Below are 57671 nucleotides of genomic sequence, written 5' to 3' on the forward strand. Positions count from 1 at the left end.
TTTTTGCTCGCCAGTGATCACTTCGATTCTTTGCACAGGACACTCCTTAAACATAGCTCTATGACTATGTCTTACTGGTGAAGTGTCCGGTTTAAACGGGGGCTATTACACAGATATTATAGTGAACTGCTCCCGTTGCTAATTGCTGCCAGAAGATGCCAGACACAAAAACAAAAAAAGCCCGCATTTAAGCGGGCTTGACAGGCGATTCAATCAGCGGAAATTATTCCCACTCAATCGTGGCCGGTGGCTTACCTGAGATATCGTAAACCACGCGAGAAATGCCGTTCACTTCGTTGATGATGCGGTTGGAGACGCGGCCGAGGAAATCGTACGGCAGATGCGCCCAATGCGCGGTCATGAAGTCGATGGTCTCCACTGCACGCAGTGACACAACCCAATCATATTTACGACCGTCGCCCATTACGCCGACAGAGCGCACTGGCAGGAACACGGTGAAGGCCTGGCTGACTTTGTTGTACAGGTCAGCTTTATGCAGTTCTTCGATGAAGATTGCATCGGCACGACGCAGCAGGTCACAATACTCTTTCTTCACTTCGCCCAGTACACGCACGCCCAAACCTGGACCCGGGAACGGATGGCGATACAGCATGGCGTATGGCAGACCCAGTTCCAGACCGATCTTACGCACTTCATCTTTGAACAGCTCTTTCAGCGGCTCAACCAGGCCCATCTTCATCTCTTTCGGCAAACCGCCCACGTTGTGGTGCGATTTGATCACGTGTGCCTTGCCGGTAGCAGAAGCAGCAGACTCGATCACGTCTGGATAGATGGTGCCCTGTGCCAGCCATTTCACGTCAGTCAACTTCAGCGCTTCTTCGTCGAACACTTCAACGAATACGCGGCCGATGATCTTACGCTTGGCTTCGGGATCATTCTCGCCCGCCAGTGCATCGAGGAAACGGTTTTCAGCGGCCACGTGAACGATATTCAGACCGAAGTGATCGCCAAACATGTCCATCACCTGCTCGGCTTCGTTCAGACGCAGCAAGCCGTTATCCACGAACACACAGGTCAGGCGATCACCGATAGCGCGGTGCAGCAGCATCGCGGTGACAGAGGAATCCACACCACCTGACAGGCCAAGGATCACTTTATCTTCGCCGACCTGCTCACGAATACGCTCAACCGCATCTTCGATGATCTTGGCTGGCGTCCACAGTGCTTCACAGCCGCAGATATCACGGATGAAACGCTCCAGCATGCGCAGGCCCTGACGGGTATGCGTCACTTCTGGGTGGAACTGCACGCCGTAGAATTTCTTCTCTTCGTTGGCCATGATGGCAAACGGACAGGTTTCGGTGCTGGCAACGGTTTCAAAGCCAGCCGGGATAGCGGTCACTTTGTCACCGTGGCTCATCCACACGTCCAGCAGCGGTTTGCCGGCTGCGCTGATGGCATCTTCGATGTCACGAACCAGCGCGCTCTGGGTCAGCACTTCAACCTGCGCATATCCAAACTCACGCTCGTTGGAGCCTTCAACCTTGCCGCCCAGCTGCATTGCCATGGTCTGCATGCCGTAGCACACGCCCAGCACTGGTACGCCAGCATTGAACACGTATTCTGGTGCACGTGGGCTGTTCAGCTCAGTGGTGCTTTCCGGGCCACCTGACAGGATGATGCCGTTTGGATTGAAGCTACGAATCTGCTCTTCGGTGACATCCCACGCCCAGAGTTCGCAGTAGACGCCCAGCTCACGCACTCGGCGCGCGACCAGCTGCGTATACTGAGAACCAAAATCGAGGATCAAAATGCGATGTTTATGAATATTTTCAGTCGTCATTGAGGCGTTTCCATTGGGATGGACTTAATAATAAAAGCGCCCGGCAGGTGCCGGGCGTTGAATCTTACGGGATTATGAACCCATGCGGTAGTTCGGTGACTCTTTGGTGATGGTCACATCATGCACGTGGCTTTCGTTGATACCTGCGCCACTGATGCGCACGAACTCGGCTTTAGTACGCAGATCGTTGATGGTTGGGCAACCGGTCAGGCCCATGCAAGAGCGCAGACCGCCCATTTGCTGGTGCACGATCTCTTTCAGACGGCCTTTATAAGCGACGCGGCCTTCGATACCTTCTGGTACCAGTTTGTCAGCCGCGTTATCGGTCTGGAAGTAACGGTCAGATGAGCCTTTAGACATCGCGCCCAGTGAACCCATACCACGGTAAGATTTGAACGAACGGCCCTGATACAGCTCGATTTCGCCTGGAGATTCTTCAGTACCCGCCAGCATAGAACCGACCATCACAGCGGCCGCGCCTGCGGCGATCGCTTTGGCGATGTCACCTGAGAAACGAATACCACCATCAGCCACAACCGGGATACCGGTACCTTCCAGCGCAGCAACCGCATCAGAAACAGCGGTGATCTGTGGTACACCTACGCCAGTCACGATACGCGTGGTGCAGATTGAACCAGGGCCGATACCCACTTTCACCGCGCTCACGCCCGCTTCGGCCAGTGCCAATGCACCTGCACCGGTCGCCACGTTGCCACCGATGATGTCCAGGTCTGGATACTTCGCACGGGTTTCACGGATACGTTGCAGAACGCCTTCAGAGTGACCGTGAGAAGAGTCGATCAGCAGAACGTCAACGCCCGCAGCAACCAGCGCGTCAACACGCTCTTCGTTACCTGCGCCCGCACCAACCGCAGCACCCACACGCAGACGGCCTTCCGCATCTTTACAGGCGTTAGGTTTACGCTCTGCTTTCTGGAAATCTTTAACGGTAATCATGCCCAGCAGATGGAAGCTGTCATCCACAACCAGCGCTTTCTCAACACGTTTTTCGTGCATTTTCTGCAGTACGATGTCGCGCGCTTCACCCTCTTTAACGGTGACCAGACGCTCTTTCGGTGTCATCACTGCGGAAACTGGCAGGCTCAGGTCCGTCACAAAACGCACGTCACGACCGGTAATGATACCGACCAGTTCGTTGTCGGTGTTCACAACCGGATAACCCGCAAAGCCGTTGCGCTCGGTCAGCTCTTGCACTGCCGCCAGCGTGGTGGTTGGCAGAACAGTTTGCGGATCGGTCACTACGCCACTTTCGTGTTTTTTCACTTTGCGAACTTCATCCGCCTGGCGCTCAATCGACATGTTTTTGTGGATAAAGCCCAGACCGCCTTCCTGCGCCAGTGCAATTGCCAGACCGGCTTCGGTCACGGTGTCCATAGCAGCAGACAGCATAGGGATGTTCAGACGGATGTTTTTCGTCAGTTGGGTGCTGAGATCAGCGGTGTTCGGTAAGACAGTGGAGTGAGCTGGAACGAGCAGAACGTCGTCAAAAGTGAGGGCTTCTTTAGTGATTCTTAGCATTGCAATATCTCCACCTGGGGGCGATTAAAACAGATAAAATATTGCCGCGGCATTATACAGGCCGAAATCGATTGCCTCCAGTGTTTTTTAGGAAAAAGTCTTGATCCTTCGGGTGAGCAATGTAGTATCGGTTGATTAACCCTCTGATTTAAAATTTGATCTACATCACATGTCGCTACCGCCAACCGCCAATATTTTTACTGTCAGCCGCCTGAATACCACGGTGCGCCAACTGCTGGAAAATGAGATGGGCCTGGTGTGGCTCAGCGCTGAGATCTCAAATTTTAGCCAGCCCTCTTCCGGTCACTGGTACTTCACCTTAAAGGATGATGGCGCACAAGTCCGCTGCGCGATGTTCCGTAATAGCAACCGCCGCGTCACCTTCCGTCCTCAGCATGGTCAGCAGGTTTTGGTGCGCGCCAGCATTACGCTGTATGAACCTCGTGGCGACTATCAGCTGATTATCGAAAGCATGCATCCAGCGGGTGAAGGTCTGCTGCAGCAGCAGTTTGAGCAATTGAAAGCGCGACTGGCGGCCGAAGGGCTGTTCGATCAGCAGTTCAAACAGCCGCTGCCCGATCCGGCGCGCCAGGTCGGTGTGATCACCTCTGCCACCGGTGCCGCGTTGCATGATGTGCTGCGCGTACTGCATCGCCGCGATCCCTCGTTGCCGGTAATTATCTATCCCACGCCGGTGCAAGGTGTGGATGCACCGGCTGCGATTGTGCGTGCCATTGAACTGGCGAACCAGCGTGATGAGTGTGACGTGCTGATTGTCGGCCGCGGCGGCGGCTCGCTGGAGGATTTGTGGAGCTTTAACGATGAGCGCGTGGCGCGTGCTATTTTTGCCAGTCGCCTGCCCATCGTCAGTGCCGTCGGCCACGAGACAGACGTCACCATCGCCGACTTTGTCGCCGATCTGCGCGCCCCTACCCCATCTGCGGCGGCAGAAATCGTGAGCCGCAATCAGATCGAACTGCTGCGCCGTTTGCAGTCACAGCAGCAGCGAATGGAAATGGCGATGGATTTCTACATTGCAGAGCAGCAACGCCGTTTTACCCGCATACAACATCGTTTGCAGCAGCAACATCCACAGCTGCGTCTGGCACGCCAGCAAACCACACTGTTCCAGTTGCAACGTCGCCTCGGCGAGGCAATGGATCAACGTCTGCGCGTGGCTAATCGCCAGCAGGATCGCGTGTTACAGCGCCTCAATCAGCAGCAGCCTCAAGGGCGCATTCTGCGTGCGCAGCAGCAGATGCAGCAGTGGCAGTATCGCCTGCAACAGGGCATGGAGAAGCAGCTGAATCACAATCGTCAGCGCTTTGGTAATCTGGCTGCGCAACTGGAGGGCGTCAGTCCGCTTGCCACACTGGCGCGTGGTTTTAGTGTGACAACGGATACGCAAGGCCAGCTGGTGAAGAAAACCCAGCAATTGCATAAAGGCGATTTGCTGCGCACCCGTCTGGATGATGGCTGGGTGGAAAGCCAGGTGACCGCCCTTGAACCACAGAAATCGCGGAGCCGTAAAGCACGCTCCTAGCTGAAAAACTATACTTCTGGCATGTTCACTCACGGCCAGGAGTTACTATGACCTACAGCGTTATTCCTCCGTATATTCTTCGCAACATCATTGACCACTGCTCGGGCGCACCACAGGCGTCTGCTCGCCGCACCCTCACCCATGTTCAGCAACTGATGGCTGAACACAGCCATAAAGCTACCAGCGCGACCACCGCCCAGCCTGGCAGCGTGTTGCGTGCCATCTTTGATGCGGAGAACACACAGAATCTACCCGGCACCTTAATCCGCGATGAAGGCCAGCCAGGTAATGGTGATGTAGCGGCCGAAGAGGCCTGGAATTATCTCGGCATCACCTACGATTTCTACTGGCAAATCTTCAAGCGCAATTCATTGGATAACAAAGGCCTAAAGCTCGACGGTACGGTTCATTATGGCAAAGAGTATCAGAACGCCTTCTGGAACGGTCAGCAGATGGTGTTTGGTGACGGCGATGGCGAGATTTTTAACCGCTTTACCATTGCGCTGGATGTGGTCGCGCATGAACTCACCCACGGCGTGACCGAGAACGAAGCCGGGCTGGTTTATTTCCAGCAGTCTGGTGCATTGAATGAATCGATGTCTGATGTGTTCGGCTCGCTGGTTAAGCAGTTCCACCTGCAGCAAACGGCCGATCAGGCTGACTGGTTGATTGGTGAGGGCTTGTTAGCATCCGGGATTAAAGGCCGTGGACTGCGATCCATGTCCGAACCAGGCACGGCTTACGACGATCCGAAACTCGGTAAGGACCCGCAACCGGCGGATATGGATCATTACATCGAAACCCGCGATGACAATGGTGGTGTCCATCTCAATTCTGGCATTCCTAACCGTGCGTTTTATCTCGCCGCTAAAGCGTTAGGCGGCTTTGCCTGGGAGTTAGCGGGCCACGCCTGGTACGACACTCTCTGCGACAAGACGCTGCCGCAGGATGCCGATTTCAGCACCTTTGCCCGCTTTACTGTCGAACATGGTGGTAAGCGATTTAACCGTTCGGTGGCGGAGGCGATTCAATCCGCCTGGCAGCAGGTAGGCGTAAAATGAACATCCAACTCACTGATGACGCCATCATTGAACTGGCGCGTGAAGGCGGCATCGCCTTTATCCCCAATCTGCGTGGCGAACGCCGCTTTGCCCTGGCGCAACTGCCGGAACCGCAAAAACAGCGGGTGTGTAACGTACTGGAGCAGGCATTACCGTTAGGGGAACCGGAAGATCAGGCGGCGAATCTTGGCAGCGGCGATCAGCGCTATTTTCGCATTCAAATCACCTATGCCACCCATCAAGAGGCAGGATCCATCGTGATTTTGATTCCTGAAACAGCGGCATCGCCAGAATTAGAGGCTCTCTGGCGCGACGGCCAATAAAGATCTCAGAGATCTCCCAAAGCAGACTGTAACTTACTGACTATACTCATTAAGTGGCTAGCTAGTCCACATCGAAGAAATCACCCTTAGATGAGGTCTCTGCTATGACACAAAAGAAGCAACGAGGCGGTGCTGGGAACTTTGCAGAGGACCCAGAGCGTGCCAGGGAAGCCGGCAGTGCTGGCGGCAAAGTCAGTGGGGGCAATTTCAGAAACGATCCTGAAAGAGCCAGGGAAGCTGGAAGAAAAGGAGGTCAAAAAAGCCGTCGCCCCTCCAAGCAGCAGTAAATAAGGTACCTTAAGGAGTGAAGCACGCCACGGATGGTTAATAAAAAAAGGCCGACATCATGATGTCGGCCTTTCTTCTTTTTTACAGCAACTTACTTGCTGTCTGGCAGCGCGTAAGCAATCACGTAATCACCACGGTCTGGTGACTGACGTGCACCACCTGCGGAGATCAGGATGTACTGTTTGCCATTTTTCGGCGAAACGTAGCTGATTGGGCCACCCTGGCTGCCGACTGGCAGACGAGCTTTCCATACTTCTTTACCGGTTGAGCTATCGAAGGCGCGCAGATAGTAATCCTGCGTACCGGCGATGAACACCAGGCCACCCTGAGTTGCCAAGGTGCCACCCAGCGTTGGCATACCGATTGGCATTTGTGCGCGCATCTTGATACCGAATGGACCGGTATCCTGCACGGTACCGACTGGCACCTGCCATACGATCTGACGGGTTTTCATGTCGATAGCTGACAGCGTACCAAACGGTGGTGCCTGGCACGGAATACCCAGTGGAGACATGAAGCGGTTTTTGTTAACAGCGTAAGGGGTACCTTTCAGCGGAACTGCGCCCATACCGGTGTTGATCGCTTCACCGCCGTTGCTGGCAGCAGACTTAGTGGTGTCCTGAGGAATCATCTGTACCCACAGGCCCAGACGCATGTCGTTAACAAACATGTACTGGTTGTTCGGGTCAAACGAGATGCTGCCCCAGTTCATACCACCCAGTGAACCTGGGAAGCTGAGTGATTTGTCAGTGTCCGGAACAGTGAACAGTCCATCGTAACGCATACCTTTAAAGGCGATACGGCACACTAACTGGTCAAACGGCGTAGCACCCCACATGTCAGACTCGGTCAGCTTCTGGTTGCCGATGTTTGGCATTTCCACTGAGTGCGGCTGCGTTTTGGTGTACTGCTCATTCGGGATGTGACCCTGTGGCATCGGCTGCTCTTCAACTTTCGTTAAAGGCTTGCCGGTCAGGCGATCCAGCACCCAGATCATGCCGGTTTTAGCACCGATCACTACCGCAGGCTTGGTCGTGCCATCCTTCATCGGGAAGTCAATCAGGCTCGGCTGCATTGGCAGGTCGAAGTCCCACAGATCGTTATGTACGGTCTGATAAACCCATTTTTGCTTACCGGTAGTCGCATCCAGCGCCAGAATTGATGCGCCGTAGGTGTGATCCAGTTTGGTACGATTCGCACCCCACAGATCCACAGACGAGCTACCCATTGGCAGGAACACAGTGTTCATCGCCGGGTCGTATGACATCGGTGCCCATGAGTTCGGGGTACTACGGGTGTAGTCTTTGCCCGGCATCAGGATGGCATTCGGGTCATCGTTACCTGGGTCAAACGCCCAACGCATCTGACCGGTGATAACGTCAAAGCCGCGCAGTACGCCGCCAGGCATATCGGTCTGGACGTTATCCGCCACACGACCACCCACCACTACGGTGGTGCCGGCCAGCTGTGGTGCAGACGTCAGCTGATACTGTGGATCGGGCGCTTTACCCAGACCTTTTTTCAGGTCAACCACACCGTGGTCGCCGAAGTCTTCACAGAATTCACCGTTGTCAGCATTGATGGCAATCAGACGCGCATCGATGGTGTTCATCAGAATACGACGCTGACAGGTATCACCTGCCGCCAGAGCTGGCGCAGGAACCGGCGTTGAGCCAGGCTGTGTTGGCTGCTGTACGGGTTTGGTCGCATCGAAATACGCCAGACCACGGCAGCGGTTCCACACTTCTGCCTGTGCGTTGATTTCACGCTTCCAGATCTGCTTGCCAGTATCCGCTGCAACCGCAATCACGTTGTTGTGCGGGGTGCAAAGGTACAGGGTGTTGCCTACCTGCAGTGGCGTTTCCTGATCTTCCGCGCCGTTACCGGTTGGGCTGATCGGGGTATCGCCAGTGTGGAAGGTCCATGCAACCTGCAGGTCTTTGACGTTGTCACGGGTGATCTGGTCGATCGCCGCGAAACGGTCACCTTCAGGCGTGCGGCCGTAGCTGCTCCAGTCCTGCTGTGGTTTAGACTTGTCCACCGGAATCAGCGGCAGCTGTTTGCCTTCGAAAGCGACGGTTGGGTGCGGCTGGAACATCTGCACGAAAGTTGCCACCATGCCAACAGCGATAACTGCTGAAAGGACATAGGAAACTTTCGCCAGAGAGCTTTTGCCTTCACGCTTACGCAGCGCTGGCCAGGTCAGGAATGCCAGCAGCATCAGGCCTGCAGGCACCATCAGGCGTGAAACCAGCTGCCAGAAGTGGAAGCCCGCATCAAACAGCGCCCAAATCAGGGTGCCAACGAAGACCAGAATGAATAAGGTCACGGCGGATGATTTGCGACGGAAGAACTGAACCGCCGACAGCAACATCACAATACCGGAAATGAGGAAGTACCAGCTGCCGCCCAGAGCGACCAGCTTGCCACCGCCGATCGCGAAGAACAGACCGACAGCCAGCAGGACCAGCCCGAACAATACAGACCAGATACTCAACCCTTTGCAGGGACGAGCGGAATTTTCTGCCATAACAAAAACTCTCCTGAAAAAATAACGCGCTGGTGCCGGCTAACAAGCTGTAGCCAGTAGCAATGCTCCTGCCAACGATGGGGGACAGGAACCAAACCGTTACGCTTTATTTTATATCTATTGGTACGGGTGCAATGCCCGTAATTCGGCGCTTGTGAGCAAGGACACATCGCAGGTGAGAGTGATTCTCGCTACAAGGCGGCAGGATTGTACCACCTGGTTCATTAGAAAGTGAACATCCATAACGAAGGAGTTACTGGTCAATAGCATTTTTGCTACAAAACCAGTCATAAGTTATTAATAAATATGAGGCTGAATCAAAGTGTAATTTTTGATGTTAAGGCGATATGTCAGGGATGATGAGCTTATCGCGCGGTATCAGGGCGAAAAAAAGGGCCCGTTTGGGCCCTCATCACTTTAACGCTTATTCTTTTTCAGATGCGACATCAGTCGCTGGCGTTTGCGCTGCTGCGTCGGTGTCAGCAGGTTACGTTTGCCCGCGTACGGGTTGTCGCCTTCTTTAAACTGAATACGAATCGGTGTGCCCATCACGTTGAGTGAACGACGGAAGTAGTTCATCAGGTAACGTTTGTAGGAATCTGGCAGATCCTTCACCTGATTACCGTGAATCACCACGATCGGCGGGTTATAACCACCAGCATGGGCATACTTCAGCTTCACGCGGCGACCACGCACCAGCGGCGGCTGATGGTCGTCAGAAGCCATGGTCATGATGCGCGTCAGCATCGCGGTGCCGACACGTTTGGTTGAGCAGTTGTAAGCTTCAGTCACGGATTCGAACAGGTTACCTACGCCACTGCCGTGTAGCGCCGAGATAAAGTGAATGCGCGCGAAATCGATAAAGCCCAGACGGAAGTCCAGCATCTCTTTCACTTCGTCACGCGCTTCCTGCGTCATGCCATCCCACTTGTTGACCACGATCACCAATGAGCGACCGCTGTTCAGGATAAAGCCGAGCAGTGACAGATCCTGATCGGAAATGCCTTCACGTGCATCAATCACCAGCATCACCACGTTGGCATCCTCAATGGCCTGCAGCGTTTTGATGACAGAGAATTTTTCTACGGTTTCGGTGATTTTTCCGCGTTTACGCACACCGGCGGTATCAATCAACACATACTCGCGCTCATCACGTTCCATTGGAATGTAGATGCTGTCACGCGTGGTGCCCGGCATATCGAAGACCACAACGCGGTCTTCACCCAGGATGCGGTTAGTCAGCGTTGACTTGCCGACGTTAGGACGGCCAACGATAGCCAGCTTGATCGGCAAGGTGGTCGGGTCGAAGTTTTCTTCTTCCTCTTCCGCCAACGCCTTCTCGTCCTCTTCTTCTTCTAACGCGGCCCAGTAAGCGGCGTTTTCTTCTTCTTCCGTCAACTCCACTTCCGGAACGGCTTCTTCCATCCATGGCAGCAACGCAGCTTCAAGCAGGTTGTTCACACCGCGACCGTGCGAGGCCGCAATCGGATGAATGTCACCCAAGCCCAGCGCATAGAAATCCAGCACGGCAGCATCAGGATCGAGACCGTCAGTTTTGTTCGCGACCAGGAAGGTGGCTTTTTCGCGCGAACGTAGGTGATTGGCGATCTGTTGATCGGCCGGCATCACACCCGCACGCGCATCCACCAGGAACAGCACCACATCCGCTTCTTCAATCGCCAGCAGCGATTGTTCTGCCATGCGGTTTTCGACGCCTTCCTCGGTGCCATCAATACCGCCGGTATCAATAACAATGAATTCGCGCCCTTCCACTTCGGCGCGACCATATTTGCGATCGCGAGTCAGTCCAGGAAAATCCGCTACCAGCGCATCACGAGTGCGCGTTAAGCGGTTAAATAGCGTAGATTTTCCCACATTGGGACGCCCAACCAGCGCGACCACAGGTACCATAACACTTGCCTCAGTTTTAAAAATAAATCGCCCGAATGGCGTGATTATAACGACATTTGCCAGAAGGCGTCAGGCTGAAGGCGCTAAGAATACCATGCCTGACTAAAAACGAAACGGCCCCTGACGAATCAGGAGCCGTATTAGCGAGCAGGAAACGGGTTCCTGCAAAGCCCAATCTTAACGGGTGATGGCGTAAACTTCGCCGCCCTTCGCCTGGATCAGCAGCTTGTCACCGGCAACCACCGGGTCAGTCTGGAAGCCATCGCTGTCCAGTTTCTGCTGCGCAACAAAGCGCCCGTCAAGGGTGTTAATCCAGTGCACATAACCTTCGCTATCGCCAACCACCAGATAACCGTTAAACAGCACTGGTGAAGTCAGGTTGCGATGCAGCAGATCGCTCTGGCGCCAGATGGCCACGCCACCGTCGGCATTAAGCGCAATCACGCGGTCATCCTGATCGACCAGGTAAATACGACCCGCATCAACCACCATGTCTTTCACGCCGCCGATTTCGCGTTTCCACAGAATCTGGCCTGAACGCAGTTCCAGCGCGGTCAGATTACCGTTGTAAGCCAGCGCATAGATCACACCGTTAACGACGACTGGCGTGGTATCCACATCGCTCAGACGATCAATCTCTGTAGCGCCGCTTGGCTGCGAAATACGCTGCTGCCAAATCAACTGCCCCTGGTTCATGATCACCGCGCTTACACGGCCATTGTCACCACCAACAATCGCACCACCGAATGCCACGGTCGGTGCTGATTCACCGCGCAGTGACAGCGCAGGCATATCGAGGTTGACGCTCCACTTGATCGCGCCAGTACTCTGGTCCAGCCCCTGCAACATACCGTTGCTGGTGTGGATCAGTACCAGGCCATCACTCACAACTGGACGCGACATCGCTTCACCGGCGACTTTCGTCTGCCAGGCGATGCTGCCATCGCTATTGTTCAGTGCAAAGACCTGGCCGCGCTCGCTGCCGATATAAATGCGATCGCTGGTAGCGGTAATGCCGCCAGAGAGAAGAGCTGAGATGTTTTTCGAGAAGAAGCCGGTTTTCTCAGAGAGATCGACTTTCCATTTCTCTTTACCGTTGCTGGCATCCAGGGCTTTCACTACGCCAAAGCGGTCGGCCGCATAGACGGTACCGCCCTGCCAGGCTGGATGCAGATTGGAATAGAAATCGCCAACGCCATCACCCACCGAGGTGCTCCAGGCCGTCTGTGGCGTAAACTGGTTTTCCACTTTCGGCAGCGGAGCCATTTTTACTACATCTTCTTCGCCGCTGAACAGCGAGCAACCGCTGAGCAGAGTGACTGAAATCAGCCCTGGCAGCAGGTATTTACGTAATTCCATGTGCGCTCTCTTGACTGGCTTAACTTAAGTTATTCATCTTCATCTGCAGCATTTGCTTCAACGCAGGAGAGGCCTGCGATTCAGCACCTTTGCTCCAGGCATCACGTGCGCCCTGCTTGTCGCCTTTGCTCAGCAGTGCTTCGCCACGAATGTCCGCAATAATGGCTGTCCAGCCATCACCCTTAACATTGTTAAGAGTTGAAAGTGCGGCATCGGCCTGATTTTGCTGCAGTTGAATGCGCGCCAGACGCAGGTTAATCACCGCCTGCAGGTTGGCATCTTTGGTATCTTTCAGCCCGCTCTGAAGCAGCGTAATGGCTTTATCTAACTGATTTGCTTCAACGTACTGTTTCGCTAAATCGAGCGAAGCCAGTGCGCCATAAGTGTTGTTATTTTCATTGGCAAAGGCGGCAACCGCTTCCAGCGTTTGCGGCTTATCCGCCTGCATCGCAGTGGTCAGTTGTTGATACTGTGCCGACGCAGCTTTATCCGCACCATCCTGATGACTGGTCCAGAAACGCCAGCCACCCAGTGCAGCAATGCCGATGATCACACCTACAGCCAGCGCTTTGCCGTTGTTCGCAAAGAACTGACGCAGTGCGTCAACCTGTTCGTTTTCGTTGCTGTAAACTTCCACGCAATCCCTCTCCTTTAAATGGCTGTTGCAGTGCTGCGTTTACTGCAGCAGCGTGCGCAATGTCGCAGCGGCTTCGCTTTGGGCAACGGTTTGTTGATCGCCTGTGCTCAGGTTTTTAATCACGACCTGGCCCGCTTTCACTTCGTCTTCGCCCAGCACCAGCGCAATGCGTGCGCCCCACTTGTCTGCACGGCCAAACTGCTTCTTGAAGTTACCACCACCGAAGTTGGTCATCAGCTTCAGCGCCGGATCTGCATCACGCAGTTTTTCCGCCAGTTGCATCGCGGCGGACTGAACGCCCTGCCCCGAAGCGATAACATAGACATCAACAATGCGCGTCGGTTCAAATTCTGGATTAACCGCCTGGACCAGCAATACCAAACGCTCAAGACCCATGGCAAAACCGACCGCTGGCGTCGCGCGACCACCCAGCTGTTCAACCAGACCATCGTAGCGCCCACCGGCACACACGGTGCCCTGTGAACCTAAGCTGTTGGTCACCCACTCAAACACGGTGCGGTTGTAGTAATCGAGGCCACGCACCAGACGCTGGTTCACGGTGTAAGCGATACCCGCGTCATCCAGCAGGCTGCACAGCCCGTCGAAGTGCGCGCGTGAGTCTTCATCAAGATATTCATTCAGCGTCGGCGCATCGTTCAGCAACAACTGGATGTCCGCGTTTTTGCTGTCGAGTACGCGCAGCGGATTGCTGTACATACGACGTTTGCAATCTTCATCCAGTTTGTCTTTGTGCTGCTCAAGGAAGGCCACCAGTGCGTCGCGGTAGTTCGCGCGCGCTTCCAGTGAGCCGATAGAGTTGAGTTCGAGACTCACGTGTTCAGCGATACCTAACGCTTTCCACCAGCGTGCGGTCATCATAATCAGTTCGGCGTCAATGTCCGGGCCTTGTAGACCAAACACTTCCGCACCAATCTGATGGAACTGGCGGTAACGACCTTTCTGCGGACGTTCGTAGCGGAACATCGGACCGATGTACCACAGACGCTGTTCCTGATTGTACAGCAGACCATGCTCAATACCGGCGCGCACGCAGCCCGCGGTGCCTTCCGGACGCAGGGTCAGGCTTTCACCGTTGCGGTCGTCAAAGGTATACATCTCCTTTTCAACCACATCGGTGACTTCGCCGATAGCGCGTTTAAACAGCGGGGTCTGCTCTACAATCGGCAAACGGATTTCGCTAAAGCCATAACTGGCCAGCACCTGCTTCAGGGTGCCCTCAATACGCTGCCAAATCGCGGTATCCGCCGGCAGGTAGTCGTTCATCCCACGGATCGCTTGAATATTCTTCGCCACGTTAGAATCTCTTAATACAAAAAAACCTGTCCGGCATCATACCTTATGAGGATGAAACCGCACAGGTTCAATCACAAACTGGCGCGCGGCGGGCGCGCACCGTCCCTTATTTTTCCAGCTGCTGCACGTTAATGCGGCGGCTTTCATCCAGCATGCTGGCCTTGGCACGAATACGTGCTTCCAGCTGGTCGATCATATTGTCGTTATCGAGGCGATCGCGCTGACGCACACCGTCCTCGTAGAAACCACTTTTACGGCTACCGCCCGTCACGCCCATGGTCGAAACAGTGGCTTCGCCAGGACCGTTCACCACACAACCGATAATCGAGATATCCATTGGCGTGATGATGTCTTCGAGACGTTCTTCCAACGCATTCACCGTCCCAATCACATCAAATTCCTGACGTGAACAGGTTGGGCAGGCAATAAAGTTGATACCGCGTGATCGAATGCGCAGCGATTTTAGAATGTCGTAACCGACCTTGACTTCTTCCACCGGGTCTGCCGCCAGAGAGATGCGCAGCGTATCGCCGATCCCTTCCGCCAGCAGCAAGCCCAGGCCGATCGCTGATTTTACTGAACCGGCGCGCGCGCCACCCGCTTCGGTAATACCGAGATGCAGTGGCTGATCGATGGCTTTTGCCAGCAGGCGATAAGATTCAACGGCCAGGAACACGTCAGAAGCTTTTACGCTCACTTTGAACTGATCAAAGTTGAGGCGATCGAGGTGATCAACATGGCGCATCGCGGATTCGAGCAGCGCCTGTGGCGTTGGCTCACCGTATTTTTCCTGCAGATCTTTTTCCAGTGAACCGGCATTCACGCCGATACGGATAGGAATGTTGTAATGGCGGGCACAATCCACGACCTGGCGGATACGCTCATTGTTGCCGATATTGCCGGGGTTGATGCGCAGGCAGTCGACGCCATATTCGGCGACTTTCAGTGCGATACGATAGTCAAAATGAATGTCCGCCACCAGCGGCACATTGACCTGTTGCTTAATCAGTTTGAACGCTTCCGCCGCATCCATGGTCGGAACAGAGACGCGCACGATATCGACACCGACACGCTCAAGCTGGCGAATCTGGTTAACCGTGGCGTCCACATCCGTGGTGCGGGTGTTGGTCATTGACTGAACGGCAATGGGCGCACCATCACCAACCGGCACCTTGCCGACGTAAATCCGTGTTGATTTGCGACGGATAATGGGTGCTTCGTTATGCATATTCTCTCTCCACAATTACCCGGAAAGCGCGCTGCGCGTTATTGCGCACCCAGCGTCAGACGGGCAACCTGGTTATTACGGATAAAACGACTTAAATCAACGGGCTGATTCTGATATTGCACATCAACCGCACTCGGAGCGCCAATTTTCAGACGATACGGAGCCGTTCCGGACAAGCTGAGCTTACCGCCGCTACGTTGCAATCCGCTGAACAGCTTCTTGCCAGTAGCGTCGGTGACTTCCAGCCAGCAGTCGGCTTTGAAATTCATCACCACCGCATTTGGGTCACCCGCTGGCTGGCTTACCGCCGCGTTGCTGGTCGGCATTTGACCTGCTGGTACACTGTTGGCAGGTGCCGGAGAGGTGGCTGCTGGCGGTGCGTTATCGATCGGTGCCTGGCTCGGTGAAACCACGGCGTTATCGCTGCTGGTCGCAGGCGCAGTGGTGTTGGCAGCCGAAGCCGCGTTGTTGCTGGTACTCGGTGTCGCAACCGCACCTGCACCGTTATCCACCGGCGTACCGGCGGCATTGGTATCACTGTCAGTCGCGCTGTCAGTGCTGTTTTCACCCAGCGGAATAGACTGACTGTTATCGCTGCTGCTGCCATTCTGGTCAGCCATTGAGACCAGATCGGCCTGCGAGGCTTTATGGTTTTGCCACCACCACGCGCCGGTCAGACCGATGACGACAAAAATCACCAACCAGGTGAAAATCATCAGCCAGCCATCACGCTTTTTACGGCGCTTACCTAACGAGAAGCTCTGCATTGGCTCAATTTTGGCCGCGCGCACGGGAGCCTGCTTCGCCATCATCGGCAACAGGTCATCTTCCGGCACATGCACCAGACGAGCATAAGAACGAATGTAACCGCGCAAGAACGTCGAAGCTAAATCAGCTGGCGACTTATCCTCTTCAATGTCTCGTACGGTAGAAAGTTTCAGGCACAGGCGTTCAGCGACATTTTGCTGAGTCAGCCCCATCTGCTCACGGGCCAGACGCAGGCGTTCACCTGTGGAATGTACTGCAGAATTCTCTTGAGTGGCTTCAGTATTCATTAGCTAAATAACGCTGGTACTGTATCGATTGTGGAAAACTTCGCGCCAACCGGTCGCCATAACGTGTAACGTCAGCAGCGTTTCCCTGTTGCGCGGCGAAACGTATTTGTAACCACTGGCTCTCTGCCGTTGCGGGCAAACGCTGGTGGTACACTTCTAATAGCAGCGGAACCGCCATGCGATCCTGCTGTTCAAGCCGCCTTTCCACTTCCAAAAGCAGTTGACTGCCCTGCTCCGGTGCGGCAATCAGCGCGTTGCTCAAAGACTCGCGCGCTGAGGCACTCTCTCCAGCCTGCAGGTAACAATAGCCCGAAAACAGAAATGCATCCTGACGAGCTTCGATTTCCTGTGCAGCCATCGCCAGCTTAAACTGTTGATGCGCTTCGCCATACTGCCTTAAACCGCAAAGAAACGCACCGTAATTGTTAGCGATGTAGCCATTCGCTGGCGCTAACTGCTGGGCGCGTTGGTAGTGCCAATGGGTCTGCGCGCTATTCTGCTGCGCCTGTGCCAGCCGCGCAAGCGCCAACGGCACACGATAATCTTGCGGTGCGGCCCGCTCAGCGCGTAATAAATTACGCTGTGCTGCAGCAAAATCTTTCACCGCCAGGTAGTGCAACCCTAGCTGTAGCCTGATATCCGCAGCGCCTTGCTGGACCGGTGGATTGACACAACCGGTTACAACAAAGCCCGCCAACAACACTGCCGATAATCCTTTGTGCATTTCAGTCTCTCCCTCTGACATTGAGAGGAGAGACTGGCACGGCTTACGCCCGGTGGGTATCACCAGGCGCCGTGTTTCAGAGCGCCTTCACAGAGATGGTTTCTCCGGCCATTTTCTTACGCAAGGTGCGCTTGGTACGGTCGATAACGTCACCCGCTAACTGACCACAAGCCGCATCAATATCGTCGCCACGCGTTTTACGCACGATAGTGGTAAACCCATAATCCATCAGCACTTTGGAGAAACGATCGATACGGCTGTTGGAGCTACGGCCATATGGCGCGCCCGGGAACGGGTTCCATGGGATCAGGTTAATCTTGCACGGCGTCTCTTTCAGCAGTGCAGCCAGCTCATGCGCGTTGTCGGTGCTGTCATTGATGTGATCCAGCATCACGTACTCGATGGTCACGCGGCCCTGATTGGCGTTCGATTTCCCAATGTAGCGTTTAACCGCCGCGAGGAAGGTTTCGATGTTGTACTTTTTGTTGATCGGCACAATTTCGTCACGAATCGCATCGTTCGGTGCGTGCAGCGAAATCGCCAGTGCCACGTCGATCATATCGCCCAGCTTATCCAGTGCCGGCACTACGCCCGAAGTTGACAGCGTCACGCGACGTTTTGACAGACCAAAACCGAAATCATCCAGCATGATGTCCATTGCTGGCACCACGTTGTTCAGGTTGAGCAACGGCTCGCCCATGCCCATCATCACCACGTTGGTGATCGGACGCTGGCCGGTAATTTTCGCCGCGCCGATAATTTTCGCCGCGCGCCATACCTGACCAATGATTTCGGAAACACGCAGGTTACGGTTGAAGCCCTGCTGCGCAGTCGAACAGAATTTGCACTCCAGCGCACAGCCTACCTGTGAAGAGACACACAGCGTTGCACGGTCAGCTTCCGGGATATACACGGTTTCGACCAGCTGATCGCCCACGCGAATCGCCCACTTGATAGTGCCATCGCTGGAACGCATCTCTTCCGCTACTTCCGGCGCACGGATTTCAGCGCGCTGCATCAATTTGCCACGCAGCACTTTGTTGATGTCAGTCATCTGCTCGAAATCATCGCAGCAGTAGTGGTACATCCACTTCATGACCTGATCGGCGCGGAACGGCTTTTCACCCATCTCTAAAAAGAATTCGCGCATCTGCTGACGGTTAAGATCCAGCAGGTTAATTTTTTCGTTTTTTGGGGAAACAACCACGGGGGAAGCGGACGACGGCGTCACAATCTGTTCGGACATAATGTTCTCTGGCCTCGTTGTTACACGTTACGGCTCTGGTTAAGAATAGGAAAAAAATAACGCCCTCGCTGAGCCAGGCTCAACAAGGGCGCATTATTGTACTACATCTGCTGCATGATGCCAGGGGAACGACTTTACCGATGATGAAAAGGTGTAAAGTCGTTTATCCGCATTGGCAGCAACGCACTTAGCGAGTGCGTGGGCAGACTTCGTTCTCTGCGAAGAAGTATGCGATTTCGCGTGCAGCAGATTCAGCTGAGTCAGAACCGTGGGTTGCGTTCTCAGTGAAGCTGTCAGCGTAGTCAGCACGCAGAGTACCGGCCAGTGCGTTGTCTGGGTTGGTTGCACCCATCAGATCACGGTGACGCTGAACGGCGTTTTCGCCTTCCAGAACAGAAACAACTACTGGACCAGAAGTCATGAACTCAACCAGACCATCGAAGAATGGACGGCCTTTGTGCTCAGCGTAGAAGCCTTCAGCCTGCTCTTTGGTCAGGTGCAGCATTTTTGCGCCAACGATTTTGAAGCCTGCGCTTTCGAAACGGTTGTAGATAGCACCAATCACGTTCTTAGCGACGGCGTTTGGTTTAACGATAGAGAAAGTACGTTCGATTGCCATGATGACCTCTAGTTAGCATCCTGAAGAAACCGGGAATTCGCTCCCGGTAAGAAAACGCGCCGATTATAGGGACATCATCGGGCGTTGCCTATTGCCGATTGGTGGAATTATCGAAAATAATTGATTTTTGTCGGGGCGAACACGCGCAGAATCTGGCATACGCGGCTATTTAACCCCGAATAAATGAGACGGATGCCAGTTGGCCCGATTCATCCATTACCACCAGTTGATACTGGCCCGGTTCACTGAGCACCAGCGCCGCACTGTTTTGCCCCGCTTGCTGTTCGACCGGCTGCCCGTTCAAAAACCACCAGCGCTGCGATCCCCTTCCGCCTTGTACGGCAACCGGCAGCACCAATACCACTTTGCCTGGCAGCGGCTGCACACGCTGCCCCTCAATCACGCCGGTGATCAAGAGCGGTGGCGCACTGCCCTGATTTAAGGGTGGGCAGCGAGGATCAACGGGCGGCAGGCGCTGCTGGCGGCGTTCCGCCACTGGCAACCAGGGTTCCAGCGGCAGAGGCCACATCAAACGTTCGTGACTCTGCGACTCAGGGCAATCGGCAGCCACGCGTAAGCCCTGCGGATTTATCCAATAACGCTGACGTAAACCATTCACCCCTTCCTGACCGGGTGCCAGCAGTGTCGGCGGCACGGTTTGATTCAGTATCCAGCTTTGGCGGCGCTGGCGGCAATTTTCGTCGCCCTGCGGCAAAGGTTGTCCTCCGGGCCAGCAAATGCTCATGGCGCTGACGCTCTTCGGCCGCGGATCGCGCGGTACGCCGTGCAGCGGCATATGCCCCGCCAGCAGGTTGTTGACCTGATTCATGACAGGCACCGCTGAAGCGAACCCAAACTGACCGGCAACCGTTGTGGCATCAGGCCTGCCGACCCATACGCCAATTAGATAGCGCGGTGTGATGCCAATCGTCCACGCATCGCGATAGCCGTAGCTGGTGCCAGTTTTCCAGGCCAGCGGAGCAATATCCGGAACGGCGCCTGATGGCTGAGCTTCTCCGGCCAGAATACGCCGCACAATCCAGGCTGCGCCCGGCGAAAGCAGTGGTCGCTCTAGCAATGGCTGATTGGGCAGCCAGCGCAGCTGAGCGGCATTCCCCTGACGGGCAAAAGCGCTATAAGCCGCGACAATCTCATCCAGCCGCGCACCCGTGCCGCCGAGCACCAGTGAAAGATTGGGTTCGGCCCCTGCCGGAAAGCGCAGATTCAATCCAACGTTACGCAGGCGCGCCGCCACCGTTTTCGGGCCAAGAGCGTCCAGCAACTGCACGGCCGGCAGGTTCAGCGACCGCTCCAGCGCCTCGCTGGCACTTACCGGACCGTGAAAACCGGAGTCAAAGTTTCCGGGGCGATAATCACCGAAACGGCGCGGCACATCCTGCAGCAGTGATTCACCGTGGATCAGTCCATCATCCAACGCCATGCCATAAACAAAAGGTTTTAACACCGATCCCGGCGATCGCACGCTGGAGATCATATCGACATGACCAAAGCGACTGTCGTCTGTGAATGACACCGAGCCAACATAGCCACGCACTTTCATATCCTGATGATCCACTACCAGCAGCGCCAGCGAGGTGCGTGGCGGCAACTGGGTTTTCATCGCTGACGCCAGACTCTCCAGCTCGCGCTGCAGCGACACATCAATGGTCGAGGTAATTTTGTTGTCGGGAGAGAGCGACAGCAGGCGGCGTGCCAGCAACGGTGCCATTTGCGGCGTTTGTCTCGGCGGCAACCACACCGCTTCCTGTTTAATATCCTCCACATCCTGCGCCGACCACACCTGATATTCTGCCAGTCGATCCAACACTTTGTTGCGCGCGGCTTCCGCACGCTTTGGCCAGCGATCCGGACGCAGTCGGCTAGGTGCTTGAGGCAGCACGGCGAGCAGTGCGGCTTCGCCTTTGGTCAGTTGCGACGGCGGTTTACCCAGCCACATCCAGCTTGCTGCGCCGATTCCTTCCACGGTGCCACCAAAAGGTGCGCGATTGAGATAGAGCGTAAGGATGTCGCGCTTGGATAAGTGCCACTCCAGCTGTAGCGCGCGCCAGGCTTGAATCATTTTACCGGTTAAGGTACGCGGTTGTGGGTCGATCAGTCGCGCTACCTGCATGGTTAGCGTGCTGCCACCTGACACAATGCCGTGATGCAGCAGGTTTTGACCGATGGCACGCACGATCGCCATCGGATTGATGCCGGGATGATGCCAGAACCAGCGATCTTCGTAAGTGAGCAGCGCCTGAATATAGTCGGGCGAGACCTCCTCCAGCGTCACCGGATAGCGCCAGACGCCTTGCTTGTCGGCAAAGCGCCACAGCGGCGTGCCATCCTCCGCGACCACCACACGTGCAGGTTGCACTTCCTGCAGCGGCAAAGGATCCAGTCGATCCAGCAGCCACAGGCTCGCTAACAGCAGCAGTAAAAAAAGCGGCAGCCAGCGCCACCGCTTCAGTGCATGACCTTTTTTCATTACCGCTTAGCGCACATTCAGTTTTTCCGGCGTGGTGCCAATCGCGCGCCACTCTGGCACATACATCGACTCAACCTGCGGTGGCGGCAGACGATAGCTACCCGGCGTCACCGCGCGTGCCAGATACAGCAGCGTGGCCGGTGTGTAGCCATCCAGCGCCAGTGCCGCAACAAAGCGGTCATCGCGGAACTCAATGTGTTTGATGTTAGCCTGCTGCATATCCATCATGCTCTCCTTCAGCGCATCAGCACTGTCGCCCAGACTGGCGCTGCTGTCGCTCAGGTTCTGGTTTTCCAGTTCCAGTCCTGCAGGCAGTAAATCCACCACCAGCGCATCGCTCACCCGCTCGCTGGCCGTCACTTTCAACCGCACCACCAGCAATTCACCACTTTTCAGGTTGGTGAGGTCAGCTGGCTTACCGTCGAGGGTGAAATACTCGCGGGTGATCTTCAGCACGTTGCTGATTGGCGACGGTGCTGTTTGCGGATAACCCACCACATTGAGCGTGCCGTAAAGCGGCGAATTATTGTCGCTTTTCACCGACAAGCCCTGGCGTAGCTGATCTTCGCTGATGCCCATATTGAGCGTCTGATTGCTGCTCAGCGGCTCACTTCTGCCCTGCAATGTGGCTTGCCACTGTTCACCTTTGTGCTGCTGCAAGGTGCGAGCGGCGAGGAACAGCGCATTGTTTTCCTGGGTGGAGAACCAGCGCTGACCATGTACCGCTTTCGCCAGATCAATCAGTAATGGCCCCTGCATATCGGGCAGCAGTTGGTTTTCAGTGATGAGCGCAAGAATCAGCGCGCGGTCACGCACCGGGCTGCCGTAATCACCCAACCAGCTGTTGGGTTTGCGCTCCAGCCCTATGCCCTGTGCCAGCGCCAACTGCGCACGCTGTTGATCACCCATCAGTTTCAGCGCCACACCCAGTTGCACCAGCGCCAGACCTGATTTTGCCTGCTCACGCTTGTCGTACAGTGCACGCAATGCACCGAGCGGCGCCTGTTGCTGTCTTGCTAATACCAGCCCGGCGTAAGCTTGCACACTGAAACGCAATCCATCGGCATCGCTGCTCCAGCTGGTTTCTATCTGTGCCGGGTCCTGCAGATAGCGCAGCAAGCGTTCATCGGCGCGGCTGATCACCCCTTCCGGCACGCTGTAGCCCGCTTCACTGGCACGCAGCAGGAAATCGGTGACGTAAGCCGTCAACCAGAATTCCTCTGGACCCTCTTTGCTCCACAAACCAAAGCTGCCATTGCCACGCTGCATACCTGCCAGGCGCGCAATACCGGTTGCGATCGACGCCCGGCGCGCCTCGTCGGTGCTGGTTTTGATACCCAGCGCATCCAGTTGTGCTTTGTTGGTGAACACCGATGGCCAGATGCCGCTGGCGGTCTGCTCAAGGCAGCCGTAAGGATAGGCATACAGCTGGCTAATAAAGCTGGCAATATTCAGCGGCGGTCGATTGCTGAGCGACAGCTGCCCGGTCAGCGTATCCTTTTGCAGGCCGCTAAAGGCACTCGCCACCACCTGCCAGCTTTGGCCAGTTTGCATCACATTGTCGAAACTCAGGGTTTGGGCTGGATAAGCCGGGCGTACGCCGATGGTCCATTTACGCTCGCTGGGCGCCAGGTTTTCACCGGGCAGAGTCATGCCAGAGACCTTGACCTGCACCGTCCCCTCACCAAAGGCGCCCTGGGCTTTAACCGGGATTTGCAAGGTCGTGCGCGCACCTTTCGCCAGTTGCACGCTAGAAGTGACAGTGCCGTTCAGGGCGATCAGGCCCTGCGTTGTTACGTCGACTTTTAACGTCTGCGGCTGATCGGTCAGGTTGGTGAGATCCAGCGCCAGCGTCGACTGGTCACCGCTGGCCATAAAGCGCGGCGTCGCCAGTTCACTGATGAGCGGCGCGGCCACCACCATTTTGCGCTCCGCTGAGCCGAAGCTGTCTGCGCTCCATACCTGCGCCATCAAGCGTAACTCGCCATTAAAGGCCGGAATCGGGAGATCGATGGTGCCTTCGCCGTTGGCATCCAGCGTCACCGGCTGCAGCTGTTGTGCGACGATCTGAACATCGGTGACCGGCTTCTTACCGCCGCGCGACAGCGCATCGGCATCATCGCCGTCACCACCAAAGCGCAGTGCCGCCAGCTTGCCACCGCCTTCGATAAGCTGACCGTAGACATCATATTGATCGGCGTTGTAACGCTTGCGGCCAAAGAACGCGTCCCACGGATTTGGCGTTTTGTAATCAGTGATGCTCAACACGCCGCTGTCCACCGCTGACAGCAAGACCTGAACCTGCTTAGGCAACTCGCCGCCTTCACGGCTGGCTTTCACTTTCACTTTTATCGTCTGCTCAGGGCGGATTTTTTCAGGCGCATCGATCGCCAGATTGAGACGTCGCGCTTCGGTCGCCATCGGCAAATGCAGCAGCCCCACTGCCCTTTTCGGCGTGGTGCCGTTGGCTTTATCGCCGTCACGCACCACGATGGCACTGAGATAGAGATCGTGACGCTTCCAGCTCTCATTTATCGGTACATCAATGGTCGTGCCACCGGCAGGAACGTCGAGCGGCTGCCACCACAGCGTTCCGCTGCTGGATTCCACCATCAGATACCCTTTACCGGCAGCCGGTGATTCCACCTGTACTTTAACGGTATCACCCGGTTGGTAGGCGCTTTTGTCAATTTTCAGTTTGACCTGATCGGGACGTAACGCACCGGTGCCATCAGTGTTGTCCTGCCACCAGTAGCCCGCATTAAAGCGCACGCTGCTGACAATGTTCTCTCCCGCATGCACCTCCAGACGATAGGTGCCCCACTCCACCGGGAAGCTGATTTTCTGGCTGCCGCCCGCGGCAATAGTGATGCGCTGCTCGTCTTCCTGCAGATCTTTCTGGTCATAACGCGACTGCCAGCCTTCGCTGTCTGAGAAGCTCCAGAAGTAGTCACGGCGTTCATGGATCAGGCGCACATCCAGATCCTGCGCCGCCAGTTTTTCGCCTTGCGGATTGGCATACACCACATCAAATTCCGCCAGGCCGTTTTCAGGCACGGTCGGTTCATCGCGGTAACGATCGGTACGATAGTCATACACCGACTCACTGTTGAACAGCGGACGGATACCTGGCAGTGCAGGCGCGGGCCAGATCGATTGAGTCGCACGACGTGTCACCGGACGACCGCCGGTTTCCAGCAGGCTGGCTTGCAGGATGAGATTGAGTGGTGAATGACTTTCTGCCCAGCTGCTTTCCACGTTGAGCTGCAGTTTGCCGTTCTCATCCAGCTTTTCATCAACGTCATCGAGACTGCGTTTCAGTTCCTCAGTGATATCGCCAAATTGATAGCCAGGCAGCGCTGCCACAGCTTCACGCGCCGGGCGCAGGAACAACTGCCCCTGCAACTCATTGCCCGCCGCTGGTGCGCCATACAGATAACGGCCCTCGACATCAAAGGTCACTGAGGCGTCCGGTGCCAGCGGCTGTTCGCTGTTGCTCAGTGCCAGCGCCATACGTTCCGGCAGGAAATCCTCAACATGGAACGACCAGTTGCGCGGCTGGTTATCACCGCTGTTGATGCGCAGCGTCCATTCACCGGTCATGGCTGAAGCCGGAAGAGCAAAGCGCTGCTGGTACACACCGTTCTCCGGCTGCCAGACAAAGGTCTGGGTGACTTCACCATTAGGCTGCACCACTTCGGCTTTGACCGGTTGTGGCGGCAACGGCTTGCCATCGGCATCACGCAGCAGCGCATTAACGATCACCGTTTCACCGGGGCGATAGAGATCGCGCGGGCCAAACAAGAAGAACTGCTTGTCATAACCCTGCGGGCCATCAATCGGGAATTCGGCGAGATCCAGCGCCGGACGATTGAGATCGATCAGAGAGGTTTGCCCTTTCTGCGTTGCCAGCAGCAACTTGCCTTTGGCGTTGGCGGGCAGGCGCAGATGGCCATTGCTGTCACTGGTGCCACTCGCCAGCTGTTGGCCTTTCTCGTCCAGCAGTTGCACATTGACATCATCCAGCGGTGCGCCATTGCCGAGGCTTTGCGTAAAGAGTTCCAGTTGATCCGGGAAGCTATGCAGCGATAAACCAATGTCACTGAGCGTAAACAGGGTTGCTGGCTGTGTATAATTGTAGGTTCCGGCCTGTTTCATCACCGCCAGATAAACACCGGGCTGCTTGAGCGCATCCACATCGCTGAGCGGCAGCTGCATCTTCTCACGCGTGTTGCGGGCCGGATTGAGATCAAAACGTCCGCTGTAGACCAGATCGGCATTTTTAAGCAGTTCGCGTGATTCCCAGTACGACAGGTTGTTACCGTAATTCCACTGAGCGAGAAAATCGGCCAGGGCGGCATTTTTTACCCGGAAAAAATCGACATCAATGTTGTTCACATTGAGTGCCAGCACCGGTAATCCCTGCGTCAGGCGCAGCGGTAGCAGCGATCCGCGGCTGGCGAAGCCCACCATCGGCTGGATATCGCGGGTGGTCAGTGTCTGGCTGAAAGGGCTGGATAAGGTACTGCCATCGGCGGCCTTGAGGCCGGCATCGACGGTCACCGTTAATTTGCGCGACGGTTCAGGATGGCGGAAGCGTAGCGCCTTGCCATTCTGCGCCAGTTCCCAGCCGCCATCGACCTTGCCGCTTTTCTCATCGCTGATATGGACCCGCGCATTCAAGTCCTGTTTGCTATCGATGGCGGTATTGAAGCTCAGCACCAGTGCTGATGCGCCATCCAGTTGCAGCTCGGAAAGGTCGATCACCGAGATCGTTTTCGCCGCATTTTGCACCACAGGCGTATCCTCAGCCTGCGCAGACAGCAAAGCGCCGCCCAATAGTGTTCCGCCGATCAGCATGCTGAGCAGCAGTCGATTAACGCGTTTTGCCATGGTAAGTCCCTCACCAGCCCCAAAGGTTAAAGTAGTGTGCTGCGCAATTTCACATCAACCTACTCACTTTAGCAACGATACCCTTGAGATAGCGTTCACATTACCGGACACTGGTCCTTTCCGTTTTCCGATGATTGAGAAGAGGTTGTTGCGATGACAGCTCCCCTGTTTGTCTCTGCCGATTGGTTAAAAGAGCATTACACCGATGAAACGTTGCAGGTTTTAGATGCGCGCATGTTGCCGCCAGGTCAGGAAGCGGTGCGTGATATCCAGGCGGAATATCTGGCAGGGCATTTGCCCGATGCGCCTTATTTCAATATCGAAGCTTTGTCCGATCACACCAGCGCTTACCCGCATATGATGCCGCGCCCGGAAGCTTTTGCCGTGGCGATGCGCGAACTGGGTGTTAATCAGGATAAACATCTGGTGGTTTACGACGAAGGTAACCTGTTCTCTGCACCCCGTGCATGGTGGATGTTGCGCGCCTTTGGCTGCGTCAATGTGTCGATTCTGGCGGGCGGTTTGCAGGGCTGGAAAGCGGCAGGCTTTGATGTCGCTTCGGGCCCGGTTAATCTGCCAGAAGGCGAGTTCGAAGCCCATTACGATCAGGGTCTGGTGAAACGCCTGACCGATGTGTTGTTGATCAGCCATGAAGGCGGTGCGCAGATCGTTGACGCCCGAGCGGCTAACCGCTTCAATGCTGAAGTCGATGAGCCTCGTCCCGGGCTGCTGCGCGGACACATCCCGAATAGCCTGAATATGCCGTGGAACAATCTGGTGGTGAACGGCGAGCTGAAACCAGCGGCTGAACTGCGCGATTTGTTTGAAAAAGCAGGTATTCAACTGGATCAGCCCATTATCGCCAGCTGTGGTTCGGGGGTAACCGCGGTGGTGGTGATTCTGGCGTTGACATCGCTGGGCGTGCGTGATGTCACCCTGTATGACGGATCCTGGGGCGAATGGGGTAGCCGCGACGATTTACCGATTGAGAAATAAAGTTTTTGCTAGCCGATTAAACTGCTGAGCATGGTGATGAAGGGGGGCTTGCAGAGCAAAATTCTGCGCCTGCCAATGATGATTTGACTACCGCGCAATAAATTGCGCCACTACCCGATCAGTGCGATCTGTAGCGGCGCGATCAGATAAGTGCGATCCGTAGCGGCGCGATTTATCGCGCGTATCTTAAGCCGGACGATGACTTTCAGATGCGCAATAAATTGCACCGCAGCTAGCGATGTTTAGATAATCCGCTGACTGCCTTTGAAGTCGCGCAGGAAACTCCCCCAGCGACGCTCATAAAAAGGCGTGATATGGGCGGTGAAGAAGTGGCTGACGCCTTTCTCGTCGACCACCACTTCGCAGATATCAATCGGTGCATCATCCGCCAGCGTATCGGTTGCCACGCTGCCTGCCGCCTGAATAATCTCATCGATATTGCTATCCGCTTCGATACCGATCAGCAAATTGGGTTCTTCCGTGGCGCTCTCACGAATGCTGGCGATATAAGCACGACGCACCTGCTTATACTTGGCAAACAGTTGCGTCAGTGAATCAATCATCTGCGCGGGCGGTTCAGCCACTTCCGACAGAAGCAGCGCATGGCCGCCTTCCAACACCGTTTGCTGACTCAGCGCACTGCCCTCTTCACCGATCAAATGGGCAATCTCACCCGGTGAAAACTCTTTACCGGCGGGCAGCTTAGGATTGAGGAATAAACTCTCACCCAGGGTCATTTCGAACAGCGTGCGCGCGGGCAGGCGCAGATAAGGCTGCTCTTCTTTGATTGCTTCCTCCATCGCCTCTTCTGAGGTGAAGAACGGGATAACGCTGCCTCCGCCCTCTTTTTCCCAATGCAGCAACTCCACAGGCGAGGTGGCATCAAACTGCTCTGCAGGGCTTTCACCTGGCACCCAAATATCAGATTCCAGCAGTAGTTGAAAGAATTCCGGACGGTGCGCAGGCTCAGTGGCGGCCAGCTTTAGCACCTCTTCAAGACGATTGCTCATTTATCAAGTTCCAAAAAAACGGCAAGCTCATGCATGAGGTTTGCCGCTTAAGCGCTGTTCGGTCGCCATCAATGGCGCCCCTACACAATACTGATGAAGGATGCACATCAACGACGACCTGACGTAGGTTGCACATCAATGGCGACCAGACGAAAGGTGCATGCACATCAATGGCGGCCTGACGTAGGTTACACATCTCTCTGCGACCCAACGTAAGGTGCGCACTCATGCGCACCGATTTTATTTCAGTAACAGATTGGCAATAGTGCGCACACCCAGACCGGTGGCACCCGCTGACCACTGATCCACCGCGCTTTTACGGTAAGTGGCAGAACAGTCAATGTGCAGCCAACCCTGCTGATACTTGCTAACGAAGTAAGAGAGGAACGCCGCCGCGCTGCTGGCGCCGGCTGCATGTGCCGGACTCGCGATGTTGTTCAGATCGGCAAAGTTTGACGGCAGATGGCTGCGATGGAACTCCGCCAGCGGCAGACGCCAGAAGGCTTCGTTTTCACCGGTTGCACTGCCCAGCAGAGATTCCGCCAGGACATCGTCAAAGGTAAACAGGGCGTGATAATCGTTGCCCAGCGCCGTTTTCGCTGCACCGGTCAGAGTTGCTGCATCAATCAGTAACTCAGGATTTTGCTCGCTGGCATCAATCAGACCATCAGCCAGCACCAGGCGCCCTTCCGCATCGGTGTTCATCACTTCCACGGTTTTACCGTTACGATAGCGAATGATGTCGCCGAGACGGAACGCGTTACCGCTCACCATGTTGTCAGCACAGCACAGGAACAGCTTCACACGTTTCTTCAGGCCACGCGCAATCGCCAGCGCCAGCGCGCCAGTCACCGTTGCTGCGCCGCCCATATCGGATTTCATCGAATCCATAAACGCGCTCTGCTTCAGGCTGTAACCACCGGTATCAAAGGTGATGCCTTTTCCGACCAGACAAGCGTATACCGGTGCATTTTCATCGCCGCTTGGGTTGAAGTCGAGCGCCAGCAGCACAGGTGCGCGGGTTGAACCGCGGCCCACGGTGTGAATACCGGCATAACCCTGCTCGCGCAGATCCTCTCCTTTGGTGATGCGATAGCTCACTGCGTCACCGCCCACTTCGCTGATCAGATCGATCGCGCTGTGCGCCAGTTGTTCCGGGCTCAGATCTTCCGCGGGTAAGTTGATGGTGTCGCGCACCCAGTCAACGATCTTCAGACGACGATCAAATTCTGTTTGATCGTTTTCGCTTAATGCTGGCCACTCTACCTGGCGCTTGCCTTTCGGGCTGCGATAGCCTTGCCAGAATGCCCAGCACTTCTCTAAATCCCACTCTTCGCCGCTCAGAGCTACGTGGCGAATCCCCTGACCGTCCAGCTTACGCCCCGCGCGCTGGATGCTCATCAGCGCATCGGCGCCAGTCAGGTGAAGGGTCATGCCACTTTCAGTGCTGCTCAGCAGTGCTTTTTCACCCCAGCGCGCATCGGCGGCCTGGGAGCTGAGCGTAATTGTCATCGGTTGTGTTGTCATCGCGTGGCTCCGTTTGCGTTAGGTGTCACCTTACGCCAGAACCGGCGCAAGGGGTGCATGAATTAGCGGGACGTGGCGGGCGTTAATGCCCGTAAACGGCTTACCGCTTTATTGACCAGCTCAATGGCATAGTCAATTTCCTCTTCGGTAGTGAAGCGTCCCAGCGAGAAGCGCAGCGAGCTGTGTGCCAGCTCCTGCTCAACGCCCATGGCGCGCAGTACATAAGAGGGTTCGAGACTGGCCGAGGTACAGGCAGAACCGGACGACAGCGCCAGATCTTTCAGCGCCATAATCAGCGATTCGCCATCAACCTGAGCAAAACTGAGGTTGAGGATATTCGGTGCGCCCTGCTCAAGCGAACCGTTAATATTCACATTCTCTAACTGGCTGATGCCGTGCCACAGACGTTGGCGCATGGCTGCGAGACGCGCCATTTCACTGCTCATCTCTTCACGTGCAACGCGATACGCTTCGCCCATTCCCACGATTTGATGCACCGGCAAGGTTCCGGATCGCATACCGCGTTCATGACCGCCGCCGTGCATCTGCGCGTCGATCTGTAATTTAGGTTTACGACGCACCCACAGCGCACCAATGCCTTTCGGACCATAAATCTTATGCGCTGAAAACGACATCAGATCCACCGGCAGTGCCGCAACATCAATCGGCAATTTGCCGACGCTTTGGGTGGCATCAACATGAAACAGGATGTCACGCGCGCGGCACAAGGCTCCGAGCGCGGCGATATCCTGAATCACGCCGGTTTCGTTGTTCACATGCATCAGGGAAACCAGCACCGTGTCATCGCGCAGTGCGGCTTCCAGCATCGCAGGCGTGACAATGCCATCGATGCCGGGTTGCAGATAGGTGACGTCGAAGCCTTCACGCTCCAGTTGCTGGCAGCTATCCAGCACTGCTTTGTGCTCAGTTTGACTGGTAATAATGTGTTTGCCGCGCGCCTGATGGAATTGAGCCGCGCCCTTAATGGCGAGGTTATCAGCTTCGGTGGCACCGGAAGTAAAAACGATTTCACGCGGATCGGCATTGACCAGCTCTGCAATCTGATTGCGCGCCACATCAACGGCTTCTTCTGCCTGCCAGCCAAAACGGTGAGAACGGGAAGCGGGGTTACCGAAGGTGCCATCCAAAGTCAGAAACTGCATCATTTTGGTGGCGACACGCGGATCGGCAGGCGTTGTCGCTGCGTAATCCAGGTAGATCGGTAATTTCATTGCGCTAAAACTCCGTATAAAAAATCATACGTCTTTATAGCACGATTCAGCCCCGGCTGTGTGAACAGCAAGGGCTGAAGGGGAGCGGATTAAGCACGCAGATTAACGTTGATGGTTTCCTGCATACGATGCTGCTGGAAGCGGCGAGTGTCGTTCATGTTCTGACGATCTGCCACATCAAGGATTTCCTGGTTGTTTACCAGTTCAGCCAGCGTGATGTTGTTGAGGAATTCGCTGATGCGTTCGCTCAGGTCACGCCACAGGACGTGAGTCAGGCAGCGCTCGCCGCCCTGGCAGCCTTCTTTACCCTGGCACTTGGTGGCGTCAACAGATTCGTCAACCGCCGTGATCACCGCGCCAACGGCAATCGCGCCAGCATCTTTACCTAACAGATATCCACCACCTGGACCACGAACGCTGGCCACTAAACCGTGCTTACGCAGACGTGAGAATAACTGCTCCAGATAGGAGAGCGAAATGCCCTGACGCTCAGAAATGTCAGCCAGCGGCACCGGGCCCTCGTTTGAGTGCAGTGCAACGTCCAGCATAGCGGTTACGGCATAACGTCCTTTGGATGTCAGTCTCATAGCATACAACCTCGTAAGCGTCCGTCCGGGTATCGGCGGGCTATCTGATGAATTGACGCCAGTCTGCCATTCCTGAGTAAAACGGTCAACTATTTAACCAAGTAATTTACTCAACTATTTAACCAACTGTTTTACTCAACTATTACCCTTATCACCTTTAGGCTTTTGGAACGAAGCCAGCATACCCCGCAGGATATTGAGTTCATCACGTTCCGGGCGCGCGCGGGTATAGAGACGACGCAGTTTGCTCATCACCTGGCTTGGGGTGCCTTCACGGATAAAGCCGCTCTCCAGCATCATCTTCTCAATGTGTTGATAGAAGCGCTCCAGATCGTCCACCAGCGGATACGGTGACTCTTCTTCTTGCGGTTGTGGGCTGGCTTTTTCCTGCGCGTCCAGCCATGCCATACGCACTTCGTAAGCAATGATCTGCACTGCCATCGCCAGGTTCAGCGAGCTGTATTCCGGATTAGCCTGAATGGCGACGTGATAGTGGCACTTCTGCAACTCTTCATTGGTCAGGCCCACACGTTCACGACCAAACACCAGTGCAACCGGTGCCTGCTGGCCCTCTTCCACGCTTTTGATACCGCATTCACGCGAATCCAGCATCGGCCAGGGCAGCGATCGGGAACGCGCGCTGGTGCCGACAACCAGGCTACAGCCCGCAATCGCTTCGTCCAGCGTATCCACGATTTTTGCATCGCCAATCACATCGCTGGCGCCGGCGGCAAGAGAGATGGCCTGCGAGTCAGGTTTGACCAGCGGGTTGACCAGATAAAGATTGGTTAAGCCCATGGTTTTCATGGCGCGAGCAACAGAGCCCATGTTGCCAGTGTGCGAGGTTTCAACCAGTACGATTCGGATATTTTGCAGCATAATAGTGAGCGGTGAGAAAATGATGGCGCGTAGCCTAGCATAAAAGCAGGACATTTGCTGAACACCCTGATATACTCCGCGCCGTTTTCACCCGTTCTTTAACATCCAGCGAGAGATACCGATGCATCCGATGCTCAACATCGCCGTGCGCGCAGCGCGCAAGGCCGGTAATTTAATTGCCAAGAATTATGAAACCCCGGACGCTGTCGAAGCCAGCCAGAAAGGCAGCAACGACTTCGTTACCAATGTTGATCGCGACGCAGAACGTCTGATTGTCGAAGTGATTCGCAAATCCTACCCGCAGCACTCCATCATCACCGAAGAAAGCGGTGAACTGGCGGGTGACGATCAGGACATTCAATGGGTAATCGATCCGCTGGATGGCACTACCAACTTCATTAAACGTTTACCACACTTCTCAGTTTCAATCGCAGTGCGCATCAAAGGCCGCACCGAAGTGGCTGTGGTTTACGATCCAATGCGTAACGAACTGTTCACCGCTGTTCGCGGTCAGGGCGCACAGCTGAATGGCTACCGTCTGCGTGGCAGCACCGCGCGTGACCTGGATGGCACCATCCTGGCAACCGGCTTCCCGTTCAAGCTGAAACAGCACGCAACCCCTTACATCAACATCGTGGGCAAACTGTTCACTCAATGTGCTGACTTCCGTCGCACCGGTTCTGCTGCGCTGGATCTGGCTTACGTGGCCGCTGGCCGCGTGGACGGTTTCTTCGAGATCGGTCTGAAGCCATGGGATTTCGCTGCGGGAGAACTGCTGGTGCGTGAAGCGGGCGGCCTGGTGACAGACTTCACCGGCAACCATGGCTACATGATGTCAGGTAACATCGTTGCAGGTAACCCACGCGTTGTGAAAGCCATGCTGGCGACCATGCGTGAAGAACTGAGCGAAGCGCTGAAGCGCTAAGCACAAAAAAGGCGGATATCATATCCGCCTTTTTTTACGCCGTTAAAACGGTCGTAACCCGCTACTCATCATCGGCTGTGCGCTTTGCCACAGTAACCACCCTGCCAGTACCAGCAGAATCCCACCTGCTAATCCTAATGCCGGCATAATGATTTTCGCCCCGTGCGACATTGCACTGTTTGCCCCTAGCTTTTCAGCTAATCGCCGCGATCGTTGAACTAATAAGCCCATTGCGGAGACCGTGACCGCCGTACCGATGGCCATGGCCACCGCCGAGGCCACACCCCACGCATAAACACCAATCACCTTAGAAAACAGCAGCATCATGATGGCGCCAGAACAGGGACGCATGCCCATGGAGAACACTACCAGCGCCTGGGTTTTCCCGCTCACCGCGCGATCCATCTGTTCAGCACTCGGCAGATGCGCATGACCGCATCCGCAGTGTTCATCATGCTGGTGATGTGGGCGAATGGCGTGAATCTGAATCTTCGCCGACGCGGGACGTAATAGCGGAAGTAATGACCGCAGCGCACGCCAGCCGACCCACACGCCCAACGCCATCACCAGCAGATAACTGCCCTTCTCCAGCCAGTAACTGCCGAGATGCATTTGCCGCGATGAGGTTTGCAATACCACCAGCATCACCGTCACCAAACCAATCGCCACGCCACCTTGTAACAGTGCGGCCAGTAGCGTCAGTTTCATGCTGGTTTTTAGCTTAGCGGGATGCGTCGCCAGGAAGGTGCTGATCACCACTTTACCGTGCCCTGGGCCCAGCGCGTGCAGCACACCATAAGCCAGGCTAAAAAGCATTAAAGTCACGCCCGCCTGCTGAGGCTGGTCAGCCACTTGTTGCAGGAGTTGGGTCATTTCGCGATTGAGGACTTTCTGCCATAACACGCTTTGCAGCAAAATTTGCGACCAGTGCTGCCACAGGGTATATCCGGCAGCGAGCATCACTATGGCCAGCAACCACAGCGGCCACAGTCTGCGTGAACGAGAAGGCAGAGAAATCAATGACATGTCAGGGTTACCGTTTGCGCGAATTGCTGACCAAGATCCATGTCTTCCGGCGGCGCATCGGCTTTATCCAGCGACAGCGCATATTGCTTGAGCGAGTCATCCGGTTTGGGGGTGTGTAAGTCTATCTGGCAGTGTGCTTTTACGCCGTCGTCCATGGTTAATGCCTGTGGGTTATCGTAATACATATCAACAAAGTAGCTCGGATCGAAGGTCTGAATACGATACTGTTTCGCACTCAGCGACTGGGGTTCGCCAAACGGCACAATAAACTCCAGCACTGCTTTGTTGCCGTTGCGCGACAAATTGTACTCTTTGGGCAAATTCAGGAACTTCACCCGCGTTTTGTCCTGCCATACCTCTGAGAAGTAATGTTGCCCCAACACGTTCGCCATCACCTGCGCCGCCAGCTTTTTCCATACCACGTCACCGGGTTTCGCTTTGCCGGCATCGTAAAGCAGATCGGCTGAAGTAATTTCATCCATGGTCCACACCATTTTCATGCCTGTCAGGTGATCGTTTTCGCTGACAAACTCGTTTTTCATATTGATAAAGCTGTGCGGATGAGACCAGGCTGCAGCGCTGAACAACAGCGTAAAAGGAATGAGTGCAATTTTCATGTGTTATAAAGTAACAATTCTCAAGTGAAGATTATACTGGTCCAGAAAAACTGTGACCCGCCTAAAAGCTCTGAGCAAAAGTCACGACAAAGTGCAGGGTTACCGCGTGGAGTTAGCTATTCTTAGCTCAAAAATGACCCGCGGATAATACTATTGATGAGTTCTGCACCTTCATCTGCACCACTCTTCAGCCGTGCCCAGCGTCGTTGTCATCTGCTATTGCTACTGTTTCTGCCTGCTCCCGCGCTAACGCTTGAAAAGCTCTGCCAGTTAAATGGTGTTGATCCTGCCGTTGCCCGACAGGATATCGCGGATGTCGGTGATGAGATACAGCGCTTCCATCAACTGGAGTTACACCAGATGGTGGATGGCAGCTTCCGCATACACGGGACGGAACTGGACAGGCGGCTCTGCCTGCTCCATTGGCTGCGACGCGCGCTGCGCCTGTCGCAGGATTTCGTCTGCGAACATTTTGCTCCCGTGCTGCGTCAGCGCCTGAAAGTCCTCAATATCGAAAAGGCGCTGTGGGATGAAACCAATCTGCAGGCGTTAATTCAACATTGCAGTCTGCGACTAAGCCGCGATTTCACGCCGCGCGATCGCCTGTTCCTGCAAATCTTTATGAAGTACGCGCTTTGCCAACGGCAAAATGCACTGTTTAATGAAAAACAGCGGGCATGGCTGGCAGCAAAAACCGAGCGTGCTGCCGCAGATGATGTGATTCACCACTGGCAGAAACGCTGCCATTTAGCGCCGGACGTTAGCGAAACCGACTTCTGGACGCTGCTGTTCAGTTTGATTCATGCGCCGGATGGGAATCAGCTTGAAGACCACCAGGCACAGCAGCTCATGCTGGCCGTAGAAGCGTTAATCGCCCGTTTTGAACAGCTGGCGCAGACACGCGTCAAAAATCAGCACGAGCTGAAATTGCAATTATTCACGCATCTGGCGCAAGCGCTGGATCGCAGTCACTTTGCCATTGGGATTGATAACAGTGTGGCATTGGACGTGGCACGTCTTTATCCACGTTTACTGCGCACCACCGAACGCGCGCTCTATCACTTTAGCAGTGATTTCGGCACGGAATTCAGCGCGGAGGAAGTGAGTCTGGTGGCAGTGTTGTTCGGTGCCTGGCTGATGCAGGATAGCGCACTGCAGGAGAAGCAGGTACTGCTGTTGACCGGCGCGGATGCGGCAATGGAACAATTACTGGAGCAGCAAATCCGCGAGATAACGCTGCTGCCAATCAACATCACTTATCAGGATATGCTGCACTTTCAGCGAGAAGGTGCACCGCGTGACGTGGCGCTGGTGATCACACCTTACGCCACATCGTTACCGTTGTTTTCCCCCCCACTGATCCACGCCGAGCTGCCGCTAAGCTATCATCAGCAGCAACGCATTCGTCAACTGCTGGAAGCTTAAGCGGCGCGCGGACGAAGGAACAATGCAGGAAGCGCCACCAGTGCCATCACCCAGAACAGATGTCCCTGTAAATGGGTAAACAGCACACCGCTGATCATCGTCATCACGGCAATCCCGCCGCCCATCGCCAGTGCAGAGTAAAGCGACTGCAATCGAATCACCTCGGCCCCTTTGCGCGCGGCAATAAAGCGCATCGCTGCCAAATGGCATACGGTGAAGCTGCCACAATGCAAAATCTGAGCAGCAATGAGCAGCGGCAGCGCGGTGCTGGATCCCAGCATCACCCAGCGCACTAACGCACAGCAGCAAGAAAGCAGCAGCAAGTCGCGGGCACTCCAGCGACGGAACAGACGATTGCTCAGCGCGAAGATGACGATTTCCGCCACCACGCCCAACGACCATAGATAGCCAATCACCGATGCGGAATAACCTGCTTCCTGCCACCAGATAGCACTGAAGCTGTAATAGGCTGCATGTGCCCCCTGCATTAGCGTCACGCATAACATAAAGCGCCAGACCGCGTTCTCCCGTAGCATATCGCGCCACGCCGTCCAACCGCCGCTTGCCCCCTGCCGCACATCACCTTGTGGCCGGGTTTTGGGTACTAACATCATGCCGCTAAGCATGGCCAGCAAGCCCACACTCAGCAGTGCCAGAATCGCCTGTGATGACCAGGCACTCACCAGCATCCCCGTCAGCGCAGAGCTAATCACAAACGCCAGCGAACCCCATAGCCGCACCGGGCCATAAGCCAGACCAATTTGCTGCGTCCAGGTCGCTGCCAGCGCATCGCTGAGCGGCACCAACGGCGAGAAAAACAGGTTGAAGCCCACCATGACCAATAACAGCCATAACCATTGGCCGCCAAACCAGAAACCTAACGCAAACAGGCACGTCATCAATGCCAGCAGCCGCAACGCCAGAATCAGCTGAGAAGGGTTTTTAACCTGCGAGGCGATCAGCAGGCTACCGACAAATCGCGCCACCATGCCGCAACCGAGCAGTAAGCCGATTTTTTCAGCATCCAGGCCTATGCCTTTGAGCCAGACGCTCCAGAAAGGTAAGTAGATGCCGTAACAGAAGAAGTAGGTGAAGTAGCTGAGTCCCAGCCATCTGGCCGATCCGATGGTCATTTTGCCTCCCACAGGCATGTCAGCTGCGCCCGCAGCCCATTGGGCCGCTACTTTGTCAGAGGCTTGAACAAAAGTGAAATGAAAGGTCGGGGAATCGCTTTTTCTGCGACAGGCTTCGTATCGGAAATCGTACCTCAGACGCCGTAATAACAAGGTCTGCGTGAACGTTTCATGTGCGGTGTGTGTGGTGTGTGTGGTGTGTGCGGTGTGTGTTGACTCTATACAGCATGGGGCGCGTGCATAAAAAAGGATGGCAAGCGCCATCCTCTTTAATCACATCAGCATGGTGCCAAATCAGGCATACACAGGCAGACGCGCACAGATATCGAGTACCTTCTGCTTGGTGCGCTCGATGGTCGCTTCGTCGTTGATGTTGTCCAGCACGTCAGCGATCCAGCCAGCCAGCTCACGCACGTCTGCTTCTTTGAAGCCACGACGTGTCACTGCTGGCGTACCGATACGCACACCGGAGGTCACGAATGGGCTCTTCGGATCGTTAGGTACACTATTTTTGTTCACAGTGATGTTAGCACGGCCCAGCGCGGCATCCGCTTCTTTACCGGTCAGGTTTTTGCTCACCAGATCGATCAGGAACAGGTGGTTATAAGTACCGCCTGAAACGATGTTGTAGCCACGCTCCAACAGAACCTCAACCATTGCTTTGGCGTTTTTAGCCACTTGCTGCTGGTAAGATTTGAACTCTGGCTCCATTGCTTCTTTGAACGCCACCGCTTTACCCGCGATTACGTGCATCAATGGACCACCCTGACCACCCGGGAACACCGCGGAGTTCAGTTTTTTGTACAGATCTTCGTCGCCGTTTTTCGCCAGAATCAGGCCACCACGTGGACCCGCGAGGGTTTTGTGGGTGGTTGAGGTCACGATGTGAGCATGCGGAACCGGGTTCGGGTAGACATCAGCGGCGATCAGACCGGCAACGTGTGCCATGTCAACGAACAGGTAAGCGCCCACGCTATCAGCGATTTCGCGCATTTTTGCCCAGTCGCACACGCCAGAGTATGCAGAGAAACCACCGACGATCATTTTTGGCTTATGCGTTTTAGCCAGCTCAGCCAGTTCGTCGTAGTTAATTTTGCCGGTTTCGTCGATGCCGTAAGGGATGACGTTATACAGCTTGCCTGACAGGTTCACTGGTGAACCGTGCGTCAGGTGACCACCGTGCGCCAGGTTCATACCGAGGATGGTGTCGCCCGGCTGCAACAGCGCAGTGTAAACCGCGAAGTTGGCCTGTGAGCCAGAGTGCGGCTGTACGTTGGCAAAGTCTGCGCCAAACAGCGCTTTCGCGCGATCGATTGCCAGCTGCTCAACGATATCAACGTATTCACATCCGCCGTAGTAGCGTTTGCCCGGATATCCTTCAGCATATTTGTTGGTGAGCTGTGAACCTTGCGCCTGCATAACGCGTGGGCTGGTGTAGTTTTCAGAAGCAATCAGTTCGATGTGCTCTTCCTGACGCACCTTCTCTTGCTCCATAGCCTGCCACAACTCGGCATCATAATCGGCAATGTTCATATCACGCTTTAACATCCGGCATCTCCTGACTAGCTAACTTTTTTAACGGCAGTTTAGGCCCCGGCAAGGGGCGAAGGCCAACAGTGTAAACGGTTTTGACAGGTGACGGTAGCGCCAATCCCCTCTTTTTACGCAAACGATTGGCACGGCGCTGGAACGGGTTTTTTACGCCTTTTTGCAATCCTGTAAATCACGATATTTGCTCACGCTGGAGAGGAATATTTTTCAGGTTTGTGGGCCAGCTTCCAGCTTCAGCACCTAACCCGCAATCAAAACAGGGGATTTACAGGCTAGATGAACGATCATAAGATGCATTTAAAATACATGTTTAAATTCACTGTGAGGCATTCACCATGCTTGATGCGCAAACTATCGCTACCGTAAAGTCTTCCCTGCCCGCTATTGCTCAGCTTGGCCCGCAACTCACTGGCCACTTCTACCAACGTTTGTTAACGGCACATCCGGAACTGAAAAACGTCTTCAACATGAATAATCAGCGCAGTGGCAATCAGCGTGAGGCGCTGTTTAATGCCATTGTCGCGTACGGCAGCAACCTGGAGAACCTGGCGGTGCTGCTGCCGGCGGTAGAGAAAATTGCGCAGAAGCACACCAGCCTGAACATTCAGCCCGCGCAATATGCGGTAGTCGGTGAAACGTTGCTGGCCACCATCGAAGAGTTACTCAATCCCGGCGATGACGTCTTACAGGCGTGGGGCAAAGCTTACGGGGTGCTGGCGGATGTGTTTATCCAGCGTGAAGAGGCGATTTATTGCGCCTCAGAAGAGAAAGTCGGCGGCTGGCGTGGCGCGCGTGACTTCCGTATTCGCACCATCAACACTGAAAGCTCAGTAATTAAAAGTTTTGAGCTGGTACCTAACGATGGTCAGCCCGTCGCCGATTTCCTGCCCGGACAATATCTGGCTGTTAGTCTGCGACCTGAAGGAAGCGAAAATATCCAGCATCGCCAGTATTCACTCACCCATCTACCTAACGGTAAATCCTATCGTATCGCAGTGAAGCGCGAGGAACACGGCAGCGTTTCCGGTTGGCTGCACACCCATGCGAAGGTCGGTGATATTGTGCAATGTGCTGCACCGGCGGGTGATTTCTATTTGCAAACAAAGGGAACCGCGCCGATCACGCTGATTTCTGCCGGTGTGGGTCAAACTCCGATGCTGGCAATGTTAGCCAGCCTGGCTGAGGAGCAGTATGCGGGCGCGGTTAACTGGCTACATGCGGCCGAATGTGGTGCACAGCATGCTTTCGCGGATGAAGTGCAAGCCACAGGTGCTCGCCTGCCACATTTCACCAGCCATATCTGGTATCGCGAACCGGAAAGCGTGGACAGTGGCCGTTTTGATGCGCAGGGATTCATGGACCTCGCAGGCATCTCCAGCCAATTGAATCAGGCCGACCGCCAGTTCTGGCTCTGCGGCCCTCTGCCATTTATGCAGTTTGTCGCGCGGCAGCTGGTCGATGCCGGTATCAGTGCCGATCGTATCCATTATGAAGTTTTTGGCCCGCACAAAGTGCTGTAAACAAAAAAGCCTGCATCATGCAGGCTTTTTAACAGGCTAACGAAGGGGCTTAGATCGCCTCTTCGTCCTCTTCACCGGTACGGATTCGCACCACGCGCGCCACGTCGAACACAAAGATTTTGCCGTCGCCGATTTTGCCGGTCTGCGCGGTATTCATAATGGCTTCAACGCAGGTGTCGACGATGTCATCACCGACCACCATTTCGATTTTCACTTTTGGCAGAAAATCGACCATGTACTCCGCGCCACGATACAGCTCAGTGTGGCCTTTCTGGCGACCAAAGCCCTTCACTTCACTGACCGTCATCCCGGTGATGCCCACTTCAGCCAACGCTTCGCGCACATCATCGAGTTTGAATGGTTTAATAATTGCATCGATCTTTTTCATGACAGATCCTTTTTTCACTCCCTCCATGATGGACGGATAACAAGTAGTATATACCCGTCCTGCTTCAAGTTGCAGAGGGGTTGGCGGCTCTCTTTTCCCCAAATCGCTTGAAGAAGTAAGCTCATCGGGATGCTTTCGTTTGCCGTCTGACTGCAACTCAAATTATTTGGGGTAGTCAATGGATGAATCAATATGCCGCAGCAAGCTACTCTTTAAATTCACTGGCGTCCAGCTCATGGCGTGACAGCAGCTTATAGAATTCTGTACGGTTACGTCCAGCCAGACGCGCAGCGTTGGTGACATTTCCTTTGGTCATTTGCAGCAATTTGCGCAGATAGTTGAGCTCAAATTGATTACGTGCCTCAACAAAGGTCGGTAGCGCGGTGTTTTCACCCGCTAACGCCTGCTCAACCAGCGCATCCCCGATCACGGGTGACGTGCTCAGCGCGACACACTGCTCAATCACGTTGACCAGCTGCCGCACGTTGCCAGGCCAACTGGCCCCCACTAAACGTTTCATCGCATCCACAGAGAAGCTGCGCACGAAGGGTTTATGGCGTTCGGCCGATTGGCGCAAGAGATGGTTCGCCAACAGCGGAATATCCTCTGCACGTTCATGTAGTGCGGGAATCTTCAGATTCACCACATTGAGGCGATAGTAGAGATCCTCGCGGAAACTCTTTTTCTCCATAGCTTTGGGCAGATCGCGATGCGTGGCCGAGATGATGCGCACGTTGATATCGACATCCCGATTACTGCCCAGCGGACGCACTTTTCGCTCCTGCAAGACGCGCAGGAGTTTGACCTGCAACGCCTGTGGCATATCACCAATTTCATCAAGAAACAGCGTGCCACCCTCCGCCGCCTGAAACAGCCCTTCACGCGCACTCACGGCACCGGTGAAAGCCCCTTTGGCGTGACCAAACAGCTCAGACTCCAGCAGTTGCTCCGGTAGCGCACCACAGTTAATGGCAATAAACGGCTTGTTTGCACGCGGGCTGGCGGCGTGAATCGCCTGAGCCAGCACTTCTTTTCCGGTACCGCTCTGGCCATTGATTAACACGCTGACGTCGGATTGCGCCACCATGTGCGCTTGATCCAGCAAACGCAGCATCAGTGGATTGCGCGTCACTACCGCTTCACGCCAGGTATCATCACTGACGGGCGCGCGCTGTGCTAACGCTTCATCAATGGCTTTATACAGCGCGTCACGATCCACCGGTTTCGTCAGGAAACTGAATACGCCCTGCTGCGTGGCAGAAACCGCTTCGGGGATCGAGCCGTGCGCCGTAAGAATGATCACCGGCAAACCCGCATGGCGTTTCTGGATTTCGCCAAATAACGCCAGTCCGTCCATTTCATCCATACGCAGATCGCTGATCACCAGATCAACTTTCTCTTTCTGCAACTGGCGCAGCGCATCCGGGCCACTTGCGGCGGTGGTCACCTGATAGCCTTCACTGCTTAAGCGCATGCCAAGCAGTTTAAGCAGGCCGGGATCGTCATCCACCAGCAGTAAACGTGCAGACTGTTTCATGGTCACTGCTCCTCACTTTGTGCATCACTGGCGCCGTGCGATGTATCGCTGCTGTCCGCCGGTTTACGGGACGACAACTGGCGTTCGATGTCAGTTAAGCGCTCAAGCTTACGCTGAGTCTCCTCCAGTGATTGACGCAGTTTGGTTTGCTGCTGGCGCAGGCTATCCAGCTCAGTATCGTGGCTTTGCTGGAGTGCAGCATAGCGGCTGCGTTCACCGCTTAACGCCAGCTGCGCCGCCTGATTGCTACGCCACAACATTAATAACGGACGCACGGAGGTTGGATAGGAAGCGCTGTAACCGTCTAGCGTATCGACGAACTGACGGCGCTCAAAGGGCGTCACATTGCCATTTGCCAGCAGAATGCCTTGTTTAAAAGCACGCGACCAGCCTTGTACTGGCCAGCGTCGTGCCTCAGCCCGCGCTTCCGCTGGGGATAAACGCTCACCACAGTCGATAGCACGCTGCCAGTAAAGAGGGTTGCTCATGGCTGTTGGCGTTTCAATCTTCCACACGTTTTGACAATCGGTCGCCAGATAATCAGGCAGCCGCACTTCTGGCTCAGGAAGATTGGTGCCATCGTGTAACGCGCTGCCCGTGGACGGTGTCTGGCAGGCACTCAAGCCAAATGCCACCAACGCGCAGCTAAAAAGTTTAATCAGGGTGTGTTTCATTAATCAGGCATTCCCGGCGCTGGTCGTCAAAATGATTCGAAAACAGACATCCGCATCCTTGCGCGTTACCAATTGCAAATCGCCCTGCATCCTGCGCAGGCAATCTTTCGCGATGCTTAACCCCAGCCCGCTGCCTTTAACTGGCCCTTTGCGCTGCTGGCTGCCCTGAAAAAAGGGCTCAAAAATCATCGCCTGCTCTTCGGCCGGAATCGGTGTGCCGGTGTTCGCCACCTCAATCCACACCTGGTTGCCTTTCTGTTGGCTCTGCAGCCAGATGTTACCGGATTCGCTGCCGTAGTTCACGGCGTTCGAATAGAGGTTATCGATGACCCTTTGCAGCAAGGTTGCCTCTGCCAGACAGTGCGCCACCTGAAGATCAACATGGGTGGTGATCTGACGTGCACCGGCGGGCAATGAATGGATTTTAACGACCGCATCAACGATGTCATTGATTGCTACCGGCTCCAGTGCCATGGGGCCATCCGCCAGTTTGCGGTTGTAATCCAAAAGTTGTTCGATGAGACGCTGCAAATGGCGGCTGCTGGTATCAAGAATCGCGACCACTTCTTGCTGTTCCGCATTGAGCGGCCCAGCCACCTGATCGGCCAATAATTCCGTGCCCTCTCGTAAGCTGGCAAGCGGGGTTTTCAGTTCGTGTGAGAGATGACGCAGAAACTCATGTCGCTGCTCTTCCAGCCAACTTAGGCGCTCGCTCAGCCACACGATGCGCTGGCCAAGAGAGCGGATTTCACGCGGACCGCGAAAACTCACGCTATCGCCAAGCGCTTTGCCTTGCCCCAGTCGGTTAATCATCCGTTCTACGCGTTTAACCGGGCCGATGATCATGCCGGTAAACAGCAGCACCAGTGCCAGACTGATCAGAAACAGAATCAGCGCCTGCCAGCCGAAAAACTGGCCGCGATCGGCGATTTCGCGCTGAAGCTGCAAGCCACGCGAAAATACCACTTCACGCGTCGCCTGCACCATTTGCGCATTGGCATCAGAAAAATGTTCGAGGGCCGTTGCGGCTTTTGCCACTGGGTTACCGTTGTCGCACTGCACGCTGGCGAGCTGCGGCAAGGTTTCCTGCAACGCTTTGAAGGAAGGAAGATCCGGCAGGCTATCCGCATGGCTGGTGAGCATCTGACCGTACCGCGTCCACTGCGTCTGATAAAGCTTTTGCAAGGTGGCATCACCCAAGACGCAATATTGACGATAACTGCGTTCCAGCTCGAGCGCCGTGCGCGCCATCGCTTCGCTGCGGCGTACGTCGGTAAAGGTATTGCGATTGGTATCTGCGGCCTGATTACTGAGCGCAGACAAACTTTCCCAGGCTTGCCACGCCAGCACCAGCAATGGCAACAGGACCAGCAAAAAAGCCATCAAGACTAACTGCCGCAGGGATCGGGGAAACAGACGCCATCTCTTCACTACCGCGCATCCTTAAATGTGAGCTGCTGGCATGCTAACGAAGTATCAATAGGGAAGAAAGTACCGAAAGGAAAAACGGCAGCCCTTTTGGGCTGCCGTGAGAGCGACGCCGCAGCATCGCTTGCAAAATAGGTGGAGCCTAACTCAACGTTGCGTCCGATGCTTGATAACGTTGCAAAGCAAGCGATTATCGGTTGGGTGGACGGCAGGCTCCGTTTGGTGCGTCATTCGAATTTTATGAGCTCAACCGCAGTGCGGGGCAATCATAGACAGGAGAATGAGCAACGCAGTGAGTATAGCAACTATCGTGCCAGAAATGAAATAGCATTGATTATCAGAGTAATGCGAGGTGTGACGCAGTTTTTTTATGAAAAAGCGGACCGGCTGGTCTGGCGAAAGTGTCGCTGATCAGCAACGAGTTAGAGGATGAAAAATTGATCCAATATAAATCAACAATTTAAATGTCACCATTTAGCGACACATCAATATCGTGTTTGTCGCTAATTTCCGACAATTGTGCGAGCCAGCCAAAGTAGGTCATGGCGTAATGGATTGAGTGAGTGAGTGAGTGAGTGAGTGAGTGAGTGAGTGAGTGAGTGAGTGAGTGAGTGAGTGAGTGAGTGAGTGAGTGAGTGAGTGAGTGAGTCTGGACCAGCCGGCCAAAAGAAAGGCCGCCTTGCGGCGGCCTCTGATGCGACTGGCTAAATTAGCCCAGCTGCTTACGTGCGTTGCGGAAGATACGCATCCACGGGCTGTCTTCGCCCCACTCTGCTGGGTGCCAGGAGTTGCTCACGGTGCGGAACACACGCTCTGGGTGCGGCATCATAATGGTGACACGACCGCTTTCGTTGGTGACTGCAGTGATACCGTTCGGCGAGCCGTTCGGGTTGGCTGGGTAATTTTCGGTCACTTTACCGAAGTTGTCCACGAAGCGCAGCGCCACCAGACCTTTGCTTTCCAGCTGAGCCAGATGCGCACCGTCACGCACTTCCACGAAGCCTTCACCGTGCGACACGGCGATTGGCATATGAGAACCGGCCATGCCGTCCAGCAGCAACGATGGGCTCGCAGCCACTTCAACCAGGCTGAAACGTGCTTCAAACCGCTCTGACTGGTTACGTACAAAGCGTGGCCACAGTTCGCTGCCCGGAATCAGCTCACGCAGATTCGACATCATCTGGCAGCCGTTACATACGCCCAGCGCCAGCGTCTGTGGACGGTGGAAGAAGTTTTCGAACTCATCACGCACACGGCCGTTGAACAGAATCGACTTCGCCCAACCTTCACCGGCACCCAATACGTCACCGTAAGAGAAGCCACCGCACGCGACCAGCGCCTGGAACTCTTCCAGACCACGGCGGCCCGCCAGCAGATCGCTCATGTGCACATCGACTGCGGTGAAACCAGCACGGTGGAAGGCAGCTGCCATCTCAACGTGGGAGTTCACGCCCTGCTCACGCAGTACGGCAACACGAGGACGCGCGCCTGTGGCGATCATCGGCGCAGCAACATCTTCCTCTGGCTTGAAGGTCAGATGAACGTTCAGGCCAGGATCGTTGTCGTCTTTCTTCGCTTCGTGCTCCTGATCGGCACAGGCAGGGTTGTCACGCAGACGCTGCATCTGCCAGGTGGTCTCTGCCCACCAGGTACGCAGCGTGGTGCGGCTTTCGCTGTACACCGCGCTGTCGCCAGAGCGGATGACAAAGCGATCGCCCGTCAGCGCCTGACCAATCACATGCACATTGCTGCTCAGACCATGGTCGGCAAACACTTTCTCAACGGATGCACGATCAGCGGCATTAATCTGGATCACTGCACCCAACTCTTCGGTGAACAGTGCTGCCAGCGCATCGTTACCCAGCGCGGCGATATCGGCTTCGATACCGCAGTGACCGGTGAAAGCCATTTCTGCCAGTGTTACCAGCAGGCCGCCATCAGAACGGTCATGGTAAGCCAGCAGCTTCTGCTCGGCCACCAGCGCCTGAATGGCGTTGAAGAAACCTGCCAACTGCGATGCATCACGCACGTCGGCTGGTTTGTCGCCTAACTGACGATAAACCTGTGACAGCGCGGTAGCACCCAGGGTGTTTGCGCCGTTGCCCAAATCAATCAGCAACAGCAGGTTATCCTGGTCAGCTTGCAGTTGAGGCGTTACGGTGCGGCGCACGTCTTCCACACGCGCAAAGGCGGTAATGACCAGCGACAGCGGTGAGGTCATCTCACGCTCTTCGGTACCCTGCTGCCAGCGAGTTTTCATCGACATCGAGTCTTTGCCGACCGGGATAGTGATGCCCAGCGCCGGACACAGCTCTTCGCCAACCGCTTTCACTGCGGCATACAAACCGGCATCTTCGCCTGGGTGACCTGCTGCGGCCATCCAGTTTGCAGAGAGCTTCACGCGCTGCAGGGAACCAATGGAGGTGGCTGCCAGGTTGGTCAGCGCTTCACCGACCGCTAAACGGCCTGAGGCGGCGAAGTCCAGCAAGGCGACTGGCGCACGTTCGCCCAGTGAGAAGGCTTCACCGTGATAGCTATCCAGGCTGGCGGTGGTCACTGCACAGTTCGCTACCGGGATCTGCCATGGGCCGACCATCTGGTCACGCGCCACCATACCGGTTACCGAACGGTCACCGATGGTAATCAGGAAGGTTTTCTCTGCCACAGTTGGCAGATGCAGTACGCGATTAACGGCATCTGCCACGGTAATGCCGTCACGCACCAGCGCATCGCCTTTGGCCTGCTGAGTGGCAACATCACGCGTCATCTTCGGTGTTTTGCCCAACAGCACGTCCAGCGGCATGTCGATAGGGTTGTTATCGAAGTGGCTATCCGCCAGGTTCAGATGCAGCTCTTCGGTGGCTTCACCGATCACCGCATAAGGTGCACGCTCACGCTTACACAGCTCGTCAAACAGCGCCAGCTGAGCCGGTGCCACCGCCAGCACATAACGTTCCTGGGATTCATTACACCACACTTCCAGCGGGCTCATGCCTGGCTCATCGTTGAGGATGTCGCGCAGGTTGAAGTTACCGCCACGGCCACCATCACTCACCAGCTCTGGCATCGCGTTCGACAGACCGCCAGCACCGACGTCGTGGATGAACAGAATCGGGTTGGCTTCGCCCAGCTGCCAGCAACGGTCGATCACTTCCTGGCAGCGACGCTCCATTTCCGGGTTGTCACGCTGGACAGATGCAAAATCCAGATCCGCATCAGACTGACCAGAGGCCATTGAAGAGGCTGCTCCGCCGCCGAGGCCAATGTTCATAGCGGGCCCGCCGAGCACGATCAGTTTCGCGCCGACGACGATCTCACCCTTCTGCACGTGGTCAGCACGGATGTTACCAATACCGCCCGCCAGCATGATCGGCTTATGGTAGCCACGCAGTTCTGAGCCATTATGGCTGTTCACGCGCTCTTCATAAGTACGGAAGTATCCGTTCAGTGCAGGACGGCCAAATTCGTTGTTGAACGCTGCGCCGCCCAGTGGGCCTTCAGTCATGATATCCAGCGCGGTAACAATACGCTCCGGCTTACCAAAATCTTCTTCCCACGGCTGTTCAAAACCCGGAATACGCAGATTGGAAACGGAGAAACCGACCAGGCCCGCTTTCGGCTTCGCGCCACGTCCCGTTGCGCCTTCATCACGGATTTCACCACCGGAACCGGTCGCAGCACCTGGCCACGGCGAAATCGCGGTCGGGTGGTTATGGGTTTCCACCTTCATCAGGATATGTGCATCTTCCTGATGGAAGGTGTATTCGCCCTTCTGCGCATCGGCGTAGAAGCGGCCCACTTTTGAACCTTCCATCACCGCGGCGTTGTCTTTATAAGCAGACAGCACGTGCTCAGGATTGTGTTCAAAGGTGTTTTTGATCATTTTAAACAGCGACTTCGGCTGTTTTTCACCGTCGATAATCCAGTCGGCGTTGAAGATTTTATGACGGCAGTGCTCTGAGTTTGCCTGAGCAAACATATAGAGCTCGATGTCGTTCGGATTGCGGCCCAGTTTGGTGAAGGCATTCAGCAAATAGTCGATTTCGTCATCGGCTAGTGCCAGGCCCAGCGTGGTGTTGGCCTGTTCCAGTGCAATGCGACCGGTACCCAACACATCAACGCTTTTCAGCGGCTGTGGTTCATGGTGTGCGAACAACTGCTGCGCATCATTCAGGTCACCGAATACGGTCTCCATCATGCGGTCATGCAGCAGGCTAGCCAGCTGTTGCCATTGCGCTTCCGTCAGCTGCGGCGCCTGCACATAGAAAGCCATACCGCGTTCGAGGCGGATAACCTGGGGCAGATCGCAGTTGTGCGCGATATCGGTGGCTTTTGATGACCACGGAGAAATGGTGCCGGGACGCGGCGTCACCAGTAACAGACGCCCTTGTGGCGCGTGCTCGGCGAGAGAAGGACCGTATTTCAGCAGACGTTGCAGGCGGGCATGTTCATCCGCACTGAGCGGTGCACTGACATCGGCAAAATGGACGTACTCGGCGTAAATATCACTCACTGGCAGGTGAGCGTCCTGAAAGCGGGTCAGCAGTTTGTTTACACGAAATGCCGACAGAGCGGGCGAACCACGCAGAATTTCCATCATCAAAGATCTCTCGTCTTCGAAGCGCCGGGCGACGCTTCATTGGGCGCAACAGGGGAAAACGGGCGGTATTATAGAGAAACAGCACGGGTTACGAAACCGTTTGCGCATAAAATCTGGCACTCAGCATTTGGCTGAATTATGCACAATTCTTGCTATATAAGTTGCCCTGCTGCACTTTGTTGCGCAAAATGCCCCTCGCTCTGGGAGTAAAAACAACACAAATACTGCCTTTAAAAGACAGAGGCCTGTGAGCCATTACGAGACAACTATTTGAAACGCCTGAAAATAAACTATCTGTTTATCGGTCTGATCACCGTGCTGCTTGCGCTGGCACTGTGGCCTTCCATCCCCTGGTACGGGGGCGGAAAAGACGCGTTATCACAGATTAAATCACGTGGAGTGCTGCGCATCAGTACCGTCAACTCCCCGCTGACTTACTACACCATCAATAATGCACCAGCCGGTATGGATTACGAGCTGGCGAAACGCTTCGCCGATTATCTTGGCGTCAAACTTGAGGTTACGGTGCGTCCGAACCTCGGCGATCTGTTTGACGATCTGGATGATGGTAAGGCGGATTTGCTCGCAGCTGGGCTGATCTACAACGGTGAACGCCTTGCCCACTATCAAAGTGGACCGAGCTACTACTCTGTTTCGCAGCAGTTGGTGTACCGCATTGATAAGCCACGGCCGAAGAATCTCGGCGATTTGAAAGGCCGCCTGATTGTGCAGTCCGGTTCGGCATATCTGTCAACTTTACGTTCCGCAAAAGCTGACAGCTATCCCGATCTCGATTGGGCGATTTCTACCGATCAGGGACAGAAAGCGCTGCTGGAAGCCGTCGCCGACGGCAAGCTGGATTACACCGTGGGCGATTCGGTCACCATCGGCTTATTGCAGCGCATCCATCCGCAGCTGGCCGTAGCATTCGACATCACCGATGAAGAACCGGTCACCTGGTATCTGCCACGCAATGATGATGACAGTCTGAATGCGGCAATGCTCGACTTCTACAGCCAGATGGGCGAAGAAGGCACAATGGCGCGCCTCGAAGAGAAGTATCTCGGTCACGTTGGCACTTTTGATTACGTGGATACCCGCACCTTCCTGCGCGCGATTGATAACACGTTGCCGGATATCAAACCGCTGTTTGAGAAATACGCGGCGAGCATGGACTGGCGTCTGCTGGCAGCCATCTCTTATCAGGAGTCGCACTGGAATCCGCAGGCGACCTCACCGACCGGCGTGCGCGGCATGATGATGTTGACGCGTAACACCGCTGACAGCCTCGACGTCAGCGATCGCCTTGATCCTGAGCAGAGCATCCGTGGCGGCAGCGAATACCTGCAACGTATGATGGAGAAGGTGCCGGACACCATCCCTGATGATGAGCGCATCTGGTTTGCATTGGCGGCGTATAACATGGGCTATGCGCACATGCTGGATGCCCGCAAGCTGACGGCCAAACAAGGCGGTAATCCTGATAGCTGGGCCGATGTCAAACAGCGTCTGCCGATGCTGAGCCAGAAGCGTTATTACGCGCAAACCTCCTACGGTTACGCGCGCGGCCATGAAGCTTACAACTATGTCGAGAACATCCGTAAGTATCAGATCAGTCTGGTGGGATATCTGCAGGAGCAGGAGAAGCGTATCGCTCAGCAGTCGGCGCTGGAAGCGGAATTGGGCGCCGGTTACCCGGCGGTCGAGCCTAAGATTGCGATGAACTAACCTTCGCGCTGCGCCTGACGCAGCGCTTTCTTTTGCTCGCGGCGCATGCGGAAGAAGTCACTCAACATTCCGGCACACTCTTCTGCCAGCACACCGCAATCAATCTGAATCTGATGATTCATACCTGGATGACCAATCACGTCCATGAGCGAGCCCGCTGCGCCCGTTTTCTCATCCTTTGCGCCATATACAAGCCGCGTAATGCGACTGTGCACCATCGCACCGGCGCACATCACGCAGGGTTCCAGCGTCACATACAACGTGGTATCAAGCAGGCGATAGTTTTCGAGGATTTTGCCGCCCTGCCGCAGCGCCATGATTTCGGCATGCGCGGTCGGGTCGCACTGACCAATCGGTCGATTCCAGCCTTCGCCAATCACTTTATCACCCTGCACTAATACCGCGCCCACCGGCACTTCGCCCTGTTCCCACGCGCGACGCGCCAGCTCCAGCGCATGGCGCATCCAATATTCATCTGTTTGTGGGTTCACCGGGCAGCTCCTGCGGATTTAAAGGCGGCGCATTATAGACGGAATCGCCGCATGATTCACTCCAGCTGTTGCAGCTCACCGCGAGGTGTCACCCGCCAGCGATGCTGGCAGAAGAACAGCAGCGGGTTATCCTGTTTACTGTCGCTGTAACCGCTGTAGAGTTGCAATGGTGTACCAATCTTCTCTTCGAGTTGAGCGACCTTCTCATGCCCGAGGCAACGCATGGCCAGCACGCGCCCCCCTAAACCGGGTTGCATCTGACTGGCAATCAGCTGTACGCGCGGCAGAAAGGCCGAATCGAAATAGACCTGCTCCACCAGTGATTGTGGTGAACCAGTGATCAGCCACACATCCGCATCATCGCTGCTGAGATAATCGGTCAGACGTTGTTGCACCACCGGAAAAGCGGTGACGCGCTCGCGGAACCATGTCGCGAACGCGGCCTCACGCTGACGCAGGCGCAGCTCACTGTGGCCAAAAGTAATGGCCCACAGCAGTAAACTCATTGGCCAGCGTGCGGCGCGTCCTTTAAACAGCATTCCCAGGCCAATCACCGGCAACAGCGGCACCACCAGCAACAGGTTGATCGGCTGGCGTCGCAGCAGATAACGCATAAAGGTGCCAAACATGTCCTGCTGATGCAGCGTGCCATCCAGATCGAAAAACACCACGCGGCGTTGCGTACCCTTTGTCAAACTCCTCTCCTTATCTTTCCTTTCTACGGCTTGCCCTACAGTGTAGCCAGCTTCAACGGCGGGGGCGAAAGCGGTCATTTTTAATTCCTAGCGCCACATTGCCAGCTGAATAGTTTATTCTTTGTATCGGCGTGCTGTCATTAAAACCTGACGGTGCGAAAAGAGACTAAGCTCAAGCGGGATTAGATGGATTAAGGATCGAACATGAGTTCATTGCTGCGAATTCGCCAGCTCTACCCTCGACTGGCGCTAAATGAGCGTCGGCTGGCGGATTTTTTGCTGTCGCAGCCGGATCGGGCACGGCATCTGAGTTCACAAAAACTGGCTGAGGAATCGGGCGTCAGCCAGTCGAGCGTGGTGAAGTTTGCCCAGAAACTGGGCTATAAGGGATTTCCGGCGCTGAAACTGGCACTGAGTGAATCGCTGGCGGATCGCGACGCCATCACCGTGCACAATCATATTCTTAGCGACGATCCCCTCAAAGTGGTCGGCGAAAAATTACTGACTGAGAAGATTTCCGCTATCCGCGCCACGCTGGATATCAACAGCGAAGAGAAATTGCTGCAAACCCTGCAATTGCTGAAAAACGCCAACCGCATTTTGTTAGTGGGCATCGGTGCGTCGGGGTTGGTGGCGAAAGATTTCTCATGGAAGCTGATGAAGATTGGCATCAACGCGGTAGCCGAGCAGGATATGCATGCTTTACTGGCGAGCGTGCAGGCGATGGCACCGGGGGATGTGCTGCTGGCGATTTCCTATACCGGGGAGCGGCGTGAGATTAACCTTGCGGCACAGGAAGCCGCACAGCTGGGGGTCGACGTGCTGGCGTTTACCGGCTTTACCCCCAACTCGCTGCAACAGTGCGCTTCCATATGCTTGTACACCGTTGCCGAGGAGCAAAGCACGCGCAGTGCCGCAATCTCCTCAACCAGTGCACAGCTGGCGCTGACGGATCTGCTGTTTATGGCATTGGTGCAGCACGATCCTGAACGCGCCTCAAGCCACATTCGACACAGCGAAGAGCTGGTGAAAAAACTGGTGTGATACAAAAAAGGCCGTTATTCGGCCTTTTTACTTTGCGATGCAGAATCGTGACGACAGGCCTGGCGGCTCGCATGCTGCAGGTTATGCAGGCACTCATCGCATAAAGAGGCATCATCAGACATCCTACGCGCCAGCCACCCTCGCGCAACTCCACACTGAGTGCATTGCTGCTTTAAAAACATTTCTTTCAACGAGTTAATTTTTATCATGGTGCTTACGACAAACATTTATGCGGATAATTACCGCACAAAATGATAACTCGGAGTACTCCTAATTCCTATCTAACCTTTGATGAATTTTGCTTGAGTGACGCAATCCTCGCTTTGTTTGATCCCGCGCAATAAACCATGCGACCTTATAAGCCGGTTTTATGATAAGGTGCGCGCCTTCTTTCTCAGGCTAACGGCGATCATGGCTTTACTCATTACGGCGAAATGCATCAATTGCGATATGTGCGAACCTGAATGCCCGAACCAGGCCATCAGTTTAGGTGAGGCGATCTATGAGATTGATGTCGACCGCTGCACCGAATGCGTGGGCCATTATGATGTGCCGACCTGCCAAAGCGTCTGCCCGATTGATAACACCATCATTTCTGACCCACAGCACCCGGAAACCCGTGAGGCGCTGTGGGAGAAATTTGTCGTGTTGCACCCTTAGTCTTCGATGATCACCGTTGCGCAGGCGTAGTGCCGCTCATCGGCCAGCGTGACATGCACATGTTTCACGCCCAACTGGCTGGCAATCACTTTTGCCTGTTCGAAAAAGCGTAAGCCCGGTTTGCCAAGCGCGTCGTTGTACACTTCGAATTGATTAAAGGCCAGACCACCGCGAATGCCTGTACCAAAGGCTTTGGCCGCCGCTTCTTTCACCGCAAAACGTTTGGCAAGAAAGCGCACCGGTTGCTGGTGCGCCTGATATTGCTGCCACTCGGCTTCGCTCAAGACGCGACGCGCCAGACGATCGCCGGATCGCTCAATCACACCGGCAATACGTTCGATTTCAACGATGTCGCTGCCGAGTCCGAGAATCGCCATTAACGACGCGCTTCCCGCATCAGCTGCTTCATCTCTGACACCGCATCCGCCAGGCCACTGAACAGCGCACGGCCAATGATGGCGTGACCAATGTTTAGCTCATGCATCTCCGGCAGTTCAGCGATGGGTTGCACGTTGTGATACGTCAGACCGTGACCGGCGTTAACCTTCAAACCGAGGCTGGCTGCAAATGTGGCTGCTTTGCGAATACGCGATAATTCGGCTTCACGCTCCAGCCCTTCCGGTGCTTCCGCATAGGCGCCAGTGTGGATCTCAATGTAAGGCGCGCCGCTGGCAACGGCCGCTTCAATCTGGCGGTGGTCGGCATCGATGAACAGCGACACCAGAATACCCGCTTCGCTCAGCAGGCGAACCGCAGCATTGATTTTGTCCTGCTGACCCGCCACATCTAATCCGCCTTCAGTGGTCACTTCCTGGCGCTTTTCCGGCACCAGACACACGAAGTGCGGCTTGATATCACAGGCAATGTCGATCATCTCATCGGTCACCGCCATCTCCAGATTCATACGTGTCTGGATGGTGTCGCGCAGAATACGCACATCGCGATCGGTGATATGACGACGATCTTCACGCAGGTGCACAGTGATGCCATCTGCGCCCGCCTGTTCAGAAACAAACGCCGCCTGGACTGGATCGGGATAATTCGTGCCACGTGCGTTACGTACGGTGGCGATGTGGTCAATGTTGACCCCTAACAGCAACTCAGCCATGACAATCCTTAAATAGGTTCAGTGTGTTTGCAGTGTACCGTGCTGAGCATATCAGGCGGTACGACCAGCGCTAGTCGTTTGCCACATCGGGCTTCTTTTTGGGCACAAACTGGCGAAACAGTTCCTGGCTCTTCAGCGGTTTACCGCCCAGATAAGGCTTGAGCGCCATACGCGTGAAGCGCTTGGCAGCACGCAGGCTGTCAGCATCGGGAAACTCGCGTTCCCACAGCGCACGCAACTGGCGACCGGTAAAACTGCGTTGGTTCACCACCAGGCTGGCGATAAACCCCTTCTCTTCACGATAACTGTACGTCATGCCGTCATCGATCTCTTCACCACTGCCCGCACAGTGCAGGAAATCCACGCCGTAACCCAGGTGGCCCAGCAGCGCCAGTTCAAAGCGACGCAGCGCCGGTTCAGGCGTGCCACTGCCTGCGGCCAGCATCTGGATGCAATGGAGATAGTCAAAGAAGAGGTCGGAGAAAGGAATTTCCTGCTCAAGCACGCGAGACAGCAGTTCGTTAACGTACAGCCCGCAGTAGAGCGTGATGCCACTGAGCGGCAAGGCCAGCGACACCGCTTCGGCACTGCGCAGCGTTTTAACTTCGCCACGTCCACCCCAGCGCACCAGCAGCGGCGTGAAGGGTTGGAGTGCACCTTTGAGTTGCGAACGGCGCGAGCGTGCGCCTTTGGCGAGGACGCGGACGCGCCCTTCGCTTTCGCTGAACAGATCGAGCAGGAGGCTGGTTTCGCTGTAAGGGCGACTATGCAGCACAAAGGCGCGTTGCCAGCCTTCCATCAATTATTCGTCTGTATAGCCCAGGCTGCGCAGTGCACGTTCGTCATCCGCCCAACCCGATTTCACTTTAACCCACAGTTCGAGATGCACTTTTGCCTCAAACATCTCTTCCATGTCTTTACGCGCTTCAATACCGATGGTTTTAATCTTGGCGCCTTTGTTGCCAATCACCATCTTCTTCTGCCCTTCGCGCTCGACGAGGATCAGACCGTTGATGTCATAGCCACCACGATCGTTAGAGACGAATTGTTCGATTTCCACGGTCACTGAGTAAGGCAGTTCCGCACCGAGGAACCGCATCAGTTTTTCACGGATGATCTCAGACGCCATGAAGCGCTGTGAACGATCGGTGATGTAATCTTCCGGGAAGTGATGGTCAGATTTCGGCAGGCATTTACGCGCGATAGCGGCAATGGCATCAACGTTCTTACCGCTTTCTGCCGAGATCGGTACAATCTCAAGGAAATTCATTTGCTGGCTCAGGAACTGCAGGTGTGGCAGCAGAATGGTTTTATCCTGAATGTTATCGACCTTGTTAACCGCCAGCACCACCGGCACTTTGCCGTCGCGCAGCTTGTTCAAGACCATTTCGTCGTCCGGCGTCCAGCGGGTGCCCTCAACAACAAAAATCACCAGCTCCACATCACCAATTGAGCTGCTGGCAGCACGGTTCATCAGGCGGTTAATCGCCCGCTTCTCTTCCATGTGCAGCCCGGGAGTATCCACGTAAATCGCCTGATAAGCGCCTTCAGTGTGAATACCCATGATGCGGTGACGCGTGGTTTGCGGTTTACGCGAGGTGATCGACACTTTCTGCCCCAGTAATTGGTTCAGTAAGGTGGATTTGCCAACGTTAGGTCGGCCAACAATCGCGATAAAGCCGCTGTGTGTTTCGATTTCGCTCATTCGAGTCCTGACTTGAGCAGCGTCGCTGTCGACGCTGCGATATGACTATGTATTTTATTCGAGACCAAGCTTAATTAATGCCTGTTCAGCGGCAGCTTGCTCTGCTTTACGGCGGCTGGAACCTACACCCACCACCGGTTCTGCCATGCCACTCACCTGACAGTGAATGGTGAATTCCTGATCGTGGGCTTCGCCACGCACCTGCACCACCAGATAAGAAGGCAGCGGCAGGTGACGCCCTTGCAGAAACTCCTGCAGACGCGTTTTTGGATCTTTTTGCTTATCACCCGGGCTGATTTCATCAAGGCGATTTTGGTACCAATCGAGAATCAGTTTCTCAACGGTTTGAATGTTGCTGTCGAGGAAGATACCGCCAATCAGCGCTTCAACCGTATCAGCAAGAATCGATTCGCGACGGAAACCGCCACTCTTCAACTCGCCCGGTCCAAGACGTAAACATTCGCCAAGTTCAAACTCACGCGCCATCTCTGCCAGGGTATTGCCCCGCACCAGCGTAGCGCGCATGCGGCTCATGTCACCTTCATCCACACGTGGGAAGCGGTGATAAAGCGCATTGGCAATCACATAGCTGAGAATGGAATCGCCAAGAAACTCAAGACGTT

At 55.2% G+C, this 57671-nt stretch carries 46 protein-coding genes (1 of these 46 running past the window's edge); 11 read left to right on the forward strand and 35 right to left on the reverse strand.

Going from position 1 to position 57671, the window contains the following annotated elements:
• Positions 1-223: 223 nt before the first annotated feature.
• Positions 224-1804, reverse strand: a complete 1581-nt coding sequence (guaA, locus tag WFP70_RS18275; protein ID WP_034825692.1) for a glutamine-hydrolyzing GMP synthase — start codon at positions 1802-1804, stop codon at positions 224-226.
• Between the two features lie 72 nt (positions 1805-1876).
• Positions 1877-3343 carry an IMP dehydrogenase gene (gene guaB / locus WFP70_RS18280; protein WP_034825688.1) on the reverse strand — a complete coding sequence of 489 codons (1467 nt, stop codon included), beginning with the start codon at positions 3341-3343 and terminating at the stop codon, positions 1877-1879.
• A 169-nt stretch (positions 3344-3512) separates the two neighbouring features.
• On the opposite strand from guaB, the gene xseA reads away from it, so the two are divergent.
• The 4 genes from xseA (at position 3513) to WFP70_RS18300 (ending at position 6557) form a co-directional block, all read left to right on the forward strand.
• The gene (gene xseA / locus WFP70_RS18285) at positions 3513-4886 is read left to right on the forward strand and encodes an exodeoxyribonuclease VII large subunit (protein WP_160869339.1); all 1374 of its coding nucleotides are present in this window, start codon (positions 3513-3515) and stop codon (positions 4884-4886) included.
• Positions 4887-4933: 47 nt separating this feature from the next.
• Positions 4934-5947, forward strand: a complete 1014-nt coding sequence (locus WFP70_RS18290) for a M4 family metallopeptidase (RefSeq protein ID WP_337024034.1) — start codon at positions 4934-4936, stop codon at positions 5945-5947.
• Complete coding sequence (locus tag WFP70_RS18295) at positions 5944-6270, forward strand: protealysin inhibitor emfourin (protein ID WP_182056581.1); 327 nt, start codon at positions 5944-5946, stop codon at positions 6268-6270. Before WFP70_RS18290 ends, WFP70_RS18295 begins: the two co-directional genes overlap by 4 nt.
• A 104-nt stretch (positions 6271-6374) precedes the next feature.
• The gene (locus tag WFP70_RS18300; protein WP_045814915.1) at positions 6375-6557 is read left to right on the forward strand and encodes a general stress protein; all 183 of its coding nucleotides are present in this window, start codon (positions 6375-6377) and stop codon (positions 6555-6557) included.
• A 92-nt stretch (positions 6558-6649) separates the two neighbouring features.
• On the opposite strand, the gene WFP70_RS18305 is transcribed toward WFP70_RS18300, so the two are convergent.
• From WFP70_RS18305 to WFP70_RS18360, 12 genes are all read right to left on the reverse strand, one after another.
• Positions 6650-9088: a glucose/quinate/shikimate family membrane-bound PQQ-dependent dehydrogenase gene (locus tag WFP70_RS18305; RefSeq protein WP_337024033.1), complete on the reverse strand. Its 2439-nt coding sequence runs from the start codon at positions 9086-9088 to the stop codon at positions 6650-6652.
• 417 nt (positions 9089-9505) lie between these two features.
• Positions 9506-10999, reverse strand: coding sequence for a ribosome biogenesis GTPase Der (gene der / locus WFP70_RS18310; RefSeq protein ID WP_337024032.1), 1494 nt, complete (start codon positions 10997-10999; stop codon positions 9506-9508).
• Positions 11000-11176: 177 nt separating this feature from the next.
• On the reverse strand, positions 11177-12358 hold the full coding sequence (gene bamB, locus WFP70_RS18315) for an outer membrane protein assembly factor BamB (RefSeq protein ID WP_337024031.1): 1182 nt from the start codon (positions 12356-12358) through the stop codon (positions 11177-11179).
• A 19-nt stretch (positions 12359-12377) separates the two neighbouring features.
• The gene (locus tag WFP70_RS18320; RefSeq protein WP_045814917.1) at positions 12378-12995 is read right to left on the reverse strand and encodes a YfgM family protein; all 618 of its coding nucleotides are present in this window, start codon (positions 12993-12995) and stop codon (positions 12378-12380) included.
• 39 nt (positions 12996-13034) lie between these two features.
• A complete protein-coding gene (gene hisS / locus WFP70_RS18325) occupies positions 13035-14309 on the reverse strand; it encodes a histidine--tRNA ligase (RefSeq protein ID WP_058959137.1) in 1275 nt (424 codons plus the stop codon).
• 106 nt (positions 14310-14415) lie between these two features.
• Entirely contained in the window at positions 14416-15537 is a 1122-nt protein-coding gene (gene ispG, locus WFP70_RS18330) for a flavodoxin-dependent (E)-4-hydroxy-3-methylbut-2-enyl-diphosphate synthase (RefSeq protein WP_034825671.1), read from the reverse strand.
• A 38-nt stretch (positions 15538-15575) separates the two neighbouring features.
• Positions 15576-16592 carry a cytoskeleton protein RodZ gene (rodZ, locus tag WFP70_RS18335; protein ID WP_038645413.1) on the reverse strand — a complete coding sequence of 339 codons (1017 nt, stop codon included), beginning with the start codon at positions 16590-16592 and terminating at the stop codon, positions 15576-15578.
• A complete protein-coding gene (gene pilW / locus WFP70_RS18340) occupies positions 16582-17316 on the reverse strand; it encodes a type IV pilus biogenesis/stability protein PilW (RefSeq protein WP_097118608.1) in 735 nt (244 codons plus the stop codon). The genes rodZ and pilW overlap by 11 nt, the downstream gene beginning before the upstream one ends.
• A 76-nt stretch (positions 17317-17392) precedes the next feature.
• Entirely contained in the window at positions 17393-18562 is a 1170-nt protein-coding gene (locus WFP70_RS18345; protein ID WP_034825665.1) for a bifunctional tRNA (adenosine(37)-C2)-methyltransferase TrmG/ribosomal RNA large subunit methyltransferase RlmN, read from the reverse strand.
• Positions 18563-18749: 187 nt separating this feature from the next.
• Positions 18750-19181 (reverse strand): nucleoside-diphosphate kinase, encoded by a 432-nt coding sequence (ndk, locus tag WFP70_RS18350; RefSeq protein WP_007884899.1) that lies wholly within the window; start codon positions 19179-19181, stop codon positions 18750-18752.
• A 169-nt stretch (positions 19182-19350) separates the two neighbouring features.
• Positions 19351-21669, reverse strand: a complete 2319-nt coding sequence (pbpC, locus tag WFP70_RS18355; RefSeq protein ID WP_337024030.1) for a peptidoglycan glycosyltransferase PbpC — start codon at positions 21667-21669, stop codon at positions 19351-19353.
• A 6-nt stretch (positions 21670-21675) separates the two neighbouring features.
• The gene (locus WFP70_RS18360; protein WP_337024029.1) at positions 21676-26562 is read right to left on the reverse strand and encodes an alpha-2-macroglobulin family protein; all 4887 of its coding nucleotides are present in this window, start codon (positions 26560-26562) and stop codon (positions 21676-21678) included.
• A gap of 153 nt (positions 26563-26715) precedes the next feature.
• Here WFP70_RS18360 and sseA point away from each other — a divergent pair, with 153 nt between their 5' ends.
• Positions 26716-27558: a 3-mercaptopyruvate sulfurtransferase gene (sseA, locus tag WFP70_RS18365; protein ID WP_337024028.1), complete on the forward strand. Its 843-nt coding sequence runs from the start codon at positions 26716-26718 to the stop codon at positions 27556-27558.
• A gap of 242 nt (positions 27559-27800) precedes the next feature.
• Here the strand turns inward: sseA and sseB are convergent, their stop codons facing one another.
• The 5 genes from sseB to trmJ all read right to left on the reverse strand — a co-directional run bounded on the left by sseB (position 27801) and on the right by trmJ (position 32793).
• Positions 27801-28568: an enhanced serine sensitivity protein SseB gene (sseB, locus tag WFP70_RS18370; RefSeq protein ID WP_166936315.1), complete on the reverse strand. Its 768-nt coding sequence runs from the start codon at positions 28566-28568 to the stop codon at positions 27801-27803.
• Between the two features lie 240 nt (positions 28569-28808).
• Positions 28809-30095: an aminopeptidase PepB gene (gene pepB / locus WFP70_RS18375; protein ID WP_160869802.1), complete on the reverse strand. Its 1287-nt coding sequence runs from the start codon at positions 30093-30095 to the stop codon at positions 28809-28811.
• Positions 30096-30157: 62 nt separating this feature from the next.
• A complete protein-coding gene (locus WFP70_RS18380) occupies positions 30158-31327 on the reverse strand; it encodes an IscS subfamily cysteine desulfurase (protein WP_337024027.1) in 1170 nt (389 codons plus the stop codon).
• 89 nt (positions 31328-31416) lie between these two features.
• The gene (gene iscR, locus WFP70_RS18385; protein WP_034825654.1) at positions 31417-31914 is read right to left on the reverse strand and encodes a Fe-S cluster assembly transcriptional regulator IscR; all 498 of its coding nucleotides are present in this window, start codon (positions 31912-31914) and stop codon (positions 31417-31419) included.
• Positions 31915-32049: 135 nt separating this feature from the next.
• Positions 32050-32793: a tRNA (cytosine(32)/uridine(32)-2'-O)-methyltransferase TrmJ gene (trmJ, locus tag WFP70_RS18390; RefSeq protein ID WP_034825966.1), complete on the reverse strand. Its 744-nt coding sequence runs from the start codon at positions 32791-32793 to the stop codon at positions 32050-32052.
• A gap of 121 nt (positions 32794-32914) precedes the next feature.
• On the opposite strand from trmJ, the gene suhB reads away from it, so the two are divergent.
• Entirely contained in the window at positions 32915-33718 is an 804-nt protein-coding gene (gene suhB, locus WFP70_RS18395) for an inositol-1-monophosphatase (protein WP_034825653.1), read from the forward strand.
• Positions 33719-33760: 42 nt separating this feature from the next.
• Here suhB and WFP70_RS18400 read toward each other — a convergent pair whose 3' ends face one another.
• Together WFP70_RS18400 and WFP70_RS18405 are read right to left on the reverse strand one after the other, a co-directional pair.
• Positions 33761-34744 (reverse strand): nickel/cobalt transporter, encoded by a 984-nt coding sequence (locus tag WFP70_RS18400; RefSeq protein WP_337024026.1) that lies wholly within the window; start codon positions 34742-34744, stop codon positions 33761-33763.
• Positions 34735-35361 (reverse strand): DUF1007 family protein, encoded by a 627-nt coding sequence (locus tag WFP70_RS18405; protein WP_337024025.1) that lies wholly within the window; start codon positions 35359-35361, stop codon positions 34735-34737. The genes WFP70_RS18400 and WFP70_RS18405 overlap by 10 nt, the downstream gene beginning before the upstream one ends.
• A gap of 156 nt (positions 35362-35517) precedes the next feature.
• Here WFP70_RS18405 and csiE point away from each other — a divergent pair, with 156 nt between their 5' ends.
• A complete protein-coding gene (gene csiE, locus WFP70_RS18410; protein ID WP_045814928.1) occupies positions 35518-36786 on the forward strand; it encodes a stationary phase inducible protein CsiE in 1269 nt (422 codons plus the stop codon).
• Here the strand turns inward: csiE and WFP70_RS18415 are convergent.
• Positions 36783-37919 (reverse strand): 3-phenylpropionate MFS transporter, encoded by a 1137-nt coding sequence (locus WFP70_RS18415; RefSeq protein WP_058959200.1) that lies wholly within the window; start codon positions 37917-37919, stop codon positions 36783-36785. The two genes, csiE and WFP70_RS18415, sit on opposite strands and share 4 nt — an antisense overlap.
• A gap of 294 nt (positions 37920-38213) precedes the next feature.
• Positions 38214-39467, reverse strand: a complete 1254-nt coding sequence (glyA, locus tag WFP70_RS18420; protein ID WP_045814929.1) for a serine hydroxymethyltransferase — start codon at positions 39465-39467, stop codon at positions 38214-38216.
• Positions 39468-39805: 338 nt separating this feature from the next.
• Between glyA and hmpA the strand changes: the two genes are divergently transcribed.
• Positions 39806-40990 (forward strand): NO-inducible flavohemoprotein, encoded by a 1185-nt coding sequence (gene hmpA / locus WFP70_RS18425; RefSeq protein ID WP_337024024.1) that lies wholly within the window; start codon positions 39806-39808, stop codon positions 40988-40990.
• A gap of 49 nt (positions 40991-41039) precedes the next feature.
• On the opposite strand, the gene glnB is transcribed toward hmpA, so the two are convergent.
• The 5 genes from glnB to purL form a co-directional block, all read right to left on the reverse strand.
• Positions 41040-41378: a nitrogen regulatory protein P-II gene (gene glnB, locus WFP70_RS18430; RefSeq protein ID WP_034825643.1), complete on the reverse strand. Its 339-nt coding sequence runs from the start codon at positions 41376-41378 to the stop codon at positions 41040-41042.
• Between the two features lie 205 nt (positions 41379-41583).
• On the reverse strand, positions 41584-42915 hold the full coding sequence (gene glrR / locus WFP70_RS18435) for a two-component system response regulator GlrR (protein WP_058959153.1): 1332 nt from the start codon (positions 42913-42915) through the stop codon (positions 41584-41586).
• Between the two features lie 2 nt (positions 42916-42917).
• Positions 42918-43589, reverse strand: coding sequence for a two-component system QseEF-associated lipoprotein QseG (qseG, locus tag WFP70_RS18440; protein WP_337024023.1), 672 nt, complete (start codon positions 43587-43589; stop codon positions 42918-42920).
• Positions 43590-43592: 3 nt separating this feature from the next.
• Positions 43593-45020 carry a sensor histidine kinase gene (locus WFP70_RS18445; protein WP_337024022.1) on the reverse strand — a complete coding sequence of 476 codons (1428 nt, stop codon included), beginning with the start codon at positions 45018-45020 and terminating at the stop codon, positions 43593-43595.
• A 706-nt stretch (positions 45021-45726) separates the two neighbouring features.
• The gene (gene purL, locus WFP70_RS18450) at positions 45727-49617 is read right to left on the reverse strand and encodes a phosphoribosylformylglycinamidine synthase (RefSeq protein WP_337024021.1); all 3891 of its coding nucleotides are present in this window, start codon (positions 49615-49617) and stop codon (positions 45727-45729) included.
• 270 nt (positions 49618-49887) lie between these two features.
• On the opposite strand from purL, the gene mltF reads away from it, so the two are divergent.
• Positions 49888-51345: a membrane-bound lytic murein transglycosylase MltF gene (mltF, locus tag WFP70_RS18455; RefSeq protein WP_337024020.1), complete on the forward strand. Its 1458-nt coding sequence runs from the start codon at positions 49888-49890 to the stop codon at positions 51343-51345.
• Here mltF and tadA read toward each other — a convergent pair.
• Together tadA and yfhb are read right to left on the reverse strand one after the other, a co-directional pair.
• Entirely contained in the window at positions 51342-51836 is a 495-nt protein-coding gene (gene tadA, locus WFP70_RS18460) for a tRNA adenosine(34) deaminase TadA (protein WP_097118618.1), read from the reverse strand. The two genes, mltF and tadA, sit on opposite strands and share 4 nt — an antisense overlap.
• Positions 51837-51892: 56 nt before the next feature.
• Positions 51893-52531 carry a phosphatidylglycerophosphatase C gene (gene yfhb, locus WFP70_RS18465; protein ID WP_058959159.1) on the reverse strand — a complete coding sequence of 213 codons (639 nt, stop codon included), beginning with the start codon at positions 52529-52531 and terminating at the stop codon, positions 51893-51895.
• Between the two features lie 204 nt (positions 52532-52735).
• Here yfhb and WFP70_RS18470 point away from each other — a divergent pair, with 204 nt between their 5' ends.
• The gene (locus WFP70_RS18470; RefSeq protein WP_160869447.1) at positions 52736-53575 is read left to right on the forward strand and encodes a MurR/RpiR family transcriptional regulator; all 840 of its coding nucleotides are present in this window, start codon (positions 52736-52738) and stop codon (positions 53573-53575) included.
• Positions 53576-53986: 411 nt separating this feature from the next.
• Entirely contained in the window at positions 53987-54235 is a 249-nt protein-coding gene (locus WFP70_RS18475; RefSeq protein WP_058959160.1) for a YfhL family 4Fe-4S dicluster ferredoxin, read from the forward strand.
• Here the strand turns inward: WFP70_RS18475 and acpS are convergent.
• From acpS to rnc, 5 genes are all read right to left on the reverse strand, one after another.
• Positions 54232-54612, reverse strand: coding sequence for a holo-ACP synthase (gene acpS, locus WFP70_RS18480; RefSeq protein WP_034825626.1), 381 nt, complete (start codon positions 54610-54612; stop codon positions 54232-54234). The genes WFP70_RS18475 and acpS overlap by 4 nt on opposite strands.
• The gene (gene pdxJ, locus WFP70_RS18485; RefSeq protein WP_034825624.1) at positions 54612-55343 is read right to left on the reverse strand and encodes a pyridoxine 5'-phosphate synthase; all 732 of its coding nucleotides are present in this window, start codon (positions 55341-55343) and stop codon (positions 54612-54614) included. The genes acpS and pdxJ overlap by 1 nt, the downstream gene beginning before the upstream one ends.
• A 70-nt stretch (positions 55344-55413) precedes the next feature.
• Positions 55414-56142 (reverse strand): DNA repair protein RecO, encoded by a 729-nt coding sequence (gene recO / locus WFP70_RS18490; protein ID WP_034825622.1) that lies wholly within the window; start codon positions 56140-56142, stop codon positions 55414-55416.
• A gap of 3 nt (positions 56143-56145) precedes the next feature.
• Complete coding sequence (gene era, locus WFP70_RS18495) at positions 56146-57048, reverse strand: GTPase Era (RefSeq protein ID WP_034825620.1); 903 nt, start codon at positions 57046-57048, stop codon at positions 56146-56148.
• Between the two features lie 54 nt (positions 57049-57102).
• A protein-coding gene (rnc, locus tag WFP70_RS18500) for a ribonuclease III (RefSeq protein ID WP_034825618.1) crosses the window boundary here: on the reverse strand, positions 57103-57671 show its 3' portion. It continues 112 nt past the right edge of the window; the window shows 569 of its 681 coding nt (coding positions 113-681); its start codon lies off the right edge, out of view — the gene reads right to left on this strand; its stop codon occupies positions 57103-57105.

The sequence above is a fragment of the Pantoea sp. USMM079 genome, from assembly GCF_037153115.1.
GTDB lineage: Bacteria > Pseudomonadota > Gammaproteobacteria > Enterobacterales > Enterobacteriaceae > Pantoea > Pantoea communis.

Bases quoted from the DNA above. Each gene is read 5' to 3' on its own strand.
- guaA (WP_034825692.1), bottom strand. From the start codon at position 1,804: ATGACGACTGAAAATATTCATAAACATCGCATTTTGATCCTCGATTTT.
- guaB (WP_034825688.1), bottom strand. From the start codon at position 3,343: ATGCTAAGAATCACTAAAGAAGCCCTCACTTTTGACGACGTTCTGCTC.
- xseA (WP_160869339.1), top strand. From the start codon at position 3,513: ATGTCGCTACCGCCAACCGCCAATATTTTTACTGTCAGCCGCCTGAAT.
- WFP70_RS18290 (WP_337024034.1), top strand. From the start codon at position 4,934: ATGACCTACAGCGTTATTCCTCCGTATATTCTTCGCAACATCATTGAC.
- WFP70_RS18295 (WP_182056581.1), top strand. From the start codon at position 5,944: ATGAACATCCAACTCACTGATGACGCCATCATTGAACTGGCGCGTGAA.
- WFP70_RS18300 (WP_045814915.1), top strand. From the start codon at position 6,375: ATGACACAAAAGAAGCAACGAGGCGGTGCTGGGAACTTTGCAGAGGAC.
- WFP70_RS18305 (WP_337024033.1), bottom strand. From the start codon at position 9,088: ATGGCAGAAAATTCCGCTCGTCCCTGCAAAGGGTTGAGTATCTGGTCT.
- der (WP_337024032.1), bottom strand. From the start codon at position 10,999: ATGGTACCTGTGGTCGCGCTGGTTGGGCGTCCCAATGTGGGAAAATCT.
- bamB (WP_337024031.1), bottom strand. From the start codon at position 12,358: ATGGAATTACGTAAATACCTGCTGCCAGGGCTGATTTCAGTCACTCTG.
- ispG (WP_034825671.1), bottom strand. From the start codon at position 15,537: ATGCATAACGAAGCACCCATTATCCGTCGCAAATCAACACGGATTTAC.
- rodZ (WP_038645413.1), bottom strand. From the start codon at position 16,592: ATGAATACTGAAGCCACTCAAGAGAATTCTGCAGTACATTCCACAGGT.
- pilW (WP_097118608.1), bottom strand. From the start codon at position 17,316: ATGCACAAAGGATTATCGGCAGTGTTGTTGGCGGGCTTTGTTGTAACC.
- WFP70_RS18345 (WP_034825665.1), bottom strand. From the start codon at position 18,562: ATGTCCGAACAGATTGTGACGCCGTCGTCCGCTTCCCCCGTGGTTGTT.
- ndk (WP_007884899.1), bottom strand. From the start codon at position 19,181: ATGGCAATCGAACGTACTTTCTCTATCGTTAAACCAAACGCCGTCGCT.
- pbpC (WP_337024030.1), bottom strand. From the start codon at position 21,669: ATGAAAAAAGGTCATGCACTGAAGCGGTGGCGCTGGCTGCCGCTTTTT.
- WFP70_RS18360 (WP_337024029.1), bottom strand. From the start codon at position 26,562: ATGGCAAAACGCGTTAATCGACTGCTGCTCAGCATGCTGATCGGCGGA.
- sseA (WP_337024028.1), top strand. From the start codon at position 26,716: ATGACAGCTCCCCTGTTTGTCTCTGCCGATTGGTTAAAAGAGCATTAC.
- sseB (WP_166936315.1), bottom strand. From the start codon at position 28,568: ATGAGCAATCGTCTTGAAGAGGTGCTAAAGCTGGCCGCCACTGAGCCT.
- pepB (WP_160869802.1), bottom strand. From the start codon at position 30,095: ATGACAACACAACCGATGACAATTACGCTCAGCTCCCAGGCCGCCGAT.
- WFP70_RS18380 (WP_337024027.1), bottom strand. From the start codon at position 31,327: ATGAAATTACCGATCTACCTGGATTACGCAGCGACAACGCCTGCCGAT.
- iscR (WP_034825654.1), bottom strand. From the start codon at position 31,914: ATGAGACTGACATCCAAAGGACGTTATGCCGTAACCGCTATGCTGGAC.
- trmJ (WP_034825966.1), bottom strand. From the start codon at position 32,793: ATGCTGCAAAATATCCGAATCGTACTGGTTGAAACCTCGCACACTGGC.
- suhB (WP_034825653.1), top strand. From the start codon at position 32,915: ATGCATCCGATGCTCAACATCGCCGTGCGCGCAGCGCGCAAGGCCGGT.
- WFP70_RS18400 (WP_337024026.1), bottom strand. From the start codon at position 34,744: ATGTCATTGATTTCTCTGCCTTCTCGTTCACGCAGACTGTGGCCGCTG.
- WFP70_RS18405 (WP_337024025.1), bottom strand. From the start codon at position 35,361: ATGAAAATTGCACTCATTCCTTTTACGCTGTTGTTCAGCGCTGCAGCC.
- csiE (WP_045814928.1), top strand. From the start codon at position 35,518: ATGAGTTCTGCACCTTCATCTGCACCACTCTTCAGCCGTGCCCAGCGT.
- WFP70_RS18415 (WP_058959200.1), bottom strand. From the start codon at position 37,919: ATGACCATCGGATCGGCCAGATGGCTGGGACTCAGCTACTTCACCTAC.
- glyA (WP_045814929.1), bottom strand. From the start codon at position 39,467: ATGTTAAAGCGTGATATGAACATTGCCGATTATGATGCCGAGTTGTGG.
- hmpA (WP_337024024.1), top strand. From the start codon at position 39,806: ATGCTTGATGCGCAAACTATCGCTACCGTAAAGTCTTCCCTGCCCGCT.
- glnB (WP_034825643.1), bottom strand. From the start codon at position 41,378: ATGAAAAAGATCGATGCAATTATTAAACCATTCAAACTCGATGATGTG.
- glrR (WP_058959153.1), bottom strand. From the start codon at position 42,915: ATGAAACAGTCTGCACGTTTACTGCTGGTGGATGACGATCCCGGCCTG.
- qseG (WP_337024023.1), bottom strand. From the start codon at position 43,589: ATGAAACACACCCTGATTAAACTTTTTAGCTGCGCGTTGGTGGCATTT.
- purL (WP_337024021.1), bottom strand. From the start codon at position 49,617: ATGATGGAAATTCTGCGTGGTTCGCCCGCTCTGTCGGCATTTCGTGTA.
- WFP70_RS18470 (WP_160869447.1), top strand. From the start codon at position 52,736: ATGAGTTCATTGCTGCGAATTCGCCAGCTCTACCCTCGACTGGCGCTA.
- WFP70_RS18475 (WP_058959160.1), top strand. From the start codon at position 53,987: ATGGCTTTACTCATTACGGCGAAATGCATCAATTGCGATATGTGCGAA.
- acpS (WP_034825626.1), bottom strand. From the start codon at position 54,612: ATGGCGATTCTCGGACTCGGCAGCGACATCGTTGAAATCGAACGTATT.
- pdxJ (WP_034825624.1), bottom strand. From the start codon at position 55,343: ATGGCTGAGTTGCTGTTAGGGGTCAACATTGACCACATCGCCACCGTA.
- recO (WP_034825622.1), bottom strand. From the start codon at position 56,142: ATGGAAGGCTGGCAACGCGCCTTTGTGCTGCATAGTCGCCCTTACAGC.
- era (WP_034825620.1), bottom strand. From the start codon at position 57,048: ATGAGCGAAATCGAAACACACAGCGGCTTTATCGCGATTGTTGGCCGA.